Annotated in this window: 44 protein-coding genes, 4 tRNA genes and 1 riboswitch (1 of these 49 running past the window's edge); of the genes, 12 read left to right on the plus strand and 36 right to left on the minus strand. The window is 61.6% G+C overall.

Features of this window, described 5'->3' with window-relative positions; translation table 11 throughout:
* The 6 genes from BLO80_RS15080 to BLO80_RS15105 form a co-directional block, all read right to left on the minus strand.
* Positions 1–1,660 (minus strand): DUF6531 domain-containing protein (locus tag BLO80_RS15080; RefSeq protein WP_256574212.1); only part of this gene is annotated, 1,660 nt, incomplete at its 3' end.
* A 186-nt stretch (positions 1,661–1,846) separates the two neighbouring features.
* Positions 1,847–2,248: an SEL1-like repeat protein gene (locus tag BLO80_RS15085; protein WP_092330380.1), complete on the minus strand. Its 402-nt coding sequence runs from the start codon at positions 2,246–2,248 to the stop codon at positions 1,847–1,849.
* Positions 2,249–2,620, minus strand: a complete 372-nt coding sequence (locus BLO80_RS15090) for a hypothetical protein (protein ID WP_003179080.1) — start codon at positions 2,618–2,620, stop codon at positions 2,249–2,251. It lies immediately after the preceding gene.
* Positions 2,617–2,958: a helix-turn-helix domain-containing protein gene (locus tag BLO80_RS15095; protein ID WP_053124879.1), complete on the minus strand. Its 342-nt coding sequence runs from the start codon at positions 2,956–2,958 to the stop codon at positions 2,617–2,619. The genes BLO80_RS15090 and BLO80_RS15095 overlap by 4 nt, the downstream gene beginning before the upstream one ends.
* A 102-nt stretch (positions 2,959–3,060) precedes the next feature.
* Positions 3,061–3,516 carry a YkvA family protein gene (locus BLO80_RS15100; protein ID WP_072406553.1) on the minus strand — a complete coding sequence of 152 codons (456 nt, stop codon included), beginning with the start codon at positions 3,514–3,516 and terminating at the stop codon, positions 3,061–3,063.
* A gap of 293 nt (positions 3,517–3,809) precedes the next feature.
* Complete coding sequence (locus BLO80_RS15105) at positions 3,810–4,523, minus strand: BamJ family beta-barrel-assembly machinery protein (protein ID WP_003204577.1); 714 nt, start codon at positions 4,521–4,523, stop codon at positions 3,810–3,812.
* A gap of 269 nt (positions 4,524–4,792) precedes the next feature.
* On the opposite strand from BLO80_RS15105, the gene BLO80_RS15110 reads away from it, so the two are divergent.
* Both BLO80_RS15110 and BLO80_RS15115 read left to right on the plus strand, forming a co-directional pair.
* The gene (locus BLO80_RS15110; protein WP_092330383.1) at positions 4,793–6,598 is read left to right on the plus strand and encodes a di-heme-cytochrome C peroxidase; all 1,806 of its coding nucleotides are present in this window, start codon (positions 4,793–4,795) and stop codon (positions 6,596–6,598) included.
* Positions 6,599–6,629: 31 nt separating this feature from the next.
* Positions 6,630–7,766, plus strand: coding sequence for a catalase family protein (locus tag BLO80_RS15115; protein WP_092330385.1), 1,137 nt, complete (start codon positions 6,630–6,632; stop codon positions 7,764–7,766).
* Between the two features lie 92 nt (positions 7,767–7,858).
* Here the strand turns inward: BLO80_RS15115 and BLO80_RS15120 are convergent.
* The 4 genes from BLO80_RS15120 to BLO80_RS15135 form a co-directional block, all read right to left on the minus strand.
* Positions 7,859–7,935, minus strand: a tRNA-Asp gene (locus tag BLO80_RS15120).
* A gap of 17 nt (positions 7,936–7,952) precedes the next feature.
* A tRNA-Val gene (locus tag BLO80_RS15125) sits at positions 7,953–8,028 on the minus strand.
* 175 nt (positions 8,029–8,203) lie between these two features.
* A tRNA-Asp gene (locus BLO80_RS15130) sits at positions 8,204–8,280 on the minus strand.
* 19 nt (positions 8,281–8,299) lie between these two features.
* Positions 8,300–8,375 (minus strand) — tRNA-Val (locus BLO80_RS15135).
* Positions 8,376–8,535: 160 nt separating this feature from the next.
* Between BLO80_RS15135 and rdgC the strand changes: the two genes are divergently transcribed.
* The 3 genes from rdgC (at position 8,536) to sugE (ending at position 11,000) form a co-directional block, all read left to right on the plus strand.
* Positions 8,536–9,456: a recombination-associated protein RdgC gene (rdgC, locus tag BLO80_RS15140; protein WP_092204091.1), complete on the plus strand. Its 921-nt coding sequence runs from the start codon at positions 8,536–8,538 to the stop codon at positions 9,454–9,456.
* 144 nt (positions 9,457–9,600) lie between these two features.
* Positions 9,601–10,569 (plus strand): bile acid:sodium symporter family protein, encoded by a 969-nt coding sequence (locus BLO80_RS15145; protein WP_092330388.1) that lies wholly within the window; start codon positions 9,601–9,603, stop codon positions 10,567–10,569.
* A 116-nt stretch (positions 10,570–10,685) separates the two neighbouring features.
* Positions 10,686–11,000 carry a quaternary ammonium compound efflux SMR transporter SugE gene (gene sugE / locus BLO80_RS15150; protein WP_003204587.1) on the plus strand — a complete coding sequence of 105 codons (315 nt, stop codon included), beginning with the start codon at positions 10,686–10,688 and terminating at the stop codon, positions 10,998–11,000.
* Between the two features lie 105 nt (positions 11,001–11,105).
* On the opposite strand, the gene BLO80_RS15155 is transcribed toward sugE, so the two are convergent.
* The 7 genes from BLO80_RS15155 to BLO80_RS15185 all read right to left on the minus strand — a co-directional run bounded on the left by BLO80_RS15155 (position 11,106) and on the right by BLO80_RS15185 (position 30,688).
* On the minus strand, positions 11,106–12,980 hold the full coding sequence (locus BLO80_RS15155) for an MFS transporter (RefSeq protein WP_092330390.1): 1,875 nt from the start codon (positions 12,978–12,980) through the stop codon (positions 11,106–11,108).
* 81 nt (positions 12,981–13,061) lie between these two features.
* The gene (locus BLO80_RS15160; RefSeq protein ID WP_092330393.1) at positions 13,062–14,216 is read right to left on the minus strand and encodes a TDT family transporter; all 1,155 of its coding nucleotides are present in this window, start codon (positions 14,214–14,216) and stop codon (positions 13,062–13,064) included.
* A gap of 224 nt (positions 14,217–14,440) precedes the next feature.
* Positions 14,441–19,225: a hypothetical protein gene (locus tag BLO80_RS15165; protein WP_092330395.1), complete on the minus strand. Its 4,785-nt coding sequence runs from the start codon at positions 19,223–19,225 to the stop codon at positions 14,441–14,443.
* An 84-nt stretch (positions 19,226–19,309) separates the two neighbouring features.
* On the minus strand, positions 19,310–23,851 hold the full coding sequence (locus BLO80_RS15170; RefSeq protein WP_092330398.1) for a Tc toxin subunit A-related protein: 4,542 nt from the start codon (positions 23,849–23,851) through the stop codon (positions 19,310–19,312).
* Positions 23,848–28,719: a Tc toxin subunit A gene (locus tag BLO80_RS15175; RefSeq protein ID WP_175459505.1), complete on the minus strand. Its 4,872-nt coding sequence runs from the start codon at positions 28,717–28,719 to the stop codon at positions 23,848–23,850. Before BLO80_RS15175 ends, BLO80_RS15170 begins: the two co-directional genes overlap by 4 nt.
* Before the next feature lie 397 nt (positions 28,720–29,116).
* Positions 29,117–29,428, minus strand: coding sequence for a cupin domain-containing protein (locus BLO80_RS15180; RefSeq protein WP_092330404.1), 312 nt, complete (start codon positions 29,426–29,428; stop codon positions 29,117–29,119).
* A 69-nt stretch (positions 29,429–29,497) separates the two neighbouring features.
* Entirely contained in the window at positions 29,498–30,688 is a 1,191-nt protein-coding gene (locus tag BLO80_RS15185) for an MFS transporter (RefSeq protein ID WP_092330406.1), read from the minus strand.
* 103 nt (positions 30,689–30,791) lie between these two features.
* Between BLO80_RS15185 and BLO80_RS15190 the strand changes: the two genes are divergently transcribed.
* Complete coding sequence (locus BLO80_RS15190; protein ID WP_092330409.1) at positions 30,792–31,331, plus strand: TetR/AcrR family transcriptional regulator; 540 nt, start codon at positions 30,792–30,794, stop codon at positions 31,329–31,331.
* Between the two features lie 238 nt (positions 31,332–31,569).
* On the plus strand, positions 31,570–35,040 hold the full coding sequence (locus tag BLO80_RS15195; RefSeq protein WP_092330411.1) for a hybrid sensor histidine kinase/response regulator: 3,471 nt from the start codon (positions 31,570–31,572) through the stop codon (positions 35,038–35,040).
* 146 nt (positions 35,041–35,186) lie between these two features.
* Here the strand turns inward: BLO80_RS15195 and rmuC are convergent, their stop codons facing one another.
* Positions 35,187–36,572 (minus strand): DNA recombination protein RmuC, encoded by a 1,386-nt coding sequence (gene rmuC / locus BLO80_RS15200; protein WP_175459508.1) that lies wholly within the window; start codon positions 36,570–36,572, stop codon positions 35,187–35,189.
* 188 nt (positions 36,573–36,760) lie between these two features.
* The gene (locus BLO80_RS15205) at positions 36,761–37,084 is read right to left on the minus strand and encodes an SEL1-like repeat protein (protein WP_092330416.1); all 324 of its coding nucleotides are present in this window, start codon (positions 37,082–37,084) and stop codon (positions 36,761–36,763) included.
* 953 nt (positions 37,085–38,037) lie between these two features.
* Here BLO80_RS15205 and BLO80_RS15215 point away from each other — a divergent pair.
* The 3 genes from BLO80_RS15215 to BLO80_RS15225 all read left to right on the plus strand — a co-directional run bounded on the left by BLO80_RS15215 (position 38,038) and on the right by BLO80_RS15225 (position 40,449).
* The gene (locus tag BLO80_RS15215) at positions 38,038–38,262 is read left to right on the plus strand and encodes a hypothetical protein (RefSeq protein WP_003204606.1); all 225 of its coding nucleotides are present in this window, start codon (positions 38,038–38,040) and stop codon (positions 38,260–38,262) included.
* A 276-nt stretch (positions 38,263–38,538) separates the two neighbouring features.
* On the plus strand, positions 38,539–39,021 hold the full coding sequence (locus BLO80_RS15220; RefSeq protein ID WP_092330419.1) for a hypothetical protein: 483 nt from the start codon (positions 38,539–38,541) through the stop codon (positions 39,019–39,021).
* 144 nt (positions 39,022–39,165) lie between these two features.
* A complete protein-coding gene (locus BLO80_RS15225; protein WP_092330421.1) occupies positions 39,166–40,449 on the plus strand; it encodes an OmpP1/FadL family transporter in 1,284 nt (427 codons plus the stop codon).
* Between the two features lie 89 nt (positions 40,450–40,538).
* On the opposite strand, the gene BLO80_RS15230 is transcribed toward BLO80_RS15225, so the two are convergent.
* The 13 genes from BLO80_RS15230 to cobO form a co-directional block, all read right to left on the minus strand.
* Positions 40,539–41,090, minus strand: a complete 552-nt coding sequence (locus BLO80_RS15230; protein ID WP_018604309.1) for a glutathione peroxidase — start codon at positions 41,088–41,090, stop codon at positions 40,539–40,541.
* A 182-nt stretch (positions 41,091–41,272) separates the two neighbouring features.
* Positions 41,273–42,481, minus strand: coding sequence for an MFS transporter (locus BLO80_RS15235; protein WP_092330424.1), 1,209 nt, complete (start codon positions 42,479–42,481; stop codon positions 41,273–41,275).
* A gap of 52 nt (positions 42,482–42,533) precedes the next feature.
* Complete coding sequence (locus BLO80_RS15240; RefSeq protein WP_003204618.1) at positions 42,534–42,938, minus strand: MarR family winged helix-turn-helix transcriptional regulator; 405 nt, start codon at positions 42,936–42,938, stop codon at positions 42,534–42,536.
* Positions 42,939–43,010: 72 nt separating this feature from the next.
* Complete coding sequence (locus BLO80_RS15245) at positions 43,011–43,742, minus strand: adenosylcobinamide-GDP ribazoletransferase (RefSeq protein WP_092330427.1); 732 nt, start codon at positions 43,740–43,742, stop codon at positions 43,011–43,013.
* 2 nt (positions 43,743–43,744) lie between these two features.
* Positions 43,745–44,320, minus strand: a complete 576-nt coding sequence (gene cobC / locus BLO80_RS15250) for an alpha-ribazole phosphatase family protein (protein WP_092330430.1) — start codon at positions 44,318–44,320, stop codon at positions 43,745–43,747.
* Complete coding sequence (gene cobT, locus BLO80_RS15255; protein ID WP_092330432.1) at positions 44,317–45,372, minus strand: nicotinate-nucleotide--dimethylbenzimidazole phosphoribosyltransferase; 1,056 nt, start codon at positions 45,370–45,372, stop codon at positions 44,317–44,319. Before cobT ends, cobC begins: the two co-directional genes overlap by 4 nt.
* A complete protein-coding gene (gene cobU, locus BLO80_RS15260; protein ID WP_092330435.1) occupies positions 45,369–45,890 on the minus strand; it encodes a bifunctional adenosylcobinamide kinase/adenosylcobinamide-phosphate guanylyltransferase in 522 nt (173 codons plus the stop codon). The genes cobT and cobU overlap by 4 nt, the downstream gene beginning before the upstream one ends.
* A 150-nt stretch (positions 45,891–46,040) precedes the next feature.
* Positions 46,041–47,492, minus strand: a complete 1,452-nt coding sequence (locus BLO80_RS15265) for a cobyric acid synthase (RefSeq protein ID WP_092330438.1) — start codon at positions 47,490–47,492, stop codon at positions 46,041–46,043.
* Positions 47,489–48,481 (minus strand): threonine-phosphate decarboxylase CobD, encoded by a 993-nt coding sequence (cobD, locus tag BLO80_RS15270; RefSeq protein ID WP_092330440.1) that lies wholly within the window; start codon positions 48,479–48,481, stop codon positions 47,489–47,491. The genes BLO80_RS15265 and cobD overlap by 4 nt, the downstream gene beginning before the upstream one ends.
* A complete protein-coding gene (cbiB, locus tag BLO80_RS15275) occupies positions 48,474–49,382 on the minus strand; it encodes an adenosylcobinamide-phosphate synthase CbiB (protein WP_092330443.1) in 909 nt (302 codons plus the stop codon). Before cbiB ends, cobD begins: the two co-directional genes overlap by 8 nt.
* Positions 49,379–50,029 (minus strand): 5,6-dimethylbenzimidazole synthase, encoded by a 651-nt coding sequence (gene bluB, locus BLO80_RS15280; protein ID WP_092330445.1) that lies wholly within the window; start codon positions 50,027–50,029, stop codon positions 49,379–49,381. Before bluB ends, cbiB begins: the two co-directional genes overlap by 4 nt.
* Positions 50,026–51,420 (minus strand): cobyrinic acid a,c-diamide synthase CobB, encoded by a 1,395-nt coding sequence (locus tag BLO80_RS15285; RefSeq protein ID WP_092330448.1) that lies wholly within the window; start codon positions 51,418–51,420, stop codon positions 50,026–50,028. Before BLO80_RS15285 ends, bluB begins: the two co-directional genes overlap by 4 nt.
* Positions 51,417–52,028 carry a cob(I)yrinic acid a,c-diamide adenosyltransferase gene (cobO, locus tag BLO80_RS15290; protein ID WP_060741073.1) on the minus strand — a complete coding sequence of 204 codons (612 nt, stop codon included), beginning with the start codon at positions 52,026–52,028 and terminating at the stop codon, positions 51,417–51,419. The genes BLO80_RS15285 and cobO overlap by 4 nt, the downstream gene beginning before the upstream one ends.
* Positions 52,029–52,108: 80 nt before the next feature.
* Positions 52,109–52,480: riboswitch (cobalamin riboswitch) on the minus strand.
* Between the two features lie 154 nt (positions 52,481–52,634).
* Between cobO and BLO80_RS15295 the strand changes: the two genes are divergently transcribed.
* Together BLO80_RS15295 and BLO80_RS15300 are read left to right on the plus strand one after the other, a co-directional pair.
* A complete protein-coding gene (locus BLO80_RS15295; RefSeq protein ID WP_092204047.1) occupies positions 52,635–53,219 on the plus strand; it encodes a hypothetical protein in 585 nt (194 codons plus the stop codon).
* 202 nt (positions 53,220–53,421) lie between these two features.
* Positions 53,422–54,732 (plus strand): PQQ-dependent sugar dehydrogenase, encoded by a 1,311-nt coding sequence (locus BLO80_RS15300; protein ID WP_092330450.1) that lies wholly within the window; start codon positions 53,422–53,424, stop codon positions 54,730–54,732.
* Between the two features lie 151 nt (positions 54,733–54,883).
* Here the strand turns inward: BLO80_RS15300 and BLO80_RS15310 are convergent, their stop codons facing one another.
* From BLO80_RS15310 to BLO80_RS15325, 4 genes are all read right to left on the minus strand, one after another.
* Positions 54,884–55,420 (minus strand): C40 family peptidase, encoded by a 537-nt coding sequence (locus BLO80_RS15310; RefSeq protein WP_060741070.1) that lies wholly within the window; start codon positions 55,418–55,420, stop codon positions 54,884–54,886.
* A 165-nt stretch (positions 55,421–55,585) separates the two neighbouring features.
* The gene (locus tag BLO80_RS15315) at positions 55,586–56,212 is read right to left on the minus strand and encodes a C40 family peptidase (RefSeq protein ID WP_072411813.1); all 627 of its coding nucleotides are present in this window, start codon (positions 56,210–56,212) and stop codon (positions 55,586–55,588) included.
* A 212-nt stretch (positions 56,213–56,424) separates the two neighbouring features.
* Complete coding sequence (gene hda, locus BLO80_RS15320) at positions 56,425–57,129, minus strand: DnaA regulatory inactivator Hda (protein ID WP_003178999.1); 705 nt, start codon at positions 57,127–57,129, stop codon at positions 56,425–56,427.
* 169 nt (positions 57,130–57,298) lie between these two features.
* Positions 57,299–57,671: the 3' end of an AI-2E family transporter gene (locus tag BLO80_RS15325; RefSeq protein WP_092204039.1), read on the minus strand. It continues 701 nt past the right edge of the window; only the last 373 of its 1,074 coding nucleotides appear in the window; its start codon lies off the right edge, out of view — the gene reads right to left on this strand; the stop codon is at positions 57,299–57,301.

Raw genomic sequence — 57,671 nt, forward strand, 5'->3', positions numbered from 1 at the left:
GCCCGGCGCCGTTGTCCAGGCGGCTGATGTCGCCGTGGATGTTGCGCTGCACGGTCAGGCGGTTGTCGTAGCGGTCGCTGAGGGCGATCAGGTGGCCGTCGCGAAAGTGCAGGAACGGGGCGTTTTCCCCGGGTTGGGCGATGATCAGTTCGTCCGGCTCGGCCCCCAGATAGATGGCCGCCCGGGCCAGGCTGTTGTGGATCGCCGGACGCTGGGTGGTGGGCAACGGAAAGATCGTGCGGCGGTTTTCCTGGTCGACCCAGGTGACCTGCGCGTCCTTGAGCTCCAGGCGATGGGCCAGGGCATGGCTCCAGCCGCGCCCGAGGCCGACGTCCAGGGCGACGGCGCTGGTGCGGTATAGCCGGGTGAAGACGAACGGCAAGCGCCCGTCGAGGGTGCCGTCGTCCAGGGTCAGCAGTTCTTCGCCGGTGACCATCGACACCGGGCAGCCGCTGGTCTGGGTCTGGGCCGCGGTGTCGGCGCTGTCGCCGTTGGGGTTTTTCGATTGGGCTGGGGCGTCGTCGTGGGGTTCGTGTTTTTTCAGCGTGGTGTTGCGCTGCGCATCCCAGCGCAGTTGCAGCCGGCCTTTTTTTATTCCCGCCGCGATGCCGCGTGCCGCCACGGTTCTGTAGCGGTCCACGTAGCTCAAGAAACCGCTGACTACCGAGAAAATCGCCTCGATGAACCGCCGCATGGCGTTCAGCAGGGTTGCGCCGTGCCTGGCCAAGCGCATCGACAAGTAGGCGATCCCAGCCCCCGCCCCGGCAAAGGTCAAGACCACGCCGATCAGCAAGTCGATCACGCACTGCACCACCACGGTCGAGAGTGCTTCGGCCGTTTCGCCGGCGACTTCGCTGGGCGGCAGCATCTCCAGCCAGAGGCTGGCGGTGCGCACCAACAGGCACAGCGCCGCTTCGTCGCTGACCAGCAGTTGCAGCTTGGCCATCAGCTGCGGCGTTTTTTCGGCCAGGTCCTCCAACTGCTTGGCACTTTCGCCCAACCGCCCTGCAAACCGACCAGGATCCTTGAGGATGTCCGACAGCAGGCTGATGCTGTCCCACACACCCTCGATCGCCGCCCAACTGCCGGCGAGCAACCCGTTCCCCACCGCAGCCGCCGAGGTCGCCAAGGACTCCCGGGCCCATCGCGGCTTGAAACCTTGCCACTCACCCCGTAGCCAGTCCGTCAGATCCCGAGTCAAGCCATCGTAGGAAGAAAACAGCTTCTCGATCTGCCCGGGAGACACCTCGCCCTGGACATGGACCCGATAGGACTGGCCCGCCTCCCCCTCGAAAGTCCCGAGCCCCTGGGCGTCCAGGGTCACCGGCGTGACCTTGCCGCTGTTCACCTCCACCACATCCACCACGACGTCGCCCAGCGGGATGTCGTACACCGACTCGAACTTGCTCTCGATCGTCATCACCCCACCCAGGGGGCACTGGACGACCGTGGAGAGGAAATCGTCGTCACCGCTGCTGACAACGGTGGTGCTGTCACCGAAGCGGATCAGCCGCTCCATGCCCATCAGCGAGGGCAAGTCGGCCGCGTGGCTGGCCCGGTCCGCCGCCCGGCTGTACCAGCCCTCAAGTTGCTCGCGGTAGACCGCCAGGGTGTCTTCGAAGCTGTCGAGTTCCTGCTCGATACGGCTCACCTGCTCCATCAGGACAGGGCTCGCTCAAGGGCCGGCAGGAAAAAACGGTCGAACATGGGCAGCGTCTCGCAGCACTCAGGAAGCGCGAGACTGTGCCGGGGATGACGGGGGAATTAAGTCAGGGGAACGGGACAAAGGATGTAGGGCGATTCGCTAAATCCGCCCGACTGCGGCACGAATAGCCTGTGGATAACACTAGCGGTCGCGAGCTTCGAGTGCCTTGAGCTTGATCTCGGCCAACGGATGCCCGGCTTTCGCCGCCAGGGTCCACCAGCGTGCCGCTTCGACCGGGTCCGGCGCCTTGCTGGTTGTACCGGCCAGGCTGATCACGCCGACCTGGTAGGCCGCCTTGCCATCACCGGCCAGAGCCGCCAGCCGCAGCAGGCGAACGCCTTCTTCACGGGCGCCCAGCCCTTGGCCGCGAAACGTGAGGATGTGCCCATAGAAACTTTGCGCACCGACGTCGCCCAGGTTCGCCATGCGCGAGAATTGGCCCTCGAGCCAGGCCCAGCCACGCGCCTGGCGGACGAACCAGGACCAGTGAAACAACCGGCGCGCCAGCCAATAACCAACCCGCGCCTTGAGTCGCCAGAGCACTCAGGCCTCCGCCGACTCGGGGTATTCGTATTCAAACACCCGGACCACTTCCGAAGCGTGCCAGGAGGCGGCAGCCACCCCATCGGAAGGCCCGGAAAAACGGCCCAGGCGCTCAACGCATTCGAAGAACCCCGTGCGCGGCAACCGGCTCGCGCCTTGGCTGATCACCAGGGAACTGCGCAGCGGCTGTTCCGCCCGGGCGTCCAGCGCCGCCAGGTGTTCAAGGGCCGCGGTCAAGGTCTGCATGGCCGGGCTGGGGAGCTGCAAGCGCTCCAGCAAGGCGCGGTAAGTCAATAAATGGCGCTGGCGACGCGCCTGGTCCAATTCACCCAACAACCCATCCCAATGCTGCCGACTGATGCGTACGCTCACGATTCTTCCCTCCAACCCGGCACCGTCAACTCCCAGGCCAGACTGCGCCGAATCGCGGCATCGGGCTGTCGCTCGCCGCTCTCGATCAAGGCCAGATAAGACGGGCTGATACCTACCGTGCGGGCCAGCGCCTCGATGGCGATGCCCTTCCCTTCGCGCAAACTGCGTAACTGATCCAGGCCAGGGAGAACCTGGCCGGGTGCCGCCGCGTGACGGACTGTCGCTTCGCGCGGCGGAGCTTGATCGATGCCTGCTGCCTTCAACAACGCTTGGTACTGATCCCACGGCAAAACCGCGTACTCGGGTTCTCCATCACGTGTGATTATTTGAATATCCATGTCTACCCCGTAGGACAACAACACTTAGCGAGTCAGCCTTTTTCCTTGGAAGTGTAATCCTAAATGCTGGCTAAGGTCGCGGGGTGATGAATTCTCTGGGGATCAGGGCTTTTTCTGCCCTTGGAGCTGGAGTTGTTCGGGGGTATCGGGAAGCCTTTCGACTTGAGCCAGCTTCTCAGGAGACTGCCGATAACGCCAGGCGCGGAATGCTTCGAGTTCGACGTCGAGGGTTTTCATGACCCATGCCAGCACTGCGATATCGTCGAACATGCCAAACATCGGCAAGATATCTGGAATCGCGTCCAGGGGACTGAGGAAATACATGAGCCCCGCCACCACCGACAACATCGATTTGGCGCTGACCGCGCGGTATTCGCCCCGCCAGTAAGCCAGGCACAAGGCCTGCAACAGGCGCAGGTCCTCCTTGAGCTTGCCCAGCCGTCCGCCCTCCCGGGCACCTTTGCTGGCGACGGCAAAGAGCAGCGTCGGTAATCGACCGCGGGCCAGCAGGCGGCCTGCCAAGGGCAGAAATCGCGCAAAATTCCACGGGGCCTTCATTTTTTCTCCCACTGAAATGTTATCCACACAAATTGTGGATAACCTTGTGAACAGAGCTGCATTTCACCGCTGAAGGCCCCGTTTCATAAGGCCCCGGCTTAGATCGGGCGTTTTTTACTCACATAAAAAAACCCAATATTTCATTGACTTGACCGGCTGACTGCGTCTAGCACAGCGCCTGTATTGCCTATGACTGTAGCCTGTCCCGTGCGTTCGGTTTTTTTGCCATTCGCCGACGCCCAGATGCGACAACGCCCCGCATGAGCGAGGCGTTGTCGTTATAGCAGACGCGATTACTTGGCTGCGTCTTCTTTTGCCGGATCCTTGATCGCCAGCAGTTCCAGGTCGAACACCAGGACCGAGTTGGCCGGGATCGCCGGGCTCGGGCTCTGGGCGCCGTAGGCCAGGTCGCTCGGGATGTACAGCTTGTACTTCTCGCCGACGTGCATCAGTTGCAGGCCTTCGACCCAACCCGGGATCACGCCGCTGACCGGCAGGTCAATCGGGCTGCCACGCTCGACGGAGCTGTCGAACACGGTGCCGTTGGTCAGCTTGCCGGTGTAGTGAACGGTCACTACGTCGGTCGGCTTAGGCTGTGGGCCATCGGCTTTCTTAACCACTTCGTACTGCAGGCCGGAAGCGGTGGTGGTCACACCGGCTTTCTTGCCGTTTTCCTCGAGGAATTTCTTGCCAGCGGCTGCCGACTCTTCGCTCATCTTGGCCATGCGCTCTTCGGCACGCTTTTGCAGCGCGGCAAAGGCTTCGACCAGTTCTTCGTCTTTCAGCTTCTGTTCTTTCTTGCCGACGGCATCTTCGATGCCCTGGGCGACCGCTTTGGAGTCCAGGTCATCCATGCCTTCCTGAGCCAGGCTCTTGCCCATGTTCAGGCCAATACCGTAGGAAGCTTTCTGCGCCGGGGTTTTCAGCTCTACGCTGGTCTGCGAGTCGCAACCCGCGAGTACCAGGCCTACCAGGGCCACCGCCGCCGCCAACCGATGCTGTTTCATGCTATTTCCTTGTTCATGCGCCTAAAGGGCAATCGAATAAAGCCGCGAGCTTATCAGGCGGCCACGACCAATGGCTACCGGCATGTGAGCCGCAAAGTGATGATAAGTTCAGGACCGCAAACGCTTTTTAACCTTGGGCAAATGAAGCATCTGTCATCCGTTACGTACAGGGACACATTGCCGCTCCCCCACAGGCCAAGGTAATGGCCACTTGCCCGCCGCGCAGCACTGAGGCATAAGGGCTTATCAAAAAAAACAAGGACGTTACCGTGCGCCTTCTCTCTCGCATTCTCTTGCTGCTCCTCGCGCTGCTGATCCTCGCCGTGGCCGTGGTGCTTTATTACGTCGCCAATCCCCGCTTGCCGTTCTACACGCCCGTCGAACAGGTGCACTATCTGGATCAATGGAGCGCCGCCGAGCGCCAGACGTATTACTTCACGCCCCAGGGCACCCAGGTCAAAGGCCTGCGCTACGACTGGTTCACCGCCCTCGAATTGCCCTTTTCGCAACAACGCTTCGCTTCGCCGGAGTACCTGGCGCGCTTCGGCTTCCTGATCGACCCGGCGCAGAAAGCCTCGCCTGAAAACCCCGGCAACTTGCCAGTAGGGTTCGCCCGACACCAGAACCCGGGCAGCACCGAGCAGTTCCTGGATATCACCTGCGCGGCGTGTCATACCGGCGAATTGCACTTCAAGGGCCAGGCCATACGCATCGACGGCGGCTCGGCCCAACACGTACTGCCTTCTAGTGTTCCTACGCTACGTGGTGGCAGTTTCGGACAGGCATTGGTCGCCAGTCTGGCATCTACCTACTACAACCCTTGGAAATTCGAACGCTTCGCCCGCCAGGTACTGGACAAGGACTACGACGCCCGCCACGACGAACTGCGCAAGGCCTTCAAGACTTCCCTGGACACGTTCCTGCGAGTGGCCTGGAACGATACCCATCGCGGCCTCTACCCCACCGAAGAAGGCCCCGGGCGTACCGATGCTTTCGGTCGCATCGCCAATGCCAGCTTCGGCGACGCCATTTCGGCGGAAAACTACCGGGTCGCCAACGCTCCAGTGGATTACCCGCAGTTGTGGGAAATATGGACCTTCGATTGGGTGCAATGGAACGGATCGGCCCAGCAACCGATGGCCCGCAACGTCGGTGAAGCGCTAGGGGTCGGTGCCACGCTGAATTTCTTCGACGCCCAGGGCAAACCGCTGCAGGGCGACGCGCGATACCCTTCCAGCGTACGCGTGCGCGACTTGAACAAGATCGAAGAAACCCTGCAACTGCTCAAACCGCCCGTGTGGCCGGAAGCATTGCTGGGCGCGATCGATAAACCCTTGGCCGCCAAGGGCCGGGCCCTGTTCACCGAAAACTGCGCCGGCTGCCATGTACCCAAAGTGGTCCAGGGCCCTGACAGGCCGGTGCAGCAATTGCACATGCTGCCTGTGCAGGTGATCGGCACCGACCCCGGCACCGCCAATAACATCGCCGACCACCGCTTCGACCTGACCAGCCTGCAGTGGGACCCGGCCGAGCTGGCGAAGCTGGACGTGCAACTGCACCCGACCCCGACGGAGCCGCTGGACCTGAGTCAGCTTTCGGTCGCCAAAGGCCTGGCCTACGTTACCGCCTTCGTCGAAAACCGCGCCTACCGCGACGCCGGTGTCACCCCCGTCGAACGCCCGGCCCTGGACGGTTTTGGCCTGCCCATTGGCGTGCGTGAACTGCGCGCCTACAAGGCCCGGCCGCTGGCGGGTGTCTGGGCCACGCCACCGTTCCTGCACAACGGCTCGGTGCCGACGATCTATCAGTTGCTGTCGCCCCAGGACGAGCGGGCGACCACGTTCTATAAGGGCAACTTCGAATACGACCCGCGCCACCTGGGCTATCGCACCGAAGCCTTCACCAACGGTTTTCTCTTCGACACCCGGATTACCGGCAATCACAACAGCGGCCATGAGTTCCGCGCGGGCGAGCGCGGTAACGGCGTCATTGGCCGCTTGCTGCAACCGCAGGAACGCTGGGCCTTGCTGGAGTATTTAAAAGTGCTGGGCGGGCCACTGGAGTCGCAACTGTAATGATGAACCTCACCGGTAAAAGGATGTTGGCATGTTGATCACCCTCTGGCTGCGCCTCGGCGCCTTTTTGGGCAAGACGCTCTTGTGGCTGCTGGGTATCGGGTTGCTCGGCTGGGCCCTGTCCACGGCCTGGTTTGCCTGGCAGCACAAGGGACCGGTCCCGGACAAAGAACAGATCGCGCCCGGCGAAGCCGCCATGACCCAGGACATCATCCAGACCGCGATCCGCATCGTCGATCAGCACCGCGAAGGCACGCGTTACCTGCGCGACGCCCATGCCAAGGCTCACGGTTGCGTCATGGCCGAGGTCCAGGTGCCGAGCGACCTGCCGGCGCCGTTGCGCCAAGGCGTGTTTGCCGAACCGGGCAAGACTTGGCAGGCCACAATCCGCCTGTCCAACGGCAACGCTTATCCGCAATTCGACAGCCTGCGCGATGCACGGGGGATGGCGATCAAGCTGCTGAACGTACCGGGCAAGCAACTGCTTGCTGACCGGCAATCACAGGGCGAGCAGGATTTCGTAATGTTCAATCATCCGAACTTCTTTGTCAGTGATGTCGCCGAGTACCGTCAGAATGTGGCCGCTCAGGCTGACGGGAAGAAGGCGATGGCGTTCTTTCCGAGCTTGGACCCGCGCACCTGGCAGATCCGTCATCTATTTATCGCCCTGGCGACCCTCTCGCCTCCCCCGGCCAGTCCGACCCAGACCACTTACTTCTCGGTATCGCCTTACAAATTCGGCGAAGCCAATGCCAAGTTTCGCGTCGCGCCGGACCCGGACAGCTGCCCAAGCTATACCCTGCCTCCCCAGAACCAGGACCTGCCGAACTTCCTGCGTAGCGCATTGAATCAACAGTTATCCACAGACCGCGTGCCGGCGTGTTTCGTCCTGCAGATCCAACGGCAGGATCCGAGCAAGTACATGCCGATCGAAGACACCAGTATTGAATGGCAGGAAAGTGATGCACCGTTCGAGACCGTGGCGCGAATCAAGGTGCCAGCCCAGGATTTCGACACGCCCAAGCTGAACCTGGCGTGCGACAACCAGTCGTTCAACCCATGGTTCGGCATCGAGGCCCATCGCCCTATCGGTGGCATCAACCGTTTGCGTAAAGCGGTGTATGAGGCGGTCAGCGATTACCGTCACAGCCGCAATGCCGAGCAGTAGATAGCCGGTAAATCCCAGACAGCAAAAAGCCCGCTCGATTGAGCGGGCTTTTCGTGGATGACCTGGCGTTCAGTGGGCCAGGAAACCGAATATGGCGCAGCGGACGGGACTCGAACCCGCGACCCCCGGCGTGACAGGCCGGTATTCTAACCGACTGAACTACCGCTGCGCGTAACATTGAAAGTTTGGTGGGTGATGACGGGATCGAACCGCCGACATTCTGCTTGTAAGGCAGACGCTCTCCCAGCTGAGCTAATCACCCTTCACTTTCGATGCGGGGCGCATTCTCTCACAGTTTTTCATAACATGCTGATTTAATTGGCGAATTCAGAAAAAAACATGAGCAACACACACCGCGGGAACCGCAAACAGCAAAAAGCCCGCGTTAGCGGGCTTTCCGTGGTGACCTGGCGTTCAGTGTTCCAGGTAACCGAATATGGCGCAGCGGACGGGACTCGAACCCGCGACCCCCGGCGTGACAGGCCGGTATTCTAACCGACTGAACTACCGCTGCGCGTAACACGTTGAACGAATGGTGGGTGATGACGGGATCGAACCGCCGACATTCTGCTTGTAAGGCAGACGCTCTCCCAGCTGAGCTAATCACCCTTCGCTTTCGGTGTGGCGCGCATTCTACGGAGCACTCCCTAAGCTGGCAAGCACTTTTTAAATTAATTTTTTCAGGCCTTCCAAAGGCTTAGCGAAGGGTTGGCCTATGGCGCCGCGAAGAGAATAATGCCCCCCTTTGTATAAAGGAGAGACTCACCCCATGTGGTTCAAAAACCTGCTTATCTATCGCCTGACCCAAGATCTGCCTTTTGATGCCGAGGCGTTGGAAACTGCACTGGCCAGCAAACTGGCGCGTCCATGTGCAAGCCAGGAGTTGACCACTTACGGTTTCGTCGCGCCGTTTGGCAAAGGCGAAGACGCGCCATTGGTGCATGTCAGCCAGGACTTCCTGCTGATCGCCGCGCGCAAGGAAGAACGCATCCTGCCGGGCAGCGTCGTGCGCGACGCCCTGAAGGAAAAGGTCGAAGAGATCGAAGCCGAGCAAATGCGCAAGGTCTATAAAAAGGAACGCGACCAACTCAAGGATGAAATCATCCAGGCGTTCCTGCCCCGTGCCTTCATCCGTCGCTCGTCCACCTTCGCCGCCATCGCCCCGAAACAGGGCCTGATCCTGGTGAACTCGGCCAGCCCGAAACGCGCCGAAGACCTGCTGTCCACCCTGCGCGAAGTCATCGGCTCACTGCCGGTACGCCCACTGACGGTCAAGATGGCCCCGACCGCCACCATGACCGACTGGGTCAAGACCCAGAAAGCCGCGGACGATTTCTTCGTGCTGGATGAATGCGAGCTGCGCGACACTCACGAAGACGGCGGCATCGTGCGCTGCAAGCGCCAGGACCTGACCAGCGACGAAATCCAGCTGCACCTGAACACCGGCAAGGTGGTGACACAATTGTCGCTGGCCTGGCAGGACAAGCTGTCCTTCGTGCTCGACGACAAGATGGTGGTCAAACGCCTGAAATTCGAAGACCTGCTGCAGGACCAGGCGGAGCAGGACGGTGGCGACGAAGCCCTCGGCCAGCTGGACGCCAGCTTCACGCTGATGATGTTGACGTTCGGCGAGTTCCTGCCGGCGCTGGTTGAAGCGTTGGGTGGGGAAGAGATGCCGCAGGGGATCTAAACCCGGCGGATAGCTACCCTGTGGGAGCGAGCTTGCTCGCGATAGCGGTATGACAGCCACCGAGATATTGACTGACACTCCGCTATCGCGAGCAAGCTCGCTCCCACATGAGTATTGGATGTTCTTAATAATAAGGATCAGGTCATGCGCGCACTGGCTGCATTGAGCCGCTTTGTCGGCAATACCTTCGCTTACTGGGTACTGATTTTCGCCGTTGTGGCATTTTTGCAGCCGGCCTGGTTCATCGGCCTGAAAAGCGCCATCGTGCCGCTGCTCGGGCTGGTGATGTTCGGCATGGGCCTGACCCTCAAGCTCGAAGACTTCGCCGAAGTCGCACGCCATCCCTGGCGCGTGGCCCTGGGCGTGGTCGCTCATTTCGTGATCATGCCCGGTGTGGCGTGGTTGCTCTGCCAAGTTTTCCATCTGCCACCGGAAATTGCCGTCGGCGTGATTCTGGTGGGCTGCTGCCCAAGCGGAACCTCATCGAATGTCATGACCTGGCTGGCCCGCGGCGACCTGGCACTGTCGGTGGCCATCGCCGCCGTCACCACCCTGCTCGCGCCGCTGCTGACCCCGGCGCTGATCTGGTTGCTGGCCTCGGCCTGGCTGCCGGTGTCATTCATGGAGCTGTTCTGGTCGATCCTGCAAGTGGTGCTGCTGCCGATCGTGCTGGGCGTGGTGGCACAGCGGCTGCTGGGTGACAAGGTGCGCCATGTCGTGGAGGTGTTGCCGCTGGTGTCGGTGGTGAGCATCGTCATCATCGTCACCGCCGTCGTCGCCGCCAGCCAGGCAAAAATTGCCGAATCGGGCCTGTTGATCATGGCCGTGGTGATGCTGCACAACAGCTTCGGTTTTTTGCTGGGTTACTTCACCGGGCATCTGTTCAAGCTGCCGCTGGCCCAGCGCAAATCCCTGGCACTGGAAGTGGGCATGCAGAACTCCGGCTTGGGCGCTGCCCTGGCCAGCGCGCATTTCTCGCCGCTGGCGGCGGTCCCCAGCGCGCTGTTCAGCGTCTGGCACAATATTTCCGGGGCTTTGCTCTCCACGTACTTCCGGCGCATGAGCGAAAAACAGGACCGTGAAACTCTGGCCGCCCGGCAAACCGCTGACTAGGGCAAACTTGATCGAGTGGTCAATCATTGGCACTCTATCCATCCAGGCGGGGACGACCCCGCCGCTCGATTGAGTCTTGAATCCGGGGACGACCCCATCCATCGATGAGGTGTTTGATGTCCTGGATCATTCTATTTTTTGCCGGCCTGTTCGAAGTCGGCTGGGCTGTCGGCCTGAAGTACACCGACGGTTTCAGCCGCCCTCTCCCCACTGCACTGACCATCGCCGCCATGGCGATCAGCCTCGGCCTGCTCGGCCTTGCCATGAAGGAGCTGCCGCTGGGTACCGCCTATGCGATCTGGACCGGGGTCGGTGCCGTGGGCACGGTGATCGCCGGGATCATTTTGTTTGGTGAGTCGATGGCGCTGGTTCGCCTGGCCAGCGTGGCGTTGATCGTTGCGGGGTTGATCGGGCTCAAGGTCAGCGCCTGATTGACCTGTGGGAGCGAGCTTGCTCGCGATAGCGGTCTGCCTGTGACCTCAATGCCAGCAGGCAGATTGCAATCGCGAGCAAGCTCGCTCCCACAGTTTTTTGTCCTAGCGGACAGTGCCGCGCAAGTCTCCCACCAACTCCTGCAAACTCGCAGGCGTTGCCGCCTCGACCTCCACCGCCGAACCCGCCACCAGTGTCACCCGCGACCAGAACCGGCGAAACAGCCCCTTGGCCGGGTCGCGGCTGAAGAAACTGCCCCACAGCCCCTGCAGCGCCAGGGGAATCACCGGCACCGGGGTTTCCTGGAGGATGCGTGTCAGTCCGCTTTTGAACTCATTGATCTCACCGTCAGCGGTCAGCTTCCCTTCCGGGAAGATGCACACCAGCTCACCGTCCTTGAGGTACTGCGCGATCCGGCTGAAGGCCTTTTCGTAGATCTGAATGTCTTCCTGGCGTCCGGCGATCGGAATCGTCCCGGCGGTGCGGAAGATGAAATTCAATACGGGCAGGTTGTAGATCTTGTAGTACATCACGAAGCGAATCGGCCGACGCACCGCGCCGCCAATCAGCAAGGCATCGACGAAAGACACATGGTTGCAGACCAGCAACGCCGCCCCTTCATCGGGAATCGCCTCCAGGTTGCGATGCTCCACGCGGTACATGGAATGGCTCAGCAGCCAGATCATGAAACGCATGCTGAACTCGGGGACGATCTTGAAGATGTAGGCGTTGACGCCGATGTTGAGCAGCGACACCACCAAGAACAAATGCGGGATCGACAGCTTGGCCAGGCTCAGCAAGACGATGGAAACGATGGCCGAGACCACCATGAACAACGCGTTGAGAATGTTGTTGGCGGCGATCACCCGTGCTCGTTCGTTCTCCACCGTGCGCGACTGGATCAGCGCGTACAGCGGCACGATATAGAAGCCACCGAACACCCCCAGGCCAAGGATGTCGATCAACACCAGCCAGGCGTGACCGAAACCGAGCACTTCAAGCCAACCGTGCCCCTCGACGCTGTCGGGAATTCCACCGGAATGCCACCACAGCAACAGCCCGAACACCGTCAGCCCGAACGAGCCGAACGGCACCAGGCCGATCTCGACTTTGCGTCCGGACAGCTTTTCACAGAGCATCGAACCCAACGCGATCCCCACCGAGAACACCGTCAGGATCAGGGTCACTACGGTTTCGTCACCGTGCATCCACTCCTTGGCATAGGCCGGGATCTGCGTCAGGTAAATCGCCCCGACGAACCAGAACCAGGAGTTGCCGACAATCGAACGGGACACCGCCGGGGTTTGCCCCAAGCCCAGCTTCAGGGTGGCCCAGGATTGGCTGAAGATGTTCCAGTTCAGGCGCATTTGCGGCGAGGCCGCCGCCGCGCGTGGAATGCCGCGACTGGCCAGGTAACCGAGCACGGCCACGCCGATGATCGCGGTGGACACCACCGGGGCGTAATGCGCCGAGGACATCATGATCCCGGCGCCAATGGTGCCGGCCAGGATCGCCAGGAAAGTCCCCATCTCCACCAGGCCGTTGCCTCCGACCAACTCTTCCTCATGCAAGGCCTGGGGCAGGATCGAATACTTCACCGGACCGAACAGCGCCGAATGCGTGCCCATGGCGAACAGCGCCAGCAGCATCAACCACAAATGATCGAACATGAAGCCCACGGCGCCGACCGCCATGATGACGATTTCGCCGAGCTTGATCAGGCGAATCAGCGCATCCTTGGCGAATTTTTCCCCAAACTGCCCCGCCAGCGCCGAGAACAGAAAGAACGGCAGGATAAACAGCAACGCGCAGAGGTTGACCCAGATCGAGCGGTCCCCCTCGATGGTCAGTTTGTAGAGAATGGCAAGAATCAGCGACTGCTTGAAAATGTTGTCGTTGAACGCGCCAAGGGACTGCGTGATGAAGAACGGCAGGAAACGCCGCGTACGAAGCAAGGTGAACTGCGAAGGGTGACTCATCTTCCATGTTCCTGAGTGGCGTGGACGCTTATTGGAATGAACGTTTTTCGATCCAGGCCACACATTACCTGTCTTTAACGATTATTTCGCCAGCCCCGCAATGCACGGCGACACAAACAACTCACCGTGCCAGGCGCCCAGCAGCGTGCGTCGGGCGACGATCAGCCACAGCACAACCAGCATCGCCACCAGCACACTGCCGAAGACGCTGAAGAATTCCAGTTTCAGCAGGTCCGCCAGTTTCAGCGTGGTCAGCGCAAACACGCCCAAGGGGAAGGTAAAGCCCCACCAACCGAGGTTGAACGGGATACCGGTGCGCAAGTAGCGTGCGGTGATCAACAGCGCCATCACCATCCACCAGAGCCCGAAGCCCCATAGCGTAATGCCCGCCACCAGCCCCAGCCCGGCGGCAATATCGCCGACGCCCGGCAAGCCATTGGCGGCAAAGATCATCGGGGCATCGCCCCCCAGTAACAACATGCCGAGGGCACCGGTGCCGATGGGACCGAGGGCCAACCAGCTAGAAGCGGCCATGTTCTCGTGGGGCAGTTTGTGCAGGGCCATGCGCAACAGCAGGATTGTCAGGATGCTGAACGCCACCGGCAGGGAAAAGGCCCAGAGCACGTAGCTGGCGACCAGCATGATCATTTGCGAATGAACGTCCGCCAGATGCGGCGCCAACAGCCCACCACTGGCCGCCGCGACTTCGGCGGCCACCACCGGCAACAACCACACGGCGGTCATCTGGTCGATCCGGTGTTCCTGACGGGTGAACATCAGAAACGGAATCAACACGCCGCACGCCAAGGACATCGCTACATCAACCCACCACAGCACCTCGGCCAACGGCACCACGCCCTCGCCCCAGCGCGGCAGGCCGAACACCAGCAGGCCGTTGATGATGGTCGCCAGCCCCATGGGGATGGTGCCGAAGAACATCGAGACGGTGGAATGGCCGAAGATCCGCCGGGCTTCGTGGAAGAACAGAACCCAGCGGGCGGTGTAGAGCAGGCAGAACAGGGCGAACAGCAGCGTGTTGAACAGCCACAGGCCTTCGGCGAAACCTTGTAGCCCCGGAAAGTCAACCGGCCACTGCGCCAAGGCCAGCGCCAGGACACCGGTGCCCATGGTGGCGGCGAACCAGTTGGGGGTGAACTGGCGAATGACCTCGCGGGGGTGCTGCAGATGGCTAAAAGGTCGCAGTCCAGGCTTGGTGATATTGGGGCATGTCTGCATGATGGGCTCCTATCTTCGGGGAGGTTGAGGCCATCATAGAATCAGGTCGAATATCTATATAACGGGTATTTTCTCTATCTATTATCTGCCTTATAGATATCCGACAGTGGTGGTGCCACCGCGACTTGGCAGGAAGACCTGCCGTCTCGCGTCTAATAAGAATCTGTCATCGCTTGCTTTCGCTGCGGTATGGAATATCGTCCTGAATCCTATCGATGGTCGGTTTAACCAGCCACGACCACAACCGTGCGCACGTTTGAGAATACAGGGAGACCGCTGTGATAGAGCGACTTGGCGAAAATAATATGGAGGCCTATCTCAACCGTTAGGTAGCCAATCCAATAACCGTTTTGAGGATCAGCTCTCGCGAAAGTCCTGTAAACCGGAAATCCCAAATCAGTACTGACCCAGATCTCGACTGCCTGGCCCCTGCTTGCCTGACCATACAAGTACAGAAAGGTACTGGTGGTGTAACCCCCGTGCTCCACTGTCTGGTGGTTAATGTCTTGAACATCTCTAAAGGTCGGATCCATAAGCGGCACGACCGTAAGGTTGCGTACATTCGAATATACGTTGCCGCTGTGATAGCGCGACTTGGCATAGAGACGACAAGGGGCTACTTCGACGGTGATATCGTGGTTCCAGATACCGGTGGTTCGATCGGCTGTCGCCTGTCCCTTGGAAACCGCAGTGCCCCCCTCGCCTTCGAAGATTTCGACGTTAAGGCCTTTACTTGCCTGGCCCGACAGTTTCAACGAGGTACTGACGGTGAGCCCATCATCCGGAATCTCTCCGCCTTTGGCGTTTTTAACGCTGTCGAGAGTCGGTCTGACCAGTTCTACGACCGTGAACGTGCGCACGTTCGAATATATCGACCCGCTGGTGGGATAAAGCGCCTTGGCATAGAGGCGGCGGGCGCCTTCGTCAACGGTTATATTGAGGTCCCAAAGACCGGTTGTTTGATCAGCTGTCGCTTGGCCCTTGGACACCGCACTGGATCCATTGCCATCGAAGATCTCGACTTTCTGGCCCTTGCCAGCCAGCCCCGACAACTTGAACCTGTTCACCGCAGCGCTAAAGACGAAAGCATCTTCCTCGACCTCCTGATCATTGGCCCCCTTGACGCTGACCAGTGTCGGTGAGGACGCCAGTTTGACGGTATAGGTACGAAGCGGGAAGGTGGTCGCATTGGCCTCGTTTGTGGTTTTACTCAAGTCAGCCTTGAACTCCATTGTCAGGGTGCTGCTGTGCTTCAGCTCCTTCAAATAGCTATAGGCGGCTGGAACCTCATAGAAGCCTCGGTCTATCCAGTCAGGATTGACCCTCGGGCCCCGTGGCGGCGGTGCCCAGATATCCAGGTCATAGGGGACGGTCCCGTCGGCCTTGGTGCCCTTGAGGCGCAGCCACACATCCTGATCCGGAGCGATATGGGGCCAGACGCCGACCCAACAGGCGGTGTTGGCACTGACGGATTCCAGATCCAACTCAGCGCCTTCACCCTCGTTGGCGCCCAGCAGGATCTTCGGTTTGGCGCTTAGAAGATCGTCTTGGGCGAAGGTCTGTACCATCAGGTTGAGAGGGGCTGACGGTGACAAATCCTTGCCATCACGAGTCACCCTATAGGTGACTGTTACCGGTCGGCCAAGGTTATAGGCAATCACGTCGACCGGCATAGGAATCTCGCGGCTAGCGGGCAGCGCGAGCAGCGAGGTGGTATGGGAGCCGGCCCCAGAGGTGCCGGCCCAGGTCACTTTGACCTGATCACCGGGATGAATACCGTAGTTGGGAATCACCACGGTCAGGGCATCCTTGGCCGCCACTGGGTTGAGTTGCTGGTTCGGCGCGGCACCACTGGCCTGCTTGATGCTGGGAGCGGACGCGTTGAATGCCGCCCGGACCGTATAGGTTCGTATCGGAAACGTGGTGGCATGAGCCACGTCGGTGCTCTTGTTGAAGGAGGCCTTGAACTCCAACTTCAATGTGCTGCCGTCGCGTAGCTCCAACAGATCGGCGTAAGGGATCTCTTTTTCACCGTATCCTCGGTTAAACCATTCCATGCTCACCCAGTTGCTCGGCCCTCGCCATAGATCAATAGCGTAAGTCGAACCATCGATCTTGGTGCCCTCCACGCGTAGCCATGTGCGTTGCTCGTGTGCCACATGCGGCCAGCTATCAACGCGCGCCCAGACATCGGCCGACACGCTGTTCACGTCCAGTTCGGTGCCATTGCCGCCCGATGCAGCCTGGAGGATACGCGGCTTGCTCGGTTCCAGCGCTTCGGCGGGCATCGCCTGCACTGCCAGCGTCAACGCAGCGGACGGAGGTCGTATTTCGCCATTGCGGGTGATTGCGTATGTGACCGTTACCGACCTGCCCAGATTAAAGGCAATCACTTTTACCGGAACCTCGATCTCCCGATTGCCGGGCACCGCTTGCGCGGGGACGACGCAAGAGCCGTCACCTTCAGTGCCTGTCCAGGTCACGCTGACCTGATCGCCGGGAAGGACACCGTAATCCGGAATCACCACGGTCAGGGCATCCTTGGCCGCCACTGGATTGAGTTGTTGGCTGGGCGCGTTGCCGGTCGCCTGCTTGATGCTGGAGGCGGACAGGTTCAGGGCGGCGCGGATGGTATAGGTGCGTTGCGGGAAGAGAGTGGCTTCGGCCTCATCATGGCTCTTGTTGAAGGAGGCCTTGAGCTTTAGCGTCAATGTGCTGCCGTCGCGTAGCGCTTGCAGGTCGATGTAGGAAATGGGTCTTTCACTGTATCCATCCCGATACCAGTCCACGCCCACCCAATTACCCGTTCCATTCCATACCCTCTCGTAATCCGAGCCATCGTTCTTCGTACCCTCCACGCGTATCCACGTGCGTTGGCCGTGTGCTATATGCGGCCAGCTATCGATGCGTAACGTGGCGTCTGCGGTCAAGTTGCGCACGTCAAACTCAGCCCCCTCACCTAGGTTGGCGGCCTCCAGCATCCTCGGCTTGGCTACCAACAGTTCCTCCTCGGCAATGACTTGTATCGCCAGGTGAAACAAATCCGATGACGGCGACTCACTCCCGCCGTCAGGCGTCACGGTGTAGCTGACCGTCACCGAACGCCCCAGGCTGTAGGCAATCAACACCACCGGCAACGGGATCGATTTTTCCCCTACCGTTCCCACTTCAACCGGTTCAGTGGTGTGCGAACCCTCCTCCGGGCTGCCGGCCGCCCCGGTCCAGGTCACGCGGATCTTGTCAGTGCCGCGCATGCCATCATAGTGCGGCACCACCGCCGTCAACGTCTCCAGCGCAGCGAGCGGATCGAGCTCGGTGCCGGGCGCCTCGGCAATGCTCAAGGCCGGTAAATCGTTGACACCGCCGTTGAGAGTCGGTGGCTGCTTGAAACGAAGGCAATCCAGGCGCAGAGCGAAATCGCCGCTGGCGTCTGCTGCCGTCGTGATGCTCCAGCTGAGGCCGCTGGCGGTCAGGGTACGATCACCGGCCGGTTCGAGCTGCAAGCGCTGCTCCGGATCGACGCTGAACGCCAGGTCCTGGCCGATCAGCACGCTGTCGGCGCGTGGCTTGAGGGTCAGTTGATAGGTCTGGCCGGGCAGGAACCACAAATGGTTGTCGGGAGAGATCTCCGTCCCGTCGACGCTGAGTTCGAATTGGCCCCACAGGCGGGTCGGGATGGTCTTGATGTCGAAGACGTGCGCATGCTTATCGGCTTCGGCTTTGTAAGGACTGTCGATCGCCGCAATCACCTGGGTATCGGCAGTAGGCTGGTAGACAAACGTGGCCCAACCATCCGCCCGGGTGAACTTGGTGTCCAACAGCTCGCTCTCGTGACGCCACTCCACGGCGACGTCGGGCTCGATGTTGCCGGAGACGATATAACGCACCTTGACATGAAGATCGATGGTTTCGTCTTGCGCGACGTTGGGCCAGAAATCCGGCAACCGATGGTTGACGATATCCAATCGGTAAGGTCCGACAATACAGGCCAACCCTTCATGGGGGTCGGCATGGTAGACACTTTCGAAGCGCAGGATGGCCGTCTTGCCATTAACGCCGGTGTCATCCTTATCGGCATCGTTGCGAATTTCCCAGGTCTTGGCGATGTGCTGGGCGTCGTCGTCCGCGTCAGGGTCTGTCGGCACCACGTGCAGCCCAGCCTGCCCGGCCTCGTTCGGATCGGTAAAGGAAACGTAGGCACTCGTGCCGACATGAACGCCGCCACCGGCCCATCCGCAGTCGTCGGCCACCGGCAGGATGAGATGGTGCACCCCTGCCCCCCGACAGATCGGCATGTAGGATCGCCCGTCTTTTTCCACCCAATAGCGGGCGTTGATCCCGGAAAGTTCGGGCATCGGTTCGGGAGCACTCAGCGCCAGCGGTTTGAGGTGCACGAACACCGTCACACCGGCGGCCAATTCGGGAGAGACCTCCGTTCCCAAGGCCTTGCCGGAAAAATGCAAATCGCCCGGGTCGACCGGCCAACCCGGCTCTTGGGCGATGGGTTGGTCAAGCTCGGGATCGGTCGTTGCATCGGCGGTCGCGGCAAATGGATTGAACAGTCCGGACTCAAAGGCCAATGTCGCCTTGGGCTGAGTAACTTCGTCGTTCAGCTCGATGCTGTCATCGCAAATCAGCCAATCACGGGGATCCTCCTTCGCGGTGCTTGTCTGCAACTCCCGCGTCCAGAAATGCGCCCCGTCGTTGAAATACGCCACCACCCTTGGGTTTTCGCTCGCTTGCTGCGTCGGCTGGTACAGGAACCGGACCTGGTAGCCGGGTTGCGCCGTCAGGCGCAAATCGATCGGCAAAGCGAACTCGATGGCCGCTTGTGCCTCGCCATAAAGATGGACGAACCGACGCTGGATGTCGTTGTTCGAGACGAATTTGAGATCGGCACCGCTGAAACCTTCTCCGATACGTCGCTTCCATTCGGCAGGCCAGGTGCTGCTGGGCAGATCGCCCGCCGTGCCCAACAGGTTGCGCTTGATTCGTTTTTCCAGGTTCATGTCCCACACTCCCTGACAGGTTGTGTTTACGTCAGGCCGGGCGACTGCGTGCCAGCTGTCAACGCGGGGGCATGCGCCCGCGTGCTACTGGCGAAACCCCGTCTCGTTCAAAAGCGTTTCGATCGTTGCAGCGAAGTCGCGGCCGCCATCGAGGGCGGTGTATTCCACCTGGACGATGATGTCGGTCAACGACGCCAGGAGCCGCTCTTGCTGGCCTGGCAGCGTCCTTGGAATAGCCAGCTGCCATGAGGAAATCGCGCCGGTCCGTTCGAAGGACGCGTAGCGCTCTTCGTCGAAAGCGAAACGCGAACCGGTGCCGTCATCGTCCAGGCCATCGGAAACGGCGATCTGCGGCTGGGCCCGCAGGTTGTAGCGCACGTAGGTGGTATCGGCATCGGCGTGTTGCGGATCGTAGAGATGGCGAGCACCGCCAGGATCGGGTTTGATCAGCAGCTTGCTGGAGATTTGCGTCAGCGTCATGCTGACCGTTTCATAAGGGCCGAGCAGTGCCGGCAGTGTGACCGAGACACGGCGGATCTGGCGCAGGTAGTGGCCGGGATAGTCGCTGTCGTAGAACCGGCTGTCGAGGCTGAAGTCGAGTTTCCCGGTGTCCTGCAGCGCCTGAAGTTTATCGGCCCAGGCTTCGGGTGCGAAATAGTCGCGCAAGGAAACCATTTTCCTGATCGTCAGCCGGCGTTCATAACGATGGATGAAGGCCGATTCCATGCGCAACAGGCCCAGCGTCAGGGTCTCGCCGGCGGTGAAACCATGATGGCTGTCGACCCAGGCGCCGGGCAGAATGAAATGGCTTTCGTAGTCGCCGATTTCGTATTGCCAACAGGACTGCACCGACAGGCACAGGGCAGTCACCGCGTCGTAGGTCTGGAAATACAGCGTGGCCATCTTGCTTTGCATCCAGCGGTAGAGCGAGGCCCGGGACGTGCGGGTCTGGGTGAGGAACGCGTACATTTCCCTGGCTTGCTCGATGCTGCGCACCTGCTGGTTGAGCGAGATCACCGATGCCTGGATCTGGATTTTCTGGGCCTCCAGTTGCTTGTCCAGCGCTGCCCGCTCGGCGATCGCCGCCTTGTGTTGGAAGTTCCATTCGTCACGCATGCGCTGTTGCGAACCGTAGCGGTCGTGCAAGGTGCTCCAGATCGACTCTATTTGACTGTATGCGCCCAGCATTGTCGCAGGTGCCTGAAACACACCACTGAACTTCATCCCCCCCGTAGCCATCCCGACAATATTGGGAGCAGCATCCGCCCCATGCCCCACAGCGCTGACGAGTCCGGCAAGTAAGGTGTTTGTTTTTGCCTGTTTCAGACTCTTGGCCGCATCGATTTCTTCCCTGTTGAGATCCTTGGAGATCAACCCCTCGAAATATTTTTCCCGCACGTTGATCGCATCTCGAGAGGCCTTGAGGGCCTCGAGCGTGACATCGGCATGCCTCTTCAGCTCAGCCTGCAGTTCGCGGCTGAAGTCCCCCATCTCGATCAGATGTTCCTGTTGCAGGGTTTCCTGCTCGCAGCGATCCGCCTGCTCCATGTATTGCCGGAGTTGATCGCCAAACCGGCACAGGGTCTGTACCGCCTGTTGCGCGCGGGGCAGGATGGCCATGAAGCGGTAAGGCGGGACGATCGGCGGCGTCAGTATGTCCCGCAGGTTGAAGCCACCACCACCGGCCTGGGCGCGCATCAGGTCCTTCGGGTTGATGGGGGCGTCGTAGAGCGGCAGGTCAATGGGCTTGCCGTCGAGGGTCAGGTAATGCCTCAGGTTGTGCAAACGGGCTTGCAGCGTGTCCCAGACATCCAGAAGGTCGCGGTTGATTTCCGGGTGGAAGTCCGGATGGTCCAGCAGTGGTGCCAATAGTGCACGACCGGATGTCAGAGGTAGATTGACCAGACTATCGGCCGACAGGAATGGGGCGAGTGCGTCGAAACACTCAAGGTTTCGTGCATCTTGCAGCTCACTGAGTGATTTAGGCGTCCAGTTGGAGGCCCCGCGCACATCGGGGGCCGGTCCCATCATGCGTGCAGCCCGCAGGTAGAGCATTTTGGCTTCGGTCAGGCTGTCGCGGGTCAGTTGCCTGTAGAGCCAGTCCCCCCATTCGATCAGGGTTTCGACATAGTCGCGAAAGATCCGTTTGCGATAGTGGATCGGGTTGCTGTAGGCGATGGCATCCGGATCGGCGGGCGATGCCACTTCAAAGCTTGGATCGCCCTCCATCAGCAGCGGACGCGAGCGCCAGTAGGCGGTGGTTTCGATGCGTCCCGGATTGATCCTGGCGGACGGATCGAACAGATGGTGCAGCCAGCCGAGCGCATCCTCGTAGCTCATTTCGTGACGCAACCGTACCGCTATCAGGTGCGGAAGGTGGAAGAAAATTTCCCAGAAATAGCGTCCGTTCGCCCCGTGGAAGTCGAGAAACTCCGGCTCATCGGACCCTGGGCGCGGCGGCTCTTCGGTGTGCTGGCTGTCCCAGGAGAGCAAACTGTCGATGGAGAGCGCGGCCCGTTCCACCAGTTCGCGACCGAATGTGGTGTTCAGGCGGATGGCGTCGACGGTTTTGTCTGCGCCGAACTCCAGACCAAAATCGAGAAACTGACCGGCCTGGCCTTGAGCGCTTTCGGGTCCCCTGGCGATCCTCGGCCCGTCGAGCGACGGGGCCTTCAACCTGACTTCGTATTCTTGATAGCCCTGGCTCCAGGTATCGTCTGTGTATTCCCCCAACCCGACGGCAATGATTTGGGAAACGCTCGCCAAGGGGAGTATTTTCAAATGCGACGCCGCGCCATTGAATCGAAAGAGCGGCAGCTCACCGGCGGGCGTCTTGTCTTCCCCTACCCAGATCGGCATGGCCACTGGATTTGCCCATTGGGTGCCACGCCGGGTGAAGGATTCATTTATTTTAAAGTCGGAACTACCGCCACTCGTAACCTTCAGCCAGGTTCCAAAGGTGTAGTAAGCGTCATCCGACATGTTCGCCATGTGCAAGAATGTATCGCTATAAACCCCCTCCCTGTCCACTGCCGGAAAAAATGTGCCAAACCTGGGAGGGGCACCCACAAAATTCACGTGGTGCCCCACCGCCCCCTGCTCGTTCAATAACTCGATCCGCGCGGTGGAACCACGCCACGACGAAAAATCAAGTTTCACGTTGTAGTAGTCGCGCTCAGAAGACGAAGCGGTGAACACCATATCGATATCAAAAAACGAAGATTGTGTTTGCGTGTCATTGGGTTGAACTCGCACCACGGCCTGAGATAGCCACTTCTCATGCAGTTTCTGCGCGCTATCGACTGTGACGGACAGGTTTTTTCCGGCGATATTCATTGCCCGAAGGCGCAGATAGTCTGTGAGCAGGGACGGATGCGCACTGCCTTTGACTCGGATGGATTCGACTGGCCATTCCTTGTAATCCCCCTCTTCCCCCAACTGCGGCAGGCCTCGCTGAAGGTAGGATGGGCCTTGATCAAGCGCCTCCTGCGAATACTGGGCGAGTAAGCGGTCAATATGGCGCTGCTCTTTTTCTGCAAGCCCGATGCGGTTCAACAACTCATCCCACGCGTAATAGCACGTCGTGCGCTCGCCATCGGCGGTCGACAGGATAATGCCGAGCACCATCTGCTTCGCTTCTTTGGTAAGCCCGCTGTCGCTGGTGATCGCCAGAAGAGCACTCTGGCTTTCATCGGCACGTGCACGTCGGTGGCGCTTGCCGGGTGGCGTGCGTTCGCGTTCGAGCATGACCGTGTCAACGGTTGAGGACGGCGCCCAAGTGCCGCTCAACCCGCGGTAGGAAAAACGAATATCGAACAGATCCCAGTTGAGTCCCTGACTCTCGCCGATTTCATTGAGGGACGACCTGCTCACCCAGAAGACATAAAGCCGGTGACCAAAAAAAGTCAGGCGTACGCTCGAAGCATCGCCAATCCCGGCCTCGATAGGCTCCCATTCGCTCCAGGCACTGGGAGGAACGCGGGTTTGCTCCTGGCCAAGCACGATCGCGACCTTGCGCCAGTAATATTTATTGTCGGCACGCTTGCGCCCGAGAAAGTAATAGTCCGCCCGGTAAACCGTTGAATCGGACACCACGAAAGGCCCATCGATATAACCGTTGAGCACATCGATATCGGCGACATCCTCGAATCTTTCCAGATAGGCGAGAACGGACGATTGCGCACGCTCGGTATTGAGCCGCCCTTGTGCAAGATCGCCTTCCAGCTGTTCGTAAAACCGTGACTTGACGATGCGCAGTTGCGGATCGATATAGTTCTCTGGATAGCTCTGCAGTTTCTCCGCGCCGGCCCAGATCGCATAACGGCTTTCCCACTGGCGCCAAGTGTCGACTTCGCGCTCATCGAAAGACTGGCTGAACCCAGGCTCGTCGCCTGAGTAGATGCCGTGGATGTAGCGCTGCAGACTGGCGATCATCTCGCCCACGGCAGAGGTTTTCGGCGCCGTGCCGACATGGTGGTCGAACAGGTGATAGGCATCGAGATCAGCGGCGGCCGCCAGCACATTGGTATCGCCGTCCCGGGCCGCCACCGCGCCCAGATAGCATTCAAGGAGCGCGGCCTGGCGCTGCTTGCTTAAAGCTTCGAGTTTCGTCTTCAGATCGGTCATCGCCGCACCCTCCCGGCATTCATTCCTGACCGGGACGATGGCTCATCCTCTTGGATTTTCGTCCGCAGAATCTGGCTGTAGCGGGTGCCTTGCAGTACCGCGCCAATGGAAAACACCGCCGTGGGATCTGGCAGCTGTCTGCAATCGATCTGCCAGCTCAGGCGTCCTTCCTCGGGAAGCCGGCGCATCTGCAGGAAACTCGGCGTGGCCACCAGCCCCTGGCCGACGGGGTTGACGCCACTCCAGGTCAAGGCAATCTCGCGCCCCGCCGTCATGTCGGCATCGGACGTATCCTCAAGGGTCAAGGTGTATCGCTTGCCTACGATGAACGTCAGCGAGTCCAGCTCGCCTTCGCTCGACTGCTGACCTATCGGCGTCAACGAGAAGTGCCAATCCGGTTCCGCTAGGACTTTTACCGTGAAGGTCACGGACTGCCCCGCGTGGGCACTCAGCGTCGCCACCAGGGCGTGCTCTGCGGCCGCGTCGATCGGCACGGCAAACACCGCCATGCCTTCGGAGTCGGTTTGTATCTCTTTCCCGTTTTCGTCACCGTCCAGGGTCCAGTGCACGGGGTATTCAGCCACCCCCTTGAAGTCCGTCGCGGTGCCGTCACCGGCCTGGGCCTCCACCCGTACCCGCAGATGCACCACCTCACCTGCCTGGGCAATCACCGACACGATGGCAGGTGACGTCGCGGCGAGCCGCGGTTCGGGGAGAATGACCATGTCCTGCTCGAAGACCTCCTCCCTGTCATCCCCTGCCTGGGAAGGCAACAGGGTCGCGCGAACGCTCATGACCCCTTCCTTCACGACGGACGAAGGCAACTGGAGCACGGCGTATCCGTCAGGATCGGAAACAACCGGCGCCTCGGGCTCATGACTCGAGCCGTCGGCGAACTGCACGCGCCAGGCGACTTGCTCCTGGGGCTTGCCCACGGCGCTCAGAGAGAGAACGCGACACGCGATGGCCACATCCATGCCCATCACATTCGGCCCCTTGAAGCGCAGCCCGTGGAGTTTCGTATCGATAAAAGGTGCATCGATGAAGGGAAACGCGGCAAACCCTTCCAGCTCCAGACCTTCGCCCAGGCTTGCCCGGACCTTCGTCACCCCTTCCTCGTTGCTGAACAGCTGGGCACGGGCCACACCATTTTCGTCGGCAACCGTGGTGTCCTTCCTGAACTGGCCCGGCCCTTCGCTGATGCCCCAGCGCACCCGCCGGTTCCGCCCCCAGTTTCCGTAGCGGTCGCGCAAGACCACCGACAACTCGAAAGACTCGCGACGGCCGGCCAGTTTGGGCGCGACCTCTTCATCCGGTTTCGGCTGACGCAGGGCCAGCGTTTCCTCGTCGCAGTCGATGGTCACCGTGGGCATGGCAATGCGCTGGTCGAGGCCGATGGTCGCAAAAACCGTGGAGATGCCCATTTCGGTGCCCGTGACCAGCGTGACCTCGACCACGCCGTCCGCATCTGTGTGGGAAATATCGGCATCCAGCGACCCAGGACCGGTCAGCGACCACCGCACCCGGATGTTGACCAACGGCTTGCCGCTCAAGTCCCGCACGAGCAAGCGATACAGTGCCCGCGCCTTTTGCGGGGCGGCACTCAGCGTGTTGGCAACCAGGCGGGTCTGGTCGACCGACGCTTCGCTGGTTGTCGCCTGGCCGACCTCGGGGGCATTGCCAGAGCCGCCCCGTTGCAAGCGACCGGCGTAGAGGCTGCCGAGCGCGTATTGCACGGCGTTTCGGTAATCTTCGGTATTGGCGGACACCGGCAACCCACCCAGCTCATGCAGCGCCAGGATGCTCAGCTCGCTGGTACGGGCCATTTCCAACATGCGGATGAAGCCATTGAACTGGCTCAGTTGGGTAATCACCCCCGTGGGCGTGATGACGCGGGCGGCTTCCAGCACCTCACGCGCGCTGACGCCCAGCATTTCTGCGACCTTGACGGCAGCGGCATCCTGCATGAGGCGGGCGTAGTCCTCGCTCTCGGCGATCAACTCAGGATCAAAGGCCTGGGGATCGTTGACCAGCAACAGATAGTCCATCAATGCTGATGGGGACGCGTCCATCCGCGATGTAATGTCGCGATACGTCTGCAGGTGATACAGCGTGGCCAGGGCAACTGCGCCGGTAGCGTCCAGGCCTGGTGCGAAGCCGAACGGATCGGGCGCTTGCGGCCAGCCTTCCAACTGCCGCCTGCTGGCGGCATGGCGACTGAGCATTTCGCCATCGAGTTCGAACTGCCGAACCACATCGGCCAGCCGTTGCAGGCTTCCCAGCTTCTGGAGCATGACGTCGACATTGCTCCAGTCTTCAAAGTCTTCTTCGTCCATGGGCAACGCTTGCCGCTGCTGCGCCGCGGCACGAAAACGCTGCGCAACCGGATCGGATGGGCTCAACAACCGCATGGCCATCGCCCGCAACGAAACGGCAGGGGTGACCACACCTTCGGTTTCCCATACCCAGCGCAAAATATCGTAGACGCTCTGGTCAGCCCACTCGATCAGTGGCAGGACAAGATCGGGGGAAATCGCCAGGTAGCTGGCCAGGTGCTCTTCGACCAGCGCCCGCTGCGAAGCCCGCATCCGCAGAATGACCGCAGTCACGGATTCCACCACCGTATTCTTGCGCGTCTGCGCCTCACCCTGGTCGTCCACATGGGTCGAATCGCCCTGCTGGGCAATCTTTTCCACCACATCGGCGACGATGTTGCGCACGCTCATCGCGTAATCCGTGTCCGAACCCGAGACACCATCGAGCACAATCCCGTGTACATCGATAACGTCCGTCAGCGCTGCCACCCAATCAATGCCGACGGTGGTCGCCACCGCCTCCAAGGTGGCTGGAACACCGGCCTGCTCCAGGGCCTCATGGGTGATCCGAAGGCTGTCGAGCATCGTATACAGACTAGCGACCAGTTGCCGCTCGCTGTCACTGGCCACGGGCACCGTGGTATTGGAGCGCATGGCCCGCACGAACCACGCCAGGTCGATACCTTTGTCGCGGCACCATCGCACGCAATCGACGACGGCCATCAGCGCTGCGGAAAAGTCCGTTGCACCCAGCGTCGGCAGCGCCTCGACCGAAGGCACGCCAGCGATCTGCTTCAAGATCGGTCCCGACTGGCCCAGGGTCTGTACCAGTCCGATCAGGACTGTCGGGGGCACTTCCAGATAGCGGGCAATACTGGTGATGCGATAGAAGGAAGAGAGAATCTCCAGGCTGCGTCTGAGTTGCGGCGGGTCATAGCTGTTGGCGATCACGCGGGCCATATAGGTGAACTCGGACGTATCCAAGCCAAGGCTCGCACAAATCGCCTGGACGGTTTCTCGCCCGCGGTCATCGGCGTTGTCCTCGATCCGAGCGCTGAACGGCGAATTGTCCAGAACCAGGGGCACCTCCAGAAGCCCATGGCTGACAAATATTCGGTCGTACTGGGCAAGCTCTTCGCCAGCGCCAAAAATCGATATTTTGTCGAGCCACGCGGCGAAGTCTTCTGCACTCACACCGAAACGCAGGCGCATTTCACAGAAAACCCCAAGCGCCTTGAGCGTGTTGCGCGTGATTTGTGGCGCTCCCTGTCCCTTCTCGGCGTGATGGGCGGCGACAATCAATTGGTCCATCTCTCGGAACGAGGTCCCGAGCCACCGGCTGAGCCGGATCAGCCGGTGGATGCGGTCAGCCCGCTCATCCGTAAAGTGGGTCAACTGGACAGGTGGATCGAGCGGCACCGGCTCCGGGTCGTTTGTCTCTTGGAAGATCGGCGTATCAGGTGCTGCCACCAGGTCGATGGCGGGGTGTTGCGCACCATTGATATAGACCGCGCCAAAATCCTGCGGGCCAGGCTCTTGCAAGGAAACCAACGTCGCCGGCACGTGCCTGGACAAGACCGGCAGGTCTTCCTTGACGGCGAACAAGCCGCCAAGCGCGTCCCGCGTTATCCCGGTGCGCGTACAGAATTCCGCGCTGTGTTCCAAGGCCGTCCTGGAATAGACCCGATAGGTCGTCCAGTAGAAGTTCGCCAGTTCTTCTTCGTTTCCCGGCCGGGCACCGTTGAACAGCGCTTCCAGAAGCAGTTCACGGCGCGCCGGGCCGATCGGCAGACTCAACAGGAAGGTGTCGTCACCGCGATCGGTCTGCATGCCCGAAACGGCGAAGTAATGGAAATCCGGATCGGTCGCGCGCGCCAGCTCGCCAAACGCTGAAACGGACGAGTCGAACAGCGACAGGATCACTTGAAGCTGCTCGACACAATGCTCGTACGGCATGGTCAATGGATAACGTGCCGTTGCAAGCACCCTGTCCGCCTCGACCGTGTCAGGTTCCAAGTATCGCGCCGCATCGAGAAGGGCGGCTTCGAGAATCTTCGTCGAGAGCGATAACACCGAGCACTCCCGCGTCATCGCCGCAGAATCAATCAACTCAGTGGCAATATCCGGCCGCCGGTCCTCCAGGCGGAAGCGGTTACCCTGCTCGCCAGCTTCCTCCAGCATCAACGCCTTCCTGTAGAGGCTGACCAGATAGGCCACCGGCGAGGTTCTTGCTTCGATGGCATTCGGACGGGCCATGTTCGACCAGTCTTCGTCAAACTCCCTGTCATAACGCGGCCCATCCGTGAGCGAGGCAAAACCGCGGCGCACATCATAGGTCAGGCTATCTGCGCCTCTGAGTTCGCGCTCGCGATACTGCCGCGCAATCCAGATCGCCGCGCTCACCGCGCGATCGTGCAGCTCCCTCGCTTGCCCGATACGCAAGCCTTGCGCAATCCACCGCTCAGGGTGCTGCCGCGCCAGCTCGAGGATCGAGCCCGCCTGCGCAACAATGGTATTGATTGTTTCGTTTGCACAAGGATTCAGCTGCGACATGATGGTCGCCGCCAACGAGCCCCGGGCAACTGAAGACGAGCGAAGATCCGGTGGCATCGAAAGTTCTCCGAAGAAAGACTTCTAGACCCACAGCCTGCGCGCGAAACTACCCAGTAAAACTGAAGCCGCCCTACGAAGAATGGCGATGCTTTGGCGGCGATCCACCTGTCTACGATGGGCCACACCTGTGAACACTGCTCCGGACTCGCGCTTAGAGTCCAACGATTGAGTTGTCATCCGCCTTGGTTGGGAGTACTGGCGACAACGAAATCAATAAAACACAGCATTTTTTGTCCAGCAACTGTAGGAACTGACAGTGCCTCGACCTTGGTCGACACCGACGCCCTCCGGCGGGCATGCGAGGCTGCTCACCCGTTCCGGGCCCGTACTCGGGGCATCAGACACTGCCCTCAGTCTCGATCACCAGGACTCTCGCTTCGCCCAAGGGCTTGGCCACATGCTCGGTGCCCACCGAGGCGTAGAAAATATCCCCGGCGTCCAGCAAGGTCGCCTTTTCGACACCGTCTTCCCGATAGCACATCTGCACTTGCCCATCGAGCACCACGAAAACTTCCTGGCCGTCGTTGATGTGCCATTTATAAGGCTGATCGGTCCAGTGCAGGCGCGTGGTGATGCCGTTCATGTTGGCGATATCCAGCGCCGCCCAGGCACGGTCACCGGTGAAGGATTTACTGCGGATGATTTTCAAGAGATCCGTCCGGAAGAAGACTGAGGTGCCAAGACTAACCCACTGCCTGCGGCACCTGCATGCCTGGTTTCAAGGCCGAACGCCATCGCTGAGCGGTTTGATCGACTGCCGCAACCCCAACAGCGCGGCGACACACAACACAATCAACACGGCGCCATACCCATCGGTCGTCGGGATCAAGCCGAACACCCGCGTCAGGTTCCCCGCCAGCAGCGACGGCAGGCTGAAGGCCAGGTAACTGAGGACATAGAACGCCGACATCAAGCCGGCCCGTTCGTGGGGCAACGCCAGCGGCATGATGCTGCGCAGCGCCCCCAGGAACCCGGCACCGAAACCGCCACCGGTGACCAGCGTGCCGACGAAGAACAACGGCAAGCTGGCGCCATGCACCGCCACCAGCACCAATGCCAGGCCGATCACCAACAGGCTCGCGGACGGGCGCAACATGGTGTCGGCCTCCTGGTTGCGCAACAGGTAGATGGCTGACGCGCCGCTGAGGGTCAACACCGCCACCAGCGCGCCACCGATCAGATTGGAGGTCGATCCGGTGGCCGCCCGCACCAGCGACGGTGCCAGTGACAGGTAGAAACCGCCCACGGCCCAGGCCGCCAGATCCAGTGGCAGGACACGCCACAAGGCTCGCCGCGCCTGGGGTGGCACGTGCAAGGTCGGACGCAAGGACTGCCAGGCACCCGTTTGCGGGCTGACGCTTTCTTTCAAGCGCCAGAGGTAAACGGCCTGGGCCAGGAACAACCCCAGCAGCAGCCAGTAGGTCAGTTGCAACGGCAACGGCGCGAACTCGGCCAGCAGGCCACAGCCCAGCGCCCCGCACGCCATGCCCAACAGCGGCGCAACGCTGGTGATCAACGGGCCTTGGCGACGGTCGAAGTCCAGTAAAGCAGCACCCAATACACTGGTGGCCATGCCGGTGGCGAACCCCTGGATCAACCGGGCACTGATCAACCAGGCGACGCTGTCGGCGCTGATGAACAGCAGCATCGCCAATATGTTGAGCAACAACGCCACAAAAATCACCGGTTTGCGGCCCAGGTAATCCGACAGCGACCCCACGGTCAGCAAGGCCGCCAGTAGACTGAAGGCGTACACGCCGAAAATCATCGTCAGAACGGCCGGGGAAAACTGTAATTGTTCCTGATAGAGGTGATACAACGGCGTCGGCGCGCTGGACGCGGCGAGAAAACCGAGCAAAGCAAGCGCCAGGAAAATCAGGCTGGCGCGGGTCGAAGCTGGACGGGACATGGGCACGCTCCACAAGAACATTCGCAAAAGCTAATTTTTTGCTTTTGCGGAGTGTGCTATCAGTGTGCGCTTAAAGCAAATTCTTTGTGTTAAGGTCTGACACATGGCTATTAAAGAAGGTTTACGCCCCGGCGGCCGAAGCGCCCGGGTCCAGGAATCGATTCATTCGGCGGTCCGCGCCCTGCTGCAAGAGCAGGACCGCGCCACACTGACCGTGCCGCAAATCGCTGCGCGCGCCGGGGTCACGCCGTCCACTATCTACCGGCGCTGGGGCGATCTGCCGGCGCTGCTGGCCGACGTCGCCATCGCCCGCATGCGCCCCGACGGCGAGCCGGCCAACACCGGCAGCCTGCGCGGCGACCTGCGCGCCTGGGCCGAGCAGTATCTGGACGAAATGAGTTCCGAGCCCGGTCGTAACATGATGCGCGACATCCAGGCCTGCGCCACCCCGGGGCATTGCGTGGGCATCATCAGCGGTCAACTGCAGATCATCCTGGATCGCTACCCCGATGAATCCAACCCAGGTATCGAACGGCTGATCAACCTGGTGGTGGCGCCTACAGTATTTCGCATCCTCTTTGCCACCGCGCCGTTGGAGGTCGAGGAGTTGTATCGATTACTGGATATCGCGTTGGCTCAGTAACACCGTCATCGCGAGCAAGCTCGCTCCCACACTGAGTATTAGGCGAACATAAATTTCGTGTTCACAGCAGATCAAATGTGGGAGCGAGCTTGCTCGCGATGAGGCCCACCCAGACACCTCACTCCTCACCTGCGACACCCCACCACGCCTCGACCTTGGTCGACACTGACGAACCCGAGCGGGCATGCGAGACTGTCCTGCCGGGCTCAAGTCCCGGTGTCTTTGTCCGGGAGTTTCCATGTCGTTGTCCAGCGGGCTGATCGCCGTCGTCGCCCTGGCCTATATGGCCATCATGTTCGCCATCGCCTTCTACGGCGACCGGCGCAGCACACCGCTGCCACCACGGGTGCGGGCCTGGGTCTATAGCCTGTCGCTGGCGGTGTATTGCACCAGTTGGACGTTCTTCGGCGCCGTGGGCCAGGCCGCCGAACAGCTCTGGTCATTCCTGCCGATCTACCTCGGGCCGATCCTGCTGCTGGTGCTGGCGCCGTGGGTCCTGCAAAAAATGGTGATGATCAGCAAACAGGAGAACATCACCTCCATCGCCGACTTCATCGCCGCCCGCTACGGCAAGTCCCAATCCCTGGCGGTGGTGGTCGCACTGATCTGCCTGGTGGGCGTGCTGCCGTACATTGCCTTGCAGCTCAAGGGCATCGTGCTCGGGGTGAACCTGTTGATCGGTGCCGGCGCCGACGCCATGGGCACCCGCGCCCAGGACACCGCGCTGATCGTCTCGCTGATCCTGGCGCTGTTCACGATCGTGTTCGGCACCCGCAACCTGGACGCCACCGAACACCACCGTGGCATGGTGCTGGCGATTGCCTTCGAATCCCTGGTCAAGCTGTTCGCCTTCCTGGCGGTTGGCGCCTTCGTGACCTTCGGCCTGTATGACGGTTTCGACGACCTGTTCAATCAGGCGATGCTCGCCCCGCGCCTGGAGCAATACTGGAAAGAAACCATCAACTGGCCGTCCATGGTGGTGCAGACCGGCGTGGCGATGATGGCGATCATCTGCTTGCCGCGGCAGTTCCACGTGACCGTGGTGGAAAACATCGAGCCTCAGGACCTGCGCCTGGCCAAGTGGGTATTCCCTGCCTACCTGGCCCTGGCCGCGCTGTTCGTGGTGCCCATCGCCCTCGCCGGGCAAATGATGCTGCCCAGTTCCGTGCTGCCGGACTCGTTCGTCATCAGCCTGCCGCTGGCCCAGGCTCATCCGGCCCTGGCGGTACTGGCGTTCATCGGCGGCGCCTCGGCGGCCACTGGCATGGTGATCGTGGCCAGCGTGGCGCTGTCGACCATGGTCTCCAACGACATGCTGCTGCCCTGGTTGTTGCGTCGCAATAACGCTGAACGGCCTTTCGAAGTGTTCCGCCAGTGGATGCTCTCGGTGCGCCGGGTCAGCATCGTGGTCATCCTGTTGCTGGCCTATGTCAGCTATCGGCTGCTGGGCTCGACGGCGAGCCTGGCGACCATCGGCCAGATCGCCTTCGCCGCCGTGACCCAACTGGCCCCGGCCATGCTCGGCGCGCTGTACTGGAAACAGGCCAACCGCCGCGGCGTGTTCGCCGGCCTCGCCACGGGGATCTTCCTGTGGTTCTACACCCTGGTGTTGCCGATTGCCGCCCACAGCCTGGGCTGGTCGCTCAGCAGTTTCCCGGGGCTGGCCTGGTTGCACGGCAATCCCTTGAACCTGCCGATCACGCCGCTGACCCAAGGGGTGGTCCTGTCCCTGGCCGGCAACTTCACGCTGTTCGCCTGGGTGTCGGTGCTGTCGCGCACACGCGTCTCGGAACACTGGCAGGCCGGGCGCTTCATCGGCCAGGAAATCAGCGCCCGCCCCAACCCGCGCTCGATGCTGGCGGTGCACATCGAAGACCTGTTGCAACTGGCCGCACGTTTCGTCGGCGAAGAGCGGGCGCGGCAAAGCTTCATTCGCTTCGCCTACCGCCAGGGCAAAGGCTTCAACCCGAACCAGAACGCCGACAGCGAATGGATCGCCCACACCGAACGCCTGCTGGCCGGTGTACTCGGCGCCTCTTCGACACGCGCGGTCGTGAAAGCCGCCATCGAAGGTCGGGAGATGCAGCTCGAAGACGTGGTCCGGATCGCGGACGAAGCGTCGGAAGTGTTGCAGTTCAACCGCGCCCTGTTGCAAGGCGCCATCGAGAACATCAGCCAGGGCATCAGCGTGGTCGATCAGTCCCTCAGGTTGGTGGCGTGGAACCGCCGCTACCTGGAGCTGTTCAAGTACCCGGACGGCTTGATCAGTGTCGGCCGGCCCATTGCCGACATCATCCGCTACAACGCCGAACGTGGCCTCTGCGGGCCGGGCGAAGCGGAAGTCCATGTCGCCAGGCGCCTGCACTGGATGCGCCAGGGCCGAGCCCATACCTCTGAACGGCTGTTCCCCAACGGGCGGGTCATCGAGCTGATCGGCAACCCGATGCCCGGTGGCGGTTTCGTCATGAGTTTCACCGACATCACCGCCTTCCGTGAGGCCGCACAGGCGCTGACCGAAGCCAATGAAGGGCTGGAGCAACGAGTGGCGGAACGCACCCGGGAACTGTCGCAGTTGAACCTGGCCCTGACCGAAGCCAAGAGCACCGCCGAAGCGGCCTATCAGTCCAAGACCCGGTTCCTGGCGGCGGTCAGCCACGACCTGATGCAACCGCTCAATGCCGCGCGCCTGTTCTCCGCCGCACTGTCCCACCAGCACGACGGTTTGCCAAGCGAGGCCCGGCAACTGGTGCAACACCTGGACAGTTCACTGCGCTCGGCTGAAGACCTGATCACCGATTTGCTGGATATCTCCCGCCTGGAAAACGGTAAGATCAACCCCGACCGCAAGCCCTTCGCCCTCAACGATCTGCTCGATACCCTCGGCGCGGAGTTCACGGCGCTGGCCCAGGAACAAGGCTTGAAGTTCCGGGTTCGCGGCTCGAAGTTGCGAGTGGACAGCGACATCAAGCTGCTGCGGCGCATTTTGCAAAACTTCCTGACCAACGCTTTCCGCTACGCCAAGGGCCCGGTGCTGCTGGGCGTACGCCGGCGCAACGGCGAATTGTGCCTGGAAGTCTGGGATCGCGGGCCGGGGATCGCCGAGGACAAGCTGCAAGTCATTTTCGAAGAGTTCAAGCGCCTGGACAGCCACCAGACCCGCGCCGAAAAAGGCCTGGGCCTGGGCCTGGCCATCGCCGACGGCCTGTGCCGCGTGCTGGGCCATACCTTGCGCGTACGCTCCTGGCCGGGGCGCGGCAGCGTGTTCAGCGTCAGCGTGCCCTTGGCCCAGACACAGGCCGTCGTACCGGGCCCCGTGGCCGAACCCAACGGTCACTTGCCAAGCGGCGCGCAGGTGCTGTGCGTCGATAACGAAGACAGCATCCTGATCGGCATGAACAGCCTGCTGACGCGCTGGGGTTGCCAGGTGTGGACCGCGCGCAACCGCGAGGAATGCGAGCGTTGGCTGGCCCAGGGCGGCCGACCGCAACTGGCGCTGGTGGATTTTCATCTGGACGACGGCGAGACCGGCACCGAACTGATGGCCTGGTTGCGCACGCGCATGGGGGAACCGGTACCCGGGGTGGTGATCAGCGCCGATGGCCGCCCCGAGACGGTGGCCATGGTGCATGCGGCGGGCCTGGATTACCTGGCCAAGCCGGTGAAGCCAGCGGCGCTGAGGGCTTTGTTGAGTCGGCATTTGCCGTTGTAGGGAACTCGGGGGATGTAAGGTGGCCTCTGTGGCGAGGGAGCTTGCTCCCGCTTGAGTGCGCAGCACTCACAAAAAGGGGCTGCTGCGCAGCCCAGCGGGAGCAAGCTCCCTCGCCACAGGGTTTTGCATCAAGCCTAAGGGTTTCATCAATCCTGGGTTTTTGCGGTTTCTTCCGGCAACTCAGGCAATCCATCCGCATCCGTCATCGCCCGCTCGAGCAAATCGGCAGGCAAACTCTTGCTGGCCCGGGCGCCGAGCAGCTTGAGCTGTTCGCTGCGGCTGATCAGGTTGCCGCGCCCTTCTGTCAGTTTGTTGCGCGCCGCACTGTAGGCTTTGTCCAACTGCTGCAAGCGACTGCCGATCTCGTCCAGGTCCTGGATGAACAGGACGAACTTGTCATACAGCCACCCGGCCCGCTCGGCGATCTCCCGGGCGTTCTGGCTCTGGCGTTCCTGCTTCCACAAGCTGTCGATCACCCGTAGCGTCGCCAGCAGCGTGGTCGGGCTGACGATCACGATGTTGCGGTCGAAGGCTTCCTGGAACAGGTTCGGCTCGGCTTGCAGGGCGGCGGAAAACGCCGCTTCGATTGGCACGAACAGCAACACGAAATCCAGGCTGTGCAAACCGTCCAGGCGCTTGTAGTCCTTGCCGGCCAAGCCTTTGACATGGGCACGCAACGACACCACATGTTGCTTGAGGGCGAGTTGGCCGATGGCGTCATCTTCAGCGGCCACGTACTGCTGATAGGCCGTGAGGCTGACCTTGGAATCGACCACCACTTGCTTGTCGCCCGGCAGATAAATCAACACGTCCGGCTGGAAGCGCTCGCCGTCCGGGCCCTTGAGGCTGACCTGGGTCTGATACTCGCGGCCCTTCTCCAGGCCGGCATGTTCAAGCACCCGCTCCAGGATCAGTTCGCCCCAGTTACCCTGGGTCTTCTGGCCCTTGAGCGCCCGAGTGAGGTTGGTGGCTTCGTCGCTCAGGCGCAGGTTCAGTTGTTGCAAGCGCTCCAGTTCCTTGCCCAAGGAGAAACGTTCCCGGGCCTCGGCCTGGTAACTTTCTTCAACGCGTTTTTCGAAGGACTGGATGCGTTCCTTCAGCGGATCGAGCAACTGGCCCAGGCGTTGCTGGCTGGTTTCGGCGAAGCGCTGCTCACGTTCGTCAAAGATCTTCCCGGCAAGCTCGGCGAACTGCGCCCGCAGCTCGTCTCGCGAGCCTTGCAGGTCATCCAGGCGTTGCTGATGGCTTTCCTGCTGCTCGCGCAGTTCGGCCTGCAACGACGCCGCCTGGGCATCGAGCCGGCGCAGCTCGGCTTCCTTGTTGGCACGCTCGAGGTTCCAGGCGTGGGCCGCATCCCGGGCATTGTCGCGCTCGATCTGCAGCAATTCGACCTCACGGCAGGCCGCGGCAAGCTCGGCTTGCTTGGCGGCGTTGGCCTGGCTCAGATCGCTGATTTCGTCGCGGCAGGCATCGAGCTGGGCATTGAGGCCATCGTGGGCCATGTGGGCCGTGACCAGGCGCTCCTCCAGCAGGGCCAGCCCGGTCTGCGCGGCGGCGGCTTGGCGTTGCAAGTGCCAGGCCAGTGCCAGCAACGGCACCGCAGCACCTGCCAGGCCAAACAACAGGCTGGTCAAATCCATAGCCATGACAATTCCTGCCGATCAAATAAAGCCCGAAGGTTAACCAAGCGGCTGGGGGTTGCCCAGCGCAGTCTTCGTTTTCAGCCTTCGATTTCACCGAGGGCCCGGCGGGCACGATCATCGCCGGCCCGGGCGGCCTGGCGCAGCAGGTCGTGGCCGATGCGTCGATCCCGGGCGTTGCCGCATTCTCGGCACATCAACTGCCCGAGGCGACTTTGCGCGGCCACTACACCTTCACGGGCCGGTTGTTTGAGCAAACGACCAGCCAAGTGCTTGACGCTGGGGCTGTCTCCCAGCCGCGGGCTGTCGAGCAACCACTCAGCCACCCGCATCGACAAACGTTTGGGTGGGGTAACACCAGAGGGTGTGGAGGTAACAGGATTTGATACTGAGCGAAACTTCATAAAGCACTGTGGGACAGATCGGAAGGCGCGCCACTCTACTCCTTTTTTCGTACGGGTAAAGCCGAAAAAAACCGGCACGCCCGTGCTAGAGCAAGCGCTTGGGACAATCCACAGAAGCTGTGGATAACTCAGTGGACAACCCCCCCTGAACTCGCGCAAAGCCCTGTGGAGCGGGGCCTGCGCTCAAACTGACGATTTTTTCACCAGTAAAAAAAAGCGATGTTTTTCATTGACTTAAATTTTGGATACAGGCACCTACCCCGGATTGTTCCGACATGACAGTTCGGTGACAAGTGGTGCAGCGAGTGTGCACAAGTAACAACTGAACGAGTTATAAACGTTGCGATTTTTTGGCAAAACGGGCAGTAAAAGCTGGGGATAACCTTTGGTCGTGCATTGCGGCAACGGTGGCGTGGGCGCACTTGCAAGCGTCGGTTGCTGTGCTAGGGCATGCCCCCTACAGCGATTGAGTGTCCATTTGAATATTTTTTAACCAACACCACTTCCCTTCACGGCTTCGATCCGTTAGTATCCGCAGCGTTAGTACCAAGCTGAAAGTCAATTCCGGGTCGAACACATCTCCAAGGTCAGCCATCCTCCCAAGGACGCCTCACCGAAAAAAGGAGACCGGCCCCCTCGATGGTTTCCAGGTAAATCTTGCGCCAACACAGCCTTTGATCGAATGCAAAGGGTGTTGCCAGGCTCATTACTCTGACCGAACCAACCTGCAAAATTGATCAGGATCTTCACCCCGGGCCCAGAACCTTTGCCCTCGATGTGTTGCCTGCCCTCCTAAGTACCTACCTGCCAGCCCAAGCGCGCACTTATATAGCGCTCAAACTGGCTGCTTTGTTCCAGTCGGGTTCTTCGTTCGACCAATGGTGGTCGACGTTACTGGAACGTTTTAACGTTGCACGGTTCTTAACCGTGTCATTTGCAGGAACACCCATAACATGTCCACTCAAATCCACGCACAGGATGCTATCCGCACCCTCACCAACGCTTTTGCACCGATGAACTGCCTGATCATGGCCGCTCGCAAAGGCTGCTTCAGCTTCACGCTGGTCAACGAACACGGCATCGCCCGTCACAGCGAACGCCTGTACCCCGACCAGTACTCCAGCGCCGAACCGCTGCAGGCCGTGATCGAGCGTACTCGCCAGGCACTGGTTGCCTGAGACGCCAGAAAGGCTGAAACCCCAAAGGCCCCGCCCAGAAAGCGGGGCTTTTTATTGCCCGAAATTTCTCGATTAAGCGAAACGCCGTAAGCACCAATGGATATAACAGTTATAACCGCTCGCTGAAGATGTTTTAAAAACAGTCCTTTACAGCGGGAATATGACACTACACTTCAAGTCAAGCGGCATGATCCGCTTCCGGCGGGGCCTGGACCGATCCACCGCTGCCAAGCCCACACTCTTCAGGCTCCGCCCTTTTCACACTTCGAGGGTTTTATGGGTATCGCTGCCAGCGAACTGTGTCGATATGTGATCCGCCCGACGCTCCTCTACCTTGAGCGTCACAGCGCAACGGCGGAATCCTTGTTACTGGGCATTGCCGCCAGCCAGTCCGCCCTGGGTTCGGCCCTGCATGATCGACGCGGACATGGCCTGTATCGCATTACCGAGCCCCGCCACCAGGCCCTCTGGGACCATTACCTGGCACAAGATCCGGAACGGGCCAGCCTGGTGCGCGGCCTGGCCAGCCAACATGCCTTTCTCAGCGGCCCGCACCTGGAGTTGACCGTCAATTTGCGCTACGCCACCGCCATCGCCTGGCTGCTGGTGGAGGAACAGAATACCCCGCTTCCCGAGGCCGACGACCTGCTGGGCATGGCCCGCATCTGGCGCCAGACCTTTCATCCCCAAGGGCGCCTGCGAGATTTCACCTGCGCCTGGCAAAGCTGTGTTTCGCCGCTGAACCAGGTCGCTTGCTGATGGGAAATTTGGAAACTTCCTACAACGCTCGCGAACCTGGTCGGATTGTCCTACAAAACCGCTCTAAATCAAGCCATGCAGGCTATAGCGCTTGAACGAAAATGTTGGTAATTTTCGCCCCGGTGATCACCAGGAGTTCTAACAATGAAAAAAATGATGCTCAAAACCACCCTTGGCCTTGCCGTTACCTTGGCATCCACGCAACTTTTCGCCAGTGGCTTTGCCTTGAACGAACAAAGCATCAGTGGCATGGGCACTGGTTTCGCAGGTCGTTCCTCTTCTGCCGATGACGCCAGCACCGTGTTTGGCAACCCTGCCGGCATGTCGCGCCTCAAGCGCCAGCAGGTCACCGGCGGCTTCGCCGCCATCGATGCCTCCACCGATATCGACGATGCCAGCGGTACCCAGTCCGGCACCAACAAGGGCGACATGGTTCCGCTCACCGGCGTTCCGATGGGCTACTACGTCAAGCCTATCGATGATCAGTGGGCTTTCGGCCTGGGTGTCTACGCGCCGTTTGGCTTGATCACCGATTACGAAAATGGCTTCCAGGGCGGTAACTTCGGCAGCAAGAGCGAAGTGAAAGTCGTCACTTTCCAGCCAACCGTCAGCTATGCCTTCAACGACAAGGTATCGATCGGTTTCGGCCCGACCATCAACCGCATTTCCGGCGCCCTGGAATCGGATTTGACCTCGCCGCTGTCACCGAATGATGGCAGCGTGAAGATCAAGGGCGATGACATTGGCTACGGCTACAACATCGGCCTGCTGGTCCAGGCGACCGACACCACCCGTGTTGGCCTGACCTATCACTCCAAGGTCAAGTACAAGCTCGAAGGCCACACCGAAATCAGTCCTGGGGCTGGCACACCTCCCAGCCTGCTGAATGGCGCGCGCTACGATGCTTCGCTGGATATCACCACGCCTGAATCGGTGGACTTTTCGGTCACCCAGCAAATCAATGATGCCTGGACCGTCTACGCGGGCAGCACCTGGACTCGCTGGAGCCGCCTGAAAGAAATCACCGTGAACAACGATGGTGTGACACCCGCAACGGGCGGTGCTTTCGCGCCTGCCTTCTTCAGCTCCATTACTGAAGAGCAGAACTGGCACGACACCTGGGCCTACGCCATCGGTACCTCCTACCAGTTGAACAAACAGTGGGTACTGCGTACCGGCCTGACCTTCGACCAGGCACCGACCAATAACCAGGACCGTTCGCCACGCATCCCGACCGGCGACCGGACCATCTTCAGCCTGGGCGCCGGTTGGAGCCCGACCGACGACCTGACCATCGACGTGGCTTATTCCTACCTCAAGGAAGAAAAAGTCAACGTCAGCGGCAGCAATGCCCTGGGCCAGTCCTACAACGCCAAATACGAAAACAGCGCCAACGGTTTCGGTGTCGGTGCAACCTACCGCTTCTGATGTTTCACGGCGAACCTGAACCCCTCGCCAACTGAAGCGAAAAAAAGCCCCGCACTCTGCAAAGAGGCGGGGCTTTTTCGTGGCAGGCGTCAGGGTTTGGAGGCGATGGCCGCTTCTACCGCCTTGATGAAATCGGGATCGTCAGGCTTGATCCGGCTGGAAAAACTGCCAACCACCTTGCCCTGGCGGTCCACCACGTACTTATAGAAATTCCATTTCGGCGCGCCGGATTGTTCAGCCAAGTGCTTGAACAGCGGTATCGCATCCGCACCCCGCACCGGCTGAGGTTCAGTCATGGTGAAGGTCACACCGTAATTGACGTAGCAGACCTTGGCGGTTTCGGCCCCGTCCTTGGATTCCTGCTTGAAGTCATTGGACGGTACGCCCAACACTTGCAACCCTTGGTCCTTGTAGCGCTGGTTGAGCGCCTCGAGGCCCTTGAATTGCGGGGCGAACCCACAGAAGCTGGCGGTGTTCACCACCACCAGAGGCTTGCCAGCAAAGCGCTGGCACAAATCAATGGTTTCCTTGGCCCGCAGCTTGGGCAACGAACCCTCCAGCAACGGCGGGCAATCGGCGGCCCAGACTTGCCCGGTCACAGCCAGCAACAGGGCGGGAACAGCAAACCAGCGCATCAACATGTCGGTACTTCCTTAAAGCATGTCAGACCACGACGTTACTCTGCCATGCCCGCCGCCGTCCATTGTTCAACACGTCCCCATGCCCAGCTGCATCAAGGCCAACCCGCCCTGGTGCCAGCCCCACCAGGCGAGTGCCAGCAACAGGCCGGCGCCGACAGCGATCAACCACGGGCCGATGCGACTCATGCCGCACTGACCTGGACTTGCAGGCGCGCCACCGGCCGTTCACGCACCGGCCAGTTCAACGCCGCCGCCAGCAGGCTGAGCAAGATCGATACCTGCCAGATCAAGTCGTAGCTGCCGGTGCGGTCATACACCACCCCGCCCAACCAACCACCGAGGAACGAGCCCAACTGGTGGAACAGGAACACGATCCCACCCAACATCGAAAGATTTCGTACACCAAACAGGGTCGCTACCGTGCCGTTGGTCAATGGCACGGTCGACAGCCACAGCAAGCCCATTGCCATGCCAAACAGATATGCCGTGGTGGTCGTCACCGGCAGCCACAGAAACAAGCCGATCACCACGGCTCGCAGCAGGTACAACCCGGTCAACAGGCGTGGCTTGGACATGCGTCCGCCCAGCCAACCAGCGGTGTAGGTGCCGAAGATATTGAACAACCCGACCAGGGCCAGCACGGTGGTGCCGACGCTGGCGGGCAGGTGTTGATCCACCAGGTACGCCGGCAAATGCACGCCAATGAACACCACCTGGAAACCGCAGACAAAAAAGCCAACGGCCAGCAGCCAGAACCCGGAATGGCTGCACGCCTCGCGCAAGGCTTCGGCCAGGGTTTGTTCGTGGCCGGCCACCGGCAACGGTGCGTCCTTGAGCATGCTCACCAGCGGCACGATCAGCGCCACCAGCAGCCCCAGCGCCAACAACGCCGCGGACCAACCGAGCCAGCCGATCAGCCCCAGCGTACCGGGCAACATGGCGAACTGGCCGAAGGAACCGGCGGCACTGGCGATGCCCATGCCCATGCTGCGTTTTTCCGGCGGCACGGCCCGTCCGACCACACCGAGAATCACCGAGAACGACGTACCCGACAGCCCGATACCAATCAAAAGACCCGCGCTCAACGACAAGGACCATGGCGAGTCGGCCATGCCCATGAACACCAGGCCGAGTGCGTAGAGCACGCCACCGATCAGCACCACTTTCGCCGCACCGAAGCGGTCGGCCAGCGCGCCGGTGAAAGGCTGCGCCAGGCCCCAGATCAAGTTCTGCAAGGCAATGGCGAAGGCGAATACCTCGCGGCCCCAGCCGAACTCGGCACTCATGGGCGCAAGGAACAGGCCGAAGCCATGCCGCACGCCCAGGGACAACGCCAGGATCAGCGCGCTGCCCACCAGGACCCAACCACAGGTACGCCACATCGATGTCATTTTTGTTCTCCAGTCGCGGGTATATACCCACTTATCATCGAACGAACCGGCTTCACGCCAGTTCATCCAGCAAGGCCAGCAAGGTCGCACGTTTTTCGGCGCCCAGCTTATCGATCAGTTTCTGCTGCGCCGCTTCCCAGGCCGGCAGCGCTGCCGCCAGCCGCGCCTGCCCCGTTTCAGTGAGCACGACGATGCGGTTACGCAGATCGTCGCCCTCGGCCAGCGCCACCAACCCCTCGCCTTCCAGCACCCGCAGGTTGCGTCCCAGGGTGCTGCGGTCCAGGCCCATGGCCTCGGCCAGGGAGGAAATACTCGGTTGGTCCAGGCGCGCCAGGTTGCTCAGCAAAGAATACTGGGCAACGTTGATCCCGAAGCCATCGAGGGCGCCGTCGTAATACCTGCTGACGCCACGGGCGGCACGCCGCAGGTTGATGCATAGACATTGGGAAGGAAGCATGATGCGTGTATATACCCGCGACTAAGTGAATGCAAATTTAAATGAACACTGCGCCGTCGACAAGATCCGTCTTCAACGCAACGCCAATGCGACCAGAACGGCGGTTTCCAGCAGTTCCAGCAAGGCACCCGCCGTATCGCCGGTGCAGCCTTGCAGCCTGCGCAGCATCATCCGTCGCAATCCGATGAAGACCAGCGTGGCCACCACCAACGACCACAGCCCGGCCCAGCCCAACAGCAGCAGGCACCCCAGCGCACAGGCCGACAACACCTGCCAGCCCGAGCGGCGCGGCAGATGATCGGCGAGCGCCTGGCCCAACCCACCGGCACGCACATACGGCGTCGTCAGGAACAACCCCAGCAATGCGCCACGCCCTAGCATCGGCACGATGAGCAACGCCAGGGCCTGCTCCTGTTCGATCAACGCCACCAGCGCTGTCCATTTGAGCAGCAACACCACCACCAACGTCACGACGGCAATCGGCCCGCTGCGCGGATCCTTCATGATCAGCAATGTCCGTTCGCGATCGCCGAAACCGCCGAGCCACGCATCGGCGCTGTCGGCCAGGCCATCCAGGTGCAACCCACCGCTAAGCAGCACCCACGCCATCAGCACCAGCGCGGCATGCAGCAGCAACGGCGTGCCGAGCAACAACCCATCCAACGTCCATAACAGCCCGCCGAACACCAGCCCCACCAGCGGATAGCACAACAGCGAACGACCCAACTGTTCGGGCTCGGGCATGCCGGGCAGGCGAACCGGCAGGCTGCTGAGAAATTGCAGGGCGATCCAGAAGGGCAACATCGTCAATTTACCTCTTCGAACACTGAACCTGCCGACATCGCCAGGGAAAACAGCGCACCATGAGCGACTTCGACATTGAGCAATTGCTCGCGAGGCAGGCCGCGGGCCTGGGCCAACAGCAGGCGCATCACGCCGCCATGGCTGACCAGCAAGACCCGCTGACCCGCATAGGCCGCGTGCAGGCGTTCGACCGCCGCCAGGACGCGGCTGGCAAACGTCAGCACCGGCTCGCCTTCGGGGGGCGTGAAGGCATAGGGATCGGCCCAGAACCGGCCCAGGGCTTCGGCGTCGGTCGTCATCAACGCCGCCGCACTGCGACCTTCCCAGGCGCCAAAATGCAGCTCTTGCAGGTCTTTGTCCAAGTGCACCGGCACATTGAGTCGGGCACCGAGTTGCTCGGCGAAACGGGCGCAGCGCTGCAAGGGTGAGCTGACCAGGCGATCCCAGGGCCCGCCTTGAGAGACGGCGGTGTGCATCTGCTCCCAGCCCCTGGCCGTCAAGGCATCGTCGAGGCTGCCGCGCAAGCCGCCGCCCAATTCGGTTTCGCCGTGACGCAGCAGGTCCAGGCGCAGGGTCATGCCGGGCGATCCGCCACGGCCGCTTCGGCAAACGTCGCCATCTGCCCGTGAAGGTCACACGCCAGGCGCAACAGCGGCACCGCCAACGCCGCGCCACTGCCCTCGCCCAGGCGCAGGCCGAGATCCAGCAGCGGTTCGGCGCCGAGGGTTTCCAGCACGTGACGATGGCCCGGTTCGGCGCCACGATGGGCGAACAGCAGCCACGGCCGGCACGCCGGATTGAGGCGCACCGCCACCAGGGCCGCGACGCTGCAGATGAAGCCATCCACCAGCACGGCGACGCCTTGCTGGGCACAGGCCAGGTATGCACCGACCAACGCGGCGATTTCAAAACCGCCGAGGTTGAACAGGGTCTGCAACGGGTCGCTACCCTGGGCAGCGTGCAACGCCAGGGCCCGTTCGATCACCTGGGCCTTGCGGCTGACACCCACGGCGTCCAACCCCGTGCCCGGCCCGACCAGATGCGCCACCGGGCATTCGAGTAAGGCGCAGGCCAGGGCGCTGGCGGCGGTGGTGTTGCCGATGCCCATCTCGCCGCCGATGAACAATTGCGTCCCGGCCGCGACGGCACGCAGCACACTGTCGCGCCCGGCGTGCAAGGCTTGCTCGCCCTGTTCCATCGTCATTGCCGGGCCCCGGGCGAAATTCGCCGTGCCCGGCCCCAGGTTCAGGTGCCGCACACCGGGCAGGTCCAGCGCAGGCGTGACGGTGCCCAGGTCGACCACTTCCAGGGACGCGCCCAGTTGTCGCGCCAGGACGCTGATGGCTGCGCCGCCGCTGACGAAATTGAGCAGCATTTGCCCGGTGACCTCTTGGGGATAAGCCGATACGCCTTCTGCGACCACGCCATGGTCGCCGGCGAAAATCGCGATCCACAACCGCTCCAGGCTCGGCTTGAGCTGCCCTTGCAGACCCGCCAGTTGCACCGCCACCGATTCCAACCGCCCCAGGGAACCGGCCGGCTTGGTCAGTTGTTGCTGACGGGCCGTGGCCAGTTCCAGCGCTTGGTTATCTACGGGCTTGCACGGGTCCAGCCACCAGCGATGATTCATAACGCAGTACCTTTGAGAGTCAGGGGCAGGCCAGCGACGGTCAGCACGACGCGCTGACAACGTTCGGCCAAGGCTTGATGCAGCCAACCGGCTTCATCGACATAACGGCGCGTCAGCTCGCCCAGCGGCACGACACCCATGCCGGTCTCGTTGCTGACAAAAATGATTTCACCGGGCAGCGCGGCCAGGCTGTCCAGCAGCGCTTGGCGCTCGGCGTTCAGTTGCTCGGGGGCGTCGAGCATCAGCAGGTTGGTCAGCCACAGGGTCAGGCAATCCACCAGCAGGCATTGCCCGGTGGCGGCGTTTTCCCGCAGCACCCGAGCCAGGGTCAAAGGCTCCTCCACCAGCGCCCACTCGGCCGGCCGCCGGGCGCGGTGCTGGGCGACACGATCGTTCATCTCACCGTCCAGGGGTTGGCTGGTGGCGATGTAGGTCACTGGCAAGCCGGTGTCCGCCGCGAGTTTTTCAGCCAGGCGACTCTTGCCGGAGCGAGCGCCGCCGAGGATCAGTTGCAGCATGGGTCATTACCTTTATTTGGCGGTGTGGCGACTGGCGCCATCGCGAGCAAGCTCGCTCCCACAGTCGATCTGGGGTGTACATGAATTCTGTGCTCATCAGAAATCCAATGTGGGAGCGAGCTTGCTCGCGATGAGGTCTGCCCAGCCACCCTAAACCCCACAAAGCTCACGCAACAATCCAGTATCCAGATGCCGCTCCACCAGATCCGCCAACCGCTCGATGTCCCGCTCGCGCAAGCCGTGGTAATCCACCGTTTGCACATCCGCCAACCCAGCCCAACGCAACAACGCGCTGCTGGCCTGGGGCGACTCGAACAGCCCGTGCAGGTAGGTGGCGTAAATTTGCCCATCGAGGCTCTGGGCACCGTCGCAACGGCCACTCTCCAGGTGCACGGCAGCCTGTTCCAGGGCAGGGCCAGTGGTCACGCCCGCGTGAATCTCATAGCCGCTGACCTCGGCCGCTTCCAAGGCCAGTCGCCCGCGCACATTGCGCAATTGCTTCTCGTGCTCCAGGGTCGTTTCGAAGTCCAGCAGGCCCAGCCCGGCACTGGAGCCCGCCGCGCCTTCCAGCCCCAGCGGGTCGTGGACCTGCTGGCCAAGCATCTGCAAACCGCCGCAGATGCCCAGCAATTTGCCGCCGTAGCGCAGGTGACGATGGATCGCCGTCTCCCAACCGTTGGCCCGCAGGTAGGCCAGGTCGCTGCGCACGCTTTTCGAACCGGGCAGGATGATCAGGTCGGCCGGCGGGATGGGCTGGCCGGGGCCGACGAATTGCAGATCGACCTGAGGGTGCAGGCGCAACGGATCGAAATCGGTGTGGTTGCTGATGCGCGGCAAGACCGGCACCACCACTTTCAGCACCTGCTCGGCCTTGTCGATCTGGCGCTGATCGAGGCCATCCTCGGCTTCCAGGTGCAGATCCATGACGTACGGCAACACGCCGATCACCGGTTTGCCGGTGCGCGCCTCCAGCCAGTCCAGGCCCGGTTGCAGCAAGGCGATGTCGCCACGAAAACGGTTGATGATGAAGCCCTTTACCCGCGCCTGCTCGCTGGGGGAAAGCAACTCCAGCGTGCCGACCAGATGGGCGAACACTCCGCCGCGATTGATATCGGCGATCAGCAGCACCGGGCAGTCCACCGCCTCGGCAAAGCCCATGTTGGCGATGTCACCGGCGCGCAGGTTGATCTCCGCCGGCGAGCCGGCGCCTTCCACCATCACCACCGCATAGGCCGCGCTCAAGCGCGCGTGGGAGGCCAGCACCGCTTGCATCGCGATGGCTTTGTAATCGTGATAAGCCACGGCGTTCATGGTGGTGACGGCACGACCATGGATGATCACCTGGGCGCCGGTGTCGCTGTTGGGCTTGAGCAGCACCGGGTTCATGTCGGTGTGCGGCTCGAGCCCCGCCGCCTGGGCCTGCACCGCCTGGGCCCGGCCGATTTCGCCGCCGTCGGCGGTCACGGCGCTGTTGAGGGCCATGTTCTGCGGCTTGAACGGCACCACGCCCACACCCTGGCGCCTGACCCAGCGGCACAAGGCCGTGACCAGGGTACTTTTGCCGGCATCGGAGGTGGTGCCCTGCACCATCACTGTGGTCATGGGGTGTCCTTGGCGTAGGCCTCGAAGGCTTGTTCGAGGCGCAGGAACTCGCTGTCGTCGGCCGGCAGCCCGAAACGCAGGCTGCTGGTGTTCACGAACAGACGCAGGAGAATGCCGCGATGGGCCATGAAATCGTGAAGCCCCTGGGCGTGTTCGGTGACCAGCCATTGGAACAACCCGCAGCCGCCCTGCGGCTTGAAGCCGTGGCGTTCGAGCAACAACGCCAGGCGTTGGCTGGTGGCTTCGCAGCGTTGACGCTGATCTGCGTGGGCAGCGCTGTCCAGCAGGCACGCCTGGCCCAGCACCCGGGTCGGCCCGCTGACGGCCCACGGCCCGACCTGTTCGGCGAGCAACTTGAGCAAGCGGCGTTCGGCCAATACAAAGCCCAGGCGAACCCCGGCCAGGCCGAAGAACTTGCCGAACGAACGCAGGACGATCAGCCCGACCAGATGGGTGTACGCCGCCAGGCTCAGCGCCGGGGTGACGTCCATGAACGCCTCATCCACCACCAACCAGCCACCGCGCTGGGCCAGGCGGGCATGCCAATCCAGCAAACGCTCGGGCGCCAGGCTCAGGCCCGTGGGGTTGTTCGGATTGACCACCACCAGCACGTCGAGGCTGTCGAGGAAGAAATCCACTTCCGCTTCCAGTACTTCGCGCACGATATAGCCGCTGCGGCGCCAGGCTTCGGCGTGCTCGGCGTAACACGGCGACAAGACGCCGACCTTGCCGCTGCGACGCAGGCGCGGCAACAGCTGGATGGCCATCTGCGAACCGGCCACCGGCAGCACATCCAACGCACCGTAGTAGTCGCAGGCGGCCTGCTCCAAGCCATCATCGGCTTCCGGCAGGCGCGCCCAAGCCCGCTGGGGAATCGCTGGAACGTCGAACGGCCAAGGCGCGAGGCCGCTGGACAAGTCGAGCCAATCGGCCTCGGCAATGCCGTATTGCCGGGCCGCGTTGCGCAAGCGTCCGCCGTGCTCAAGCATAGAACTCAGCTCCCAGGCAGAGAATCAGCAACCACAACCATACCCCGCGCTGGACCAATTGCCAGCCGCGATCAATGGAATCGGCACTCGCCGGTACGCCTTCGCCCAAGGGCGGACGTTGGTGCAGTTCACCGTGGTAAACCGCCGCCCCGCCCAGCTCGACACCCAGCGCTCCGGCCCCGGCGGCCATCACCGGCCCGGCGTTGGGGCTGTCCCAGGTTGGGCCCTGGCTGCGCCAGCACTTGAGCGCCAGGCGGGTTTTGCCGAGTAGCGCGTAGGTCAACGCCACCAGGCGCGCCGGAATGTAGTTGAGTACATCGTCGATCTTGGCCGCCGCCCAGCCGAAGCGCTCGAAGCGTTCGTTGCGATAGCCCCACATGGCGTCGAGGGTATTGCTCAAGCGGTACAGCACCACCCCGGGCGTGCCGGCCACGGCGAACCAGAACAACGCGGCGAACACCGCGTCGCTGCCGTTTTCCAGCACCGACTCGGTGGCGGCGCGGGCCACGGCGGTTTCATCCAGTCCAGCCGTCTCGCGACTGACCAGGTAGCCGACGCGCTGGCGCGCCTGTTCCAGATCACCGCTGCGCAGTGCCCGCGCAACCGGCTCGACATGCTCGCCGAGGCTGCGCAGGCCGAGGGCACAGTACAACGCCAGGATATCCACCAACCAGCCCACCATCGGCGCCCAGGACAGGGCCGTGACGAGCAAGGTCAACGGCACCACAGCGATCACCCAAGCCGTGACCCCGTGGCTGCGCCAGCCACGTCCGCCAGAGTTGAAACGTTGTTCGATGCGATCGGCAAAGCCACCGAACGCCACCAGCGGATGCCAGCGCCGGGGCTCGCCCAACAGCGCATCCAGCGCCACCGCGGCGGCACTGAGCAACGCCACGCTCATGGGCTCACTCCCCAACGGTTTTCATACAGCAGTTCATTGAGCGGACGCGGCTGCGCCCAACCTTCCAGGGCGAGCATCGGCGCTGGGTAAAACCCCTCGACCGGGCCCAGGCAAAGAATCGCCAGCGGCTTGGCCCCGGCGGGCAGGCCCAGCAGGTCGGCCAGGGCCTGAGGTTCGAACAATGACACCCAACCCATCCCCAGCCCTTCGGCGCGGGAGGCCAGCCACAGGTTCTGGATGGCGCAGGACAGCGAGGCCAGGTCCATTTCCGGCAAGGTCCGGCGACCGAAGATGTGCCGCTCGCGATCCTCCATCAACGCCGCCACCAGCACTTCGGCACAGGCGTCGATGCCTTCGACCTTGAGCGTCATGAACTCATCGCTGCGCTCGCCCAAGGCCTCGGCGGTGCGAATGCGTTCCTGCTCCACCAGTTGGCGGATCTGCCCACGCAAGGCGCGGTCGCTGATGCGGATGAATCGCCACGGTTGCATCAGGCCGACGCTCGGGGCCTGGTGCGCGGCTTCCAGCAGACGGCGCAGCAGGGCCGGTTCGACCGTGCCGCCGCTGAAGTGGCGCATGTCACGGCGTTCGGCGATGGCGCGGTAGATGGCGTCGCGTTCGGTCTGGGAGAAAGCGTTATCGGTCATGGCCTTTTCGCGAGCAGGCTCGCTCCCACAGGGTTCAGGTGATCAAATGTGGGAGCGGGCTTGCTCGCGAAGGCGGCCTCAAGGTCAGGCGCAAACAGCGCGGCAATCGCCCTGGGATTGGACGGGAAATAAAAATGCACATAGGAAGCCGTCATCCGCCCTTGCCGGAAAACCGCCTCCGCACCGCGTCCGCCATTGGGGCTATGGCCACGGGCAATCGGTTCGACCTCGGTGCTGGTCAGGGAATGATGATAGGTGTGCCCGCGCAGGTTGCCTTCCGGCAAATCCACCGACTGCAGCGCCAGGGCCGCCAGGCGCTTTTGCATCTGCGCATCGCCGGCCAGCAAACCCAGCAGTTCGGCACGCACGCCGTCGACATCGGTCAATGAATCGAGCAGATACAACATGCCGCCGCATTCGGCGAGTAACGGCTTGTCGGCGGCGTGGTGGGCACGGATCGCGGCCAGCATCGGCGTGTTCCGGGCCAGCGCAACGTGGTGCAGCTCCGGATAACCGCCAGGCAGATAAAGGCTGTCCGCCTCGGGCAGTTCGGTGTCATGGATCGGTGAAAAAAAGCTCAACTGCGCACCCATGGCCCGCAGCAGATCAAGGCTTGCGCCATAGGTGAAGGCGAACGCTTCGTCACGGGCCACGGCGATGCGCACTCCGGCGAGCCACGGCTCAACGGCAATCACCTGCGGCGCGGCGAATTCCACCGCAGGCGGCAGCGCCACTTCGCAACTACCGGCCAAGGCATCGGCCGCCGCGTCGAGGCGCAGGTCGAGATCGTTCAATTCACTGGCCTGGACCAACCCGAGATGACGGCTGGGCAATTCGATGCCGGTTTCCCGGGACAATGCGCCGTACCAGCGCAGGCCTTCGGTCAGGCTGCCTTCGAGCAATTGCGCGTGACGCAAGGTGCCGACCCGGTTGGCCAAGACCCCGGCGAATGGCAGGTCCGGTTGATAACGGGCCAGGCCCAGGGCCAAAGCACCGAAGGTCTGGGCCATGGCCGTGCCGTCGATCACCGCCAGCACCGGTACGCCAAAATGCCGCGCCAGGTCGGCGCTGGACGGGGTGCCGTCGAACAGCCCCATCACTCCTTCGATCAGGATCAGGTCCGCTTCGGCGGCAGCTTCCCACAACAGCCGGCGACTTTCCTGCTCGCCGACCATCCACATGTCCAATTGATAGACCGGCGCGCCGCTGGCCCGTTCCAGGATCATCGGATCGAGGAAGTCCGGGCCGCACTTGAAGACGCGCACCTGGCGTCCCTGGTTGCGATGCAAGCGGGCCAGCGCCGCGGTGACGGTGGTCTTGCCTTGTCCCGAGGCCGGCGCGGCGATCAACACCGCCGGACAGTGGCGGCTTGCCAGGCAAGGGTCACTCACAGTTCGACGCCTTTCTGCGCCTTGATACCCGCCTGGAACGCGTGCTTGATCATGCCCATTTCAGTCACGGTGTCGGCCAGCTCGATCATCTCCGGCTTGGCGCCGCGACCGGTCACCACCACATGCTGCATCGGCGGACGCGCCTGCAGATCGCTGAGCACCTGATCGAGGTCGAGGTAACCGTGCTTGAGGGCGATATTCAATTCGTCGAGCACCACCAGGCCGATGGACGGATCGCTGAGCAACTGACGCGATACGGCCCAGGCGGCTTCGGCGGCGGCGATGTCGCGCTGGCGGTCCTGGGTTTCCCAGGTGAAGCCTTCACCCATGACATGAAAACGCACCTGCTCCGGGAAGCGGCGAAAGAACAGCTCTTCGCCGGTGCTGTTGCGCCCCTTGATGAACTGCACCACACCGCATTGCATGCCATGGCCCATGGACCGTGCCAGCATGCCGAACGCCGAGCTGCTCTTGCCCTTGCCATTACCGGTCAGCACCAGCAGCAAGCCGCATTCATTCGGCGAGTTGGCGATGCGCTCGTCGATCACGGCTTTCTTGCGCTGCATGCGCGCCAGGTGGCGTTCGTCGCGATCAGGGGTGTCGGTCATGGGGAGCTCTCCGTTGGGATTGGATAACGGCGGGCGGGGCACAAAAAAAGACGGCAGCAAGCCTGGCATCGCCCACCGTGATGCCGTTGGATGAATCAGGCCGGTCTCCGGGCTCATGAGCGGCGTGGCGCCGGGCTGCGCGCCTTCCCATGTCATGCGACACAGTGGTTAGTGGCCTGTGTGGCGAGTTCTGTCAGTCAACTTCGGCGTCAGAAGTCCATATCCTGCGTTGCTGCTCCTCGCCATAGCGGGCTATGACTCGTCACAGCGCCTTGGCTATGGACTTCTGACATCCGAACTTGAACTGACGAACTCACCACACAGGCCACAGAGCACAGCGTTGACTCATTTACCGTTGCGGGGGCAGCGCCGGGTTCGTATGCACTCACCGGCTTCCCTGTTTCACTCTGTCGACCAAACGGCCACAGAGCACCTGAAACAAGCGGCGAAGGTTAGAGGGTTGGGGGTGGAGCGTCAATTAAAGCCGCCTGTCGGGGGTGCTCATGGGCACCGATCAATAAAATGACGTCAATCTTGTGTGATCCTGCGGCAAGTGATATCAAAGCGACATTACAACCCGATATCACAAGAACAAGAGGGCAAAACATGCAAGGCATGCTCATCAGCAATCCAAAACTGGAATTCCTGCGCCCGGTGCTGGAACGTTGGTTTGATTGCATCGACCGCTACAACGCAGTGCGCGGCGATAACGACACCCCCTACTGGTTCGATGAACGGGCCAATCTCAGCTTGCTGTCGGCCGCCGCCTGGATGGCCGAGATGGTCACACTGCAGAACGCGCCGACCCGCAAGCAGAATGAAGAAGGCGAACGCAACGTCAGCGCCGACCTGTTCATCGCCAGCACCGATGAGCGGGCCTTCATCCAGGCCACCCAACGCTGGCCCAAGGTCAACAACCTGAACCTGACCCAACCGCTGTTGGAAGCCACCAGCGATGCCAAGCGCATCAGCTACGCCAGCGACCTGAAGCTGGGCTGCCTGTTCGTCTCGCCGCAAAAGGCCCAGCAGAGCGCTACGCCCGAAGAACTGCAGGACATGATCGACGACTTGCAGAAGGAAAACACCTGTGCCGTGGCCTGGTACTTCCCCTATGCCTATCGCAAGTTGCGCAACGAGGCCGGCCAATACCATCCAGGCATTGCCGTACTGTTCAAACAGGCCCATGGCTGAATCATTCCACGCAAAAACTGTGGGAGCGGGCTTGCTCGCGAATGCGGTGTACCAAATGACATATTAGTCAACTGGCACGCCGCATTCGCGAGCAAGCCCGCTCCCACAAGGTTTGGCCTGGCAGACTGGCCCACCCGCAGTTGAACCATCACGCGTCTACGCTTCTCTATGAATAACTCCATGCATTCATAGGGAAGCCAGCATGCTCAAGCCACCTCATCTCCTGATTGTCGCCCTCGCCGCAGGGCTTACCGCCTGCGGCGAGTCGTCCACCCTGCAGGTGTCCGACGGCACCGGCCCGGCACCGAAACTGCCTGAACCGAACAAGACCCTGGTCCCCACCGTCAACATCGCCGAAGCCGTCGGCTGGCCGCAAGGCGCCAAGCCAACCCCGGCCCAGGGCCTGCAAGTGGGCGCGTTCGCCGAAGGCCTGGACCATCCGCGCTGGCTTTACGTGCTACCCAATGGCGATGTGCTGGTGGCCGAAACCAACGCCCCGCCCAAGCCTGACGATAGCAAGGGCATCCGCGGCTGGGTGATGAAAAAGGTCATGGGCCGCGCCGGTGCCGGCGTGCCCAGCCCCAACCGCATCACGCTATTACGTGACGCCAACCACGATGGCATCGCCGAAACCCGTACGGTGTTCCTGGAAAACCTCAATTCGCCGTTCGGCATGACCCTGGTGGGCAATGACCTGTACGTGGCCGACACCGACCGACTGATCCGCTTCCCCTACAAGGACGGTGACACACAGATCAAGGCGCAGCCGACCAAGGTCGTCGACCTGCCGGGCGGCACCCTCAACCATCACTGGACCAAGAACGTGATCGCCAGCCGTGACGGCAGCAAGCTGTACGTCACCACCGGTTCGAACAGCAACGTCGCGGAAAATGGCATGGAGGCCGAAGAAGGTCGCGCCGCCATTTGGGAAGTGGACCGGGCCAGCGGCAATCACCGGATCTTCGCCTCAGGCCTGCGCAACCCCAACGGCCTGGCCTGGGAACCCCGCAGCGGGGCCCTGTGGACGGCGGTGAACGAACGGGATGAGATCGGTAGCGACCTGGTGCCGGACTACATCACCTCGGTCAAGGACGGCGCATTCTATGGCTGGCCCTACAGTTACTACGGACAGCACGTCGATACTCGGGTCGAACCACAGAACCCGGCCCTGGTGGCCAAGGCCATCGCCCCGGACTACGCCGTCGGCCCCCACACCGCCTCACTGGGCCTGACCTTCGCCGAAGGCAGCACCCTGCCTGCACCGTTTACCGAAGGGGCTTTCGTCGGTCAGCACGGCTCTTGGAACCGTAAGCCCCACAGTGGCTATAAAGTGATTTTCGTACCGTTCAACGGCGGCAAACCCGTGGGGCAACCGGTGGATGTGCTGACCGGCTTCCTGAACGCCGACGAAAAAGCCCAGGGCCGGCCGGTGGGCGTGGTCATCGACAAGCAGGGTGGTTTGTTGGTGGCTGATGATGTGGGGAACAAGATCTGGCGGGTATCGGGTCAATAACCCACCACTGAAGACTTGTAGAACCCTGTGGCGAGGAAGCTTGCTCCCGCTGGGCTGCGAAGCAGCCCTTGGGTTCTGACGGTTGCTGCGCAACCGAGCGGGAGCAAGCTCCCTCGCCACAAAAGCTTTCCAGCGGCACAGAAATCGAGGGTCAGGGATTACGCGCCAGATGCTCCGGCTGCAACACACGCTTGGCGCCCAGGTAAGCCTTCTGCCAATAGGCCTTGGACAGGCTGTCGAGCTTGACCGTGCCGCCCGTGGCCGGCGCGTGGACGAAGCGCCCCTCGCCGACATAGATCCCGGCATGGCTGACCTGAGAGCCGCCGTTGGTGGCGAAGAAAATCAAATCGCCGGTCTGCAAGGCATTCTTGCCGACATCCGGCGCGCGCATGCCGATCATCTCGCGCGTGGAGCGCGGCAGGGAAATACCGGCGGCGTCGCGGTACACATAACCGATCAAGCCACTGCAATCGAAGCCCGAATCCGGTGTATTGCCGCCCCAGCGGTACGGCGTCCCCACCAGGCCCAACGCCCGGAACAGGACGTCTTCGGCGGCCGGGGAAAAGGATTGCGAGGGGGCAAAGACCACCGGGGCCCGCACCACAGGCGCTGGCGGCGGGGTACGGCTGGCGCACGCACTGAGCAGTGCGGCGAGGAAGATGAGCGCGAGGCGGGCCGACGTCGACATATGCAGAACAATCCTGATCTGGATGCGGCTTTTCTGCCGTGGGCATGAAAACAAATCCGCCTGCGTAGTACGCAGGCGGATTGCCATCAATCAATGATCAAGGATTCTAGCGGCTATGTGGCAAACTTCAAGTAAGACTTTAAGTTTGCCTTACAAACTGTGTGCTTACTTGCGAGCAGTAACCACAGTCGGTGCCATGGCGAGGGCGCGCTTGGCTTCGATGAAGGTCTTGCTCCAGTAGCTGTCGCCCAGGCTGTCGATGCGCACGCCACCGCTGCGGCGGCTGCTGGAATGGATGAACTGGTTGTCGCCCAGGTAGATTCCGGCATGACTGACGCGACCGCGACGACCGTTGGTGCTGAAGAACAGCAGGTCACCGGGCTCCAGCTGATTGCGCGCTACCAGTGGGGCGTTCACGTTGATCATTTCGCGAGTGGAGCGCGGCAGGTTCATGCCAGCCTCTTCGCGGAACAGATAACCGATGAAACCGCTGCAATCGAAGCCGGCTTCGGAAGTACCGCCAAAACGGTAGCGGGTACCGATCAACGACATGCCACGTTCCAGGATGCTGTCAGCCAGTACTGGAAGCTGGTAAGGCTTGCTGCCGGCGAAGGCTGCGAGCTCTTTGTCGGAGGCCATTTCTTCCTGGAATGCAACGGAGGAAGACTGGGCGGTAACGGAATTCTGGACCTGTGGTTGTGGCGCTTGCTGGGACACTGGAGAGTGGGCAGCGCAACCGAACAACAGGGTAACGAGTGCGAGAGGCACGAGGGGTGCGAAGCGATTTAGCATGGGCACGACCGTGGCTGAAGTAGTAAAGATGGCGAGACTATGCCTTCTATCAACCTCATTTGCAAATTCAATCGATGCAAATGTGACTTCTCGGTTTTACGTTTACATCTAAGCGCTTAAGCCCATTTTGAACGTCACGCAGCCTGCAACCCAGCAGGACCGCGGGTTTCGCCGTGTCCAGAACAGGCCATGAGCCACTACTTACAACGGTTCTACCAGCCCAAGGTTTCTTTCAAAAAAGGAATAGTCAGCTTGCGCTGGGCCTGGAGCGAGGCTTGGTCGAGGCGCTCGAGCAGCTCGAACAATGCGCTCATGCTGCGGGTGCCACGGGTGAGGATGAAATGCCCGACTTCGTCGGTCAGGTGCAGGCCACGGCGGGAAGCACGCAGCTGCAAGGCACGGAGTTTGTCTTCGTCGGACAACGGGCGCATCTGGAAAATCAGCGCCAGGGTGAGACGGGATTTGAGATCCGCCAGTTTCACCGGCAGCTCCCGAGGCGACGTCGAGGCGGCGATCAACAAACGCCGACCGCTGTCGCGCAGCCGATTGAACAGATGAAACAGCGCCTCTTCCCAGTCAGCCTTGCCGGCCACGGCCTGGAGATCGTCCAGGCAGACCAGTTCGTACTGCTCAAGGTTGTCGAGGATTTCAACGCCGCGATCGAGCAACTCGGCCAACGGCAGGTAAACGGCAGGCTCGCCCAATTGCTCGAACCGCAGGCACGCGGCCTGCAACAGGTGCGTGCGCCCTACCCCGTCCTTGCCCCACAGGTAGATCAGGCTTTCGGTCCAGCCGGCGTCGGCTTCGCAAAGCCGCTCGACATAGCCGAGTGCAGCGGCATTGGCGCCTGGGTAGTAGTTGATGAAGGTGGCGTCATCACGCAGACGCACACCTAGGGGCAGCTGAATCGGTTTCATGCTGACTGAACAGTTCCAAGGGAACCGTTAGTGGCCTCTGTGTAAAGTTCGCAAAGTTTATACCCGTGACACGGACCGCACAATGCGCCGGACCACGAGCAAAATCAAAGGTTTGCAGCGGCAAGGGCGCGGAGCGTCAGTTTCCCTGACACCCCGCCGGTCATTAACCCTACAGATCAGGGTCTTCAGCGCCGCTGTAAATGTCCGAATCCTTGTACAGATCGTGCATATGCCGCACCAGCACCATGATCACCGCCGCCACCGGCAGCGCCAGCAGGATCCCGGTGAAACCGAACAACTCGCCGCCGGCCAGGATCGCAAAGATCACCGCCACGGGATGCAGGCCAATGCGGTCGCCCACCAACAGCGGCGTCAGCACCATGCCCTCCAAGGCCTGCCCGACCATGAACACCGCCACGATGCCGACCATCGGGTACAAGTCGCCGCCGAACTGGAACAACCCGGCGATCAACGCCGCGCCGATCCCAATCACAAAGCCCATGTACGGCACGATGGCCGCCAGCCCGGCGATCAAGCCGATC

This window comes from Pseudomonas sp. NFACC56-3 (genome assembly GCF_900100025.1).
Taxonomy (GTDB): domain Bacteria; phylum Pseudomonadota; class Gammaproteobacteria; order Pseudomonadales; family Pseudomonadaceae; genus Aquipseudomonas; species Aquipseudomonas fluorescens_AA.

Bases quoted from the DNA above. Each gene is read 5' to 3' on its own strand.
- BLO80_RS15095 (WP_053124879.1), bottom strand. From the start codon at position 2,958: ATGGATATTCAAATAATCACACGTGATGGAGAACCCGAGTACGCGGTT.
- BLO80_RS15100 (WP_072406553.1), bottom strand. From the start codon at position 3,516: ATGAAGGCCCCGTGGAATTTTGCGCGATTTCTGCCCTTGGCAGGCCGC.
- BLO80_RS15105 (WP_003204577.1), bottom strand. From the start codon at position 4,523: ATGAAACAGCATCGGTTGGCGGCGGCGGTGGCCCTGGTAGGCCTGGTA.
- BLO80_RS15115 (WP_092330385.1), top strand. From the start codon at position 6,630: ATGTTGATCACCCTCTGGCTGCGCCTCGGCGCCTTTTTGGGCAAGACG.
- rdgC (WP_092204091.1), top strand. From the start codon at position 8,536: ATGTGGTTCAAAAACCTGCTTATCTATCGCCTGACCCAAGATCTGCCT.
- BLO80_RS15145 (WP_092330388.1), top strand. From the start codon at position 9,601: ATGCGCGCACTGGCTGCATTGAGCCGCTTTGTCGGCAATACCTTCGCT.
- sugE (WP_003204587.1), top strand. From the start codon at position 10,686: ATGTCCTGGATCATTCTATTTTTTGCCGGCCTGTTCGAAGTCGGCTGG.
- BLO80_RS15155 (WP_092330390.1), bottom strand. From the start codon at position 12,980: ATGAGTCACCCTTCGCAGTTCACCTTGCTTCGTACGCGGCGTTTCCTG.
- BLO80_RS15160 (WP_092330393.1), bottom strand. From the start codon at position 14,216: ATGCAGACATGCCCCAATATCACCAAGCCTGGACTGCGACCTTTTAGC.
- BLO80_RS15165 (WP_092330395.1), bottom strand. From the start codon at position 19,225: ATGAACCTGGAAAAACGAATCAAGCGCAACCTGTTGGGCACGGCGGGC.
- BLO80_RS15170 (WP_092330398.1), bottom strand. From the start codon at position 23,851: ATGACCGATCTGAAGACGAAACTCGAAGCTTTAAGCAAGCAGCGCCAG.
- BLO80_RS15175 (WP_175459505.1), bottom strand. From the start codon at position 28,719: ATGTCGCAGCTGAATCCTTGTGCAAACGAAACAATCAATACCATTGTT.
- BLO80_RS15185 (WP_092330406.1), bottom strand. From the start codon at position 30,688: ATGTCCCGTCCAGCTTCGACCCGCGCCAGCCTGATTTTCCTGGCGCTT.
- BLO80_RS15190 (WP_092330409.1), top strand. From the start codon at position 30,792: ATGGCTATTAAAGAAGGTTTACGCCCCGGCGGCCGAAGCGCCCGGGTC.
- BLO80_RS15195 (WP_092330411.1), top strand. From the start codon at position 31,570: ATGTCGTTGTCCAGCGGGCTGATCGCCGTCGTCGCCCTGGCCTATATG.
- BLO80_RS15205 (WP_092330416.1), bottom strand. From the start codon at position 37,084: ATGAAGTTTCGCTCAGTATCAAATCCTGTTACCTCCACACCCTCTGGT.
- BLO80_RS15215 (WP_003204606.1), top strand. From the start codon at position 38,038: ATGTCCACTCAAATCCACGCACAGGATGCTATCCGCACCCTCACCAAC.
- BLO80_RS15220 (WP_092330419.1), top strand. From the start codon at position 38,539: ATGGGTATCGCTGCCAGCGAACTGTGTCGATATGTGATCCGCCCGACG.
- BLO80_RS15225 (WP_092330421.1), top strand. From the start codon at position 39,166: ATGAAAAAAATGATGCTCAAAACCACCCTTGGCCTTGCCGTTACCTTG.
- BLO80_RS15230 (WP_018604309.1), bottom strand. From the start codon at position 41,090: ATGTTGATGCGCTGGTTTGCTGTTCCCGCCCTGTTGCTGGCTGTGACC.
- BLO80_RS15235 (WP_092330424.1), bottom strand. From the start codon at position 42,481: ATGACATCGATGTGGCGTACCTGTGGTTGGGTCCTGGTGGGCAGCGCG.
- BLO80_RS15240 (WP_003204618.1), bottom strand. From the start codon at position 42,938: ATGCTTCCTTCCCAATGTCTATGCATCAACCTGCGGCGTGCCGCCCGT.
- BLO80_RS15245 (WP_092330427.1), bottom strand. From the start codon at position 43,742: ATGTTGCCCTTCTGGATCGCCCTGCAATTTCTCAGCAGCCTGCCGGTT.
- cobC (WP_092330430.1), bottom strand. From the start codon at position 44,320: ATGACCCTGCGCCTGGACCTGCTGCGTCACGGCGAAACCGAATTGGGC.
- cobT (WP_092330432.1), bottom strand. From the start codon at position 45,372: ATGAATCATCGCTGGTGGCTGGACCCGTGCAAGCCCGTAGATAACCAA.
- cobU (WP_092330435.1), bottom strand. From the start codon at position 45,890: ATGCTGCAACTGATCCTCGGCGGCGCTCGCTCCGGCAAGAGTCGCCTG.
- BLO80_RS15265 (WP_092330438.1), bottom strand. From the start codon at position 47,492: ATGACCACAGTGATGGTGCAGGGCACCACCTCCGATGCCGGCAAAAGT.
- cobD (WP_092330440.1), bottom strand. From the start codon at position 48,481: ATGCTTGAGCACGGCGGACGCTTGCGCAACGCGGCCCGGCAATACGGC.
- cbiB (WP_092330443.1), bottom strand. From the start codon at position 49,382: ATGAGCGTGGCGTTGCTCAGTGCCGCCGCGGTGGCGCTGGATGCGCTG.
- bluB (WP_092330445.1), bottom strand. From the start codon at position 50,029: ATGACCGATAACGCTTTCTCCCAGACCGAACGCGACGCCATCTACCGC.
- cobO (WP_060741073.1), bottom strand. From the start codon at position 52,028: ATGACCGACACCCCTGATCGCGACGAACGCCACCTGGCGCGCATGCAG.
- BLO80_RS15295 (WP_092204047.1), top strand. From the start codon at position 52,635: ATGCAAGGCATGCTCATCAGCAATCCAAAACTGGAATTCCTGCGCCCG.
- BLO80_RS15300 (WP_092330450.1), top strand. From the start codon at position 53,422: ATGCTCAAGCCACCTCATCTCCTGATTGTCGCCCTCGCCGCAGGGCTT.
- BLO80_RS15310 (WP_060741070.1), bottom strand. From the start codon at position 55,420: ATGTCGACGTCGGCCCGCCTCGCGCTCATCTTCCTCGCCGCACTGCTC.
- BLO80_RS15315 (WP_072411813.1), bottom strand. From the start codon at position 56,212: ATGCTAAATCGCTTCGCACCCCTCGTGCCTCTCGCACTCGTTACCCTG.
- hda (WP_003178999.1), bottom strand. From the start codon at position 57,129: ATGAAACCGATTCAGCTGCCCCTAGGTGTGCGTCTGCGTGATGACGCC.